At 44.9% G+C, this 57,333-nt stretch carries 55 protein-coding genes and 1 riboswitch; of the genes, 17 read left to right on the forward strand and 38 right to left on the reverse strand.

Annotation, left to right across the window (positions count from 1 at the left end):
* Window positions 1–419 precede the first annotated feature (419 nt).
* Window positions 420–872 carry an RNA-binding protein gene (locus AB6E54_RS19575; RefSeq protein ID WP_004736687.1) on the forward strand — a complete coding sequence of 151 codons (453 nt, stop codon included), beginning with the start codon at window positions 420–422 and terminating at the stop codon, window positions 870–872.
* Here the strand turns inward: AB6E54_RS19575 and murI are convergent.
* The 3 genes from murI to AB6E54_RS19590 are packed head-to-tail and all read right to left on the reverse strand — an operon-like array spanning window position 835 to window position 4,266.
* Window positions 835–1,641 carry a glutamate racemase gene (gene murI, locus AB6E54_RS19580; protein WP_372106816.1) on the reverse strand — a complete coding sequence of 269 codons (807 nt, stop codon included), beginning with the start codon at window positions 1,639–1,641 and terminating at the stop codon, window positions 835–837. The genes AB6E54_RS19575 and murI overlap by 38 nt on opposite strands.
* Window positions 1,642–1,701: 60 nt before the next feature.
* The gene (locus AB6E54_RS19585; RefSeq protein ID WP_372106814.1) at window positions 1,702–2,367 is read right to left on the reverse strand and encodes an ATPase; all 666 of its coding nucleotides are present in this window, start codon (window positions 2,365–2,367) and stop codon (window positions 1,702–1,704) included.
* A 48-nt stretch (window positions 2,368–2,415) separates the two neighbouring features.
* Window positions 2,416–4,266, reverse strand: coding sequence for a TonB-dependent receptor domain-containing protein (locus AB6E54_RS19590; protein WP_229648276.1), 1,851 nt, complete (start codon window positions 4,264–4,266; stop codon window positions 2,416–2,418).
* 39 nt (window positions 4,267–4,305) lie between these two features.
* Window positions 4,306–4,511: riboswitch (cobalamin riboswitch) on the reverse strand.
* A 154-nt stretch (window positions 4,512–4,665) separates the two neighbouring features.
* Between AB6E54_RS19590 and trmA the strand changes: the two genes are divergently transcribed.
* Window positions 4,666–5,775, forward strand: a complete 1,110-nt coding sequence (gene trmA, locus AB6E54_RS19595; protein ID WP_372103698.1) for a tRNA (uridine(54)-C5)-methyltransferase TrmA — start codon at window positions 4,666–4,668, stop codon at window positions 5,773–5,775.
* 80 nt (window positions 5,776–5,855) lie between these two features.
* Here the strand turns inward: trmA and AB6E54_RS19600 are convergent, their stop codons facing one another.
* A complete protein-coding gene (locus AB6E54_RS19600) occupies window positions 5,856–6,227 on the reverse strand; it encodes a YijD family membrane protein (protein ID WP_372106812.1) in 372 nt (123 codons plus the stop codon).
* Window positions 6,227–6,868 (reverse strand): HTH-type transcriptional repressor FabR, encoded by a 642-nt coding sequence (gene fabR / locus AB6E54_RS19605; RefSeq protein WP_010438693.1) that lies wholly within the window; start codon window positions 6,866–6,868, stop codon window positions 6,227–6,229. The genes AB6E54_RS19600 and fabR overlap by 1 nt, the downstream gene beginning before the upstream one ends.
* 327 nt (window positions 6,869–7,195) lie before the next feature.
* Between fabR and sthA the strand changes: the two genes are divergently transcribed.
* Window positions 7,196–8,596 (forward strand): Si-specific NAD(P)(+) transhydrogenase, encoded by a 1,401-nt coding sequence (sthA, locus tag AB6E54_RS19610; protein ID WP_017061048.1) that lies wholly within the window; start codon window positions 7,196–7,198, stop codon window positions 8,594–8,596.
* A 183-nt stretch (window positions 8,597–8,779) separates the two neighbouring features.
* On the opposite strand, the gene dinF is transcribed toward sthA, so the two are convergent.
* The 4 genes from dinF to AB6E54_RS19630 form a co-directional block, all read right to left on the reverse strand.
* Complete coding sequence (gene dinF, locus AB6E54_RS19615) at window positions 8,780–10,135, reverse strand: MATE family efflux transporter DinF (RefSeq protein WP_017061047.1); 1,356 nt, start codon at window positions 10,133–10,135, stop codon at window positions 8,780–8,782.
* Between the two features lie 117 nt (window positions 10,136–10,252).
* Window positions 10,253–11,131, reverse strand: coding sequence for a class I SAM-dependent methyltransferase (locus tag AB6E54_RS19620; protein WP_017070281.1), 879 nt, complete (start codon window positions 11,129–11,131; stop codon window positions 10,253–10,255).
* A gap of 97 nt (window positions 11,132–11,228) precedes the next feature.
* On the reverse strand, window positions 11,229–11,849 hold the full coding sequence (gene lexA / locus AB6E54_RS19625; protein WP_019820514.1) for a transcriptional repressor LexA: 621 nt from the start codon (window positions 11,847–11,849) through the stop codon (window positions 11,229–11,231).
* A 94-nt stretch (window positions 11,850–11,943) separates the two neighbouring features.
* Window positions 11,944–12,306, reverse strand: coding sequence for a diacylglycerol kinase (locus AB6E54_RS19630; RefSeq protein WP_017061045.1), 363 nt, complete (start codon window positions 12,304–12,306; stop codon window positions 11,944–11,946).
* Window positions 12,307–12,526: 220 nt separating this feature from the next.
* Here AB6E54_RS19630 and plsB point away from each other — a divergent pair, with 220 nt between their 5' ends.
* Window positions 12,527–14,950 carry a glycerol-3-phosphate 1-O-acyltransferase PlsB gene (gene plsB, locus AB6E54_RS19635; RefSeq protein ID WP_102332803.1) on the forward strand — a complete coding sequence of 808 codons (2,424 nt, stop codon included), beginning with the start codon at window positions 12,527–12,529 and terminating at the stop codon, window positions 14,948–14,950.
* 101 nt (window positions 14,951–15,051) lie between these two features.
* On the opposite strand, the gene ubiA is transcribed toward plsB, so the two are convergent.
* Together ubiA and AB6E54_RS19645 are read right to left on the reverse strand one after the other, a co-directional pair.
* The gene (ubiA, locus tag AB6E54_RS19640; RefSeq protein WP_372106810.1) at window positions 15,052–15,906 is read right to left on the reverse strand and encodes a 4-hydroxybenzoate octaprenyltransferase; all 855 of its coding nucleotides are present in this window, start codon (window positions 15,904–15,906) and stop codon (window positions 15,052–15,054) included.
* Window positions 15,907–16,449: a chorismate lyase gene (locus AB6E54_RS19645; protein ID WP_164091128.1), complete on the reverse strand. Its 543-nt coding sequence runs from the start codon at window positions 16,447–16,449 to the stop codon at window positions 15,907–15,909.
* Between the two features lie 162 nt (window positions 16,450–16,611).
* Here AB6E54_RS19645 and AB6E54_RS19650 point away from each other — a divergent pair, with 162 nt between their 5' ends.
* A complete protein-coding gene (locus AB6E54_RS19650) occupies window positions 16,612–17,019 on the forward strand; it encodes a flagellar basal body-associated protein FliL (RefSeq protein WP_017063771.1) in 408 nt (135 codons plus the stop codon).
* An 87-nt stretch (window positions 17,020–17,106) separates the two neighbouring features.
* Here the strand turns inward: AB6E54_RS19650 and glpG are convergent, their stop codons facing one another.
* The 6 genes from glpG to ftsY all read right to left on the reverse strand — a co-directional run bounded on the left by glpG (window position 17,107) and on the right by ftsY (window position 22,771).
* On the reverse strand, window positions 17,107–17,949 hold the full coding sequence (gene glpG / locus AB6E54_RS19655) for a rhomboid family intramembrane serine protease GlpG (protein WP_017063770.1): 843 nt from the start codon (window positions 17,947–17,949) through the stop codon (window positions 17,107–17,109).
* 58 nt (window positions 17,950–18,007) lie between these two features.
* Window positions 18,008–18,328 carry a thiosulfate sulfurtransferase GlpE gene (glpE, locus tag AB6E54_RS19660; protein ID WP_017061039.1) on the reverse strand — a complete coding sequence of 107 codons (321 nt, stop codon included), beginning with the start codon at window positions 18,326–18,328 and terminating at the stop codon, window positions 18,008–18,010.
* A 440-nt stretch (window positions 18,329–18,768) separates the two neighbouring features.
* The gene (rpoH, locus tag AB6E54_RS19665) at window positions 18,769–19,626 is read right to left on the reverse strand and encodes an RNA polymerase sigma factor RpoH (protein WP_017055518.1); all 858 of its coding nucleotides are present in this window, start codon (window positions 19,624–19,626) and stop codon (window positions 18,769–18,771) included.
* Window positions 19,627–19,803: 177 nt separating this feature from the next.
* Entirely contained in the window at window positions 19,804–20,772 is a 969-nt protein-coding gene (gene ftsX, locus AB6E54_RS19670) for a permease-like cell division protein FtsX (protein ID WP_017061038.1), read from the reverse strand.
* Entirely contained in the window at window positions 20,759–21,436 is a 678-nt protein-coding gene (gene ftsE / locus AB6E54_RS19675; protein WP_004736585.1) for a cell division ATP-binding protein FtsE, read from the reverse strand. Before ftsE ends, ftsX begins: the two co-directional genes overlap by 14 nt.
* 78 nt (window positions 21,437–21,514) lie before the next feature.
* The gene (gene ftsY / locus AB6E54_RS19680; protein ID WP_136989532.1) at window positions 21,515–22,771 is read right to left on the reverse strand and encodes a signal recognition particle-docking protein FtsY; all 1,257 of its coding nucleotides are present in this window, start codon (window positions 22,769–22,771) and stop codon (window positions 21,515–21,517) included.
* Between the two features lie 230 nt (window positions 22,772–23,001).
* On the opposite strand from ftsY, the gene rsmD reads away from it, so the two are divergent.
* Window positions 23,002–23,604 (forward strand): 16S rRNA (guanine(966)-N(2))-methyltransferase RsmD, encoded by a 603-nt coding sequence (rsmD, locus tag AB6E54_RS19685; protein ID WP_017066764.1) that lies wholly within the window; start codon window positions 23,002–23,004, stop codon window positions 23,602–23,604.
* Window positions 23,605–23,614: 10 nt separating this feature from the next.
* Window positions 23,615–23,881: a DUF1145 domain-containing protein gene (locus AB6E54_RS19690; protein ID WP_016784000.1), complete on the forward strand. Its 267-nt coding sequence runs from the start codon at window positions 23,615–23,617 to the stop codon at window positions 23,879–23,881.
* 80 nt (window positions 23,882–23,961) lie between these two features.
* Here the strand turns inward: AB6E54_RS19690 and AB6E54_RS19695 are convergent, their stop codons facing one another.
* From AB6E54_RS19695 to AB6E54_RS19710, 4 genes are all read right to left on the reverse strand, one after another.
* Entirely contained in the window at window positions 23,962–24,546 is a 585-nt protein-coding gene (locus AB6E54_RS19695) for a YhgN family NAAT transporter (protein ID WP_017061035.1), read from the reverse strand.
* Between the two features lie 206 nt (window positions 24,547–24,752).
* Window positions 24,753–24,989 carry a YecH family metal-binding protein gene (locus AB6E54_RS19700; protein ID WP_017066763.1) on the reverse strand — a complete coding sequence of 79 codons (237 nt, stop codon included), beginning with the start codon at window positions 24,987–24,989 and terminating at the stop codon, window positions 24,753–24,755.
* Between the two features lie 90 nt (window positions 24,990–25,079).
* On the reverse strand, window positions 25,080–25,700 hold the full coding sequence (locus AB6E54_RS19705; RefSeq protein WP_017061033.1) for a lysoplasmalogenase: 621 nt from the start codon (window positions 25,698–25,700) through the stop codon (window positions 25,080–25,082).
* A 927-nt stretch (window positions 25,701–26,627) separates the two neighbouring features.
* Window positions 26,628–27,002 carry a hypothetical protein gene (locus AB6E54_RS19710; protein ID WP_004736595.1) on the reverse strand — a complete coding sequence of 125 codons (375 nt, stop codon included), beginning with the start codon at window positions 27,000–27,002 and terminating at the stop codon, window positions 26,628–26,630.
* 244 nt (window positions 27,003–27,246) lie between these two features.
* On the opposite strand from AB6E54_RS19710, the gene AB6E54_RS19715 reads away from it, so the two are divergent.
* On the forward strand, window positions 27,247–27,576 hold the full coding sequence (locus AB6E54_RS19715) for a DUF2500 domain-containing protein (RefSeq protein ID WP_017061032.1): 330 nt from the start codon (window positions 27,247–27,249) through the stop codon (window positions 27,574–27,576).
* Between the two features lie 60 nt (window positions 27,577–27,636).
* On the opposite strand, the gene AB6E54_RS19720 is transcribed toward AB6E54_RS19715, so the two are convergent.
* From AB6E54_RS19720 to rhtB, 7 genes are all read right to left on the reverse strand, one after another.
* A complete protein-coding gene (locus AB6E54_RS19720; protein ID WP_017061031.1) occupies window positions 27,637–28,650 on the reverse strand; it encodes an acyltransferase in 1,014 nt (337 codons plus the stop codon).
* A gap of 169 nt (window positions 28,651–28,819) precedes the next feature.
* The gene (gene arsJ, locus AB6E54_RS19725) at window positions 28,820–30,040 is read right to left on the reverse strand and encodes an organoarsenical effux MFS transporter ArsJ (protein ID WP_029235838.1); all 1,221 of its coding nucleotides are present in this window, start codon (window positions 30,038–30,040) and stop codon (window positions 28,820–28,822) included.
* Between the two features lie 96 nt (window positions 30,041–30,136).
* On the reverse strand, window positions 30,137–30,628 hold the full coding sequence (locus AB6E54_RS19730; protein ID WP_102332798.1) for a cyclin-dependent kinase inhibitor 3 family protein: 492 nt from the start codon (window positions 30,626–30,628) through the stop codon (window positions 30,137–30,139).
* Between the two features lie 21 nt (window positions 30,629–30,649).
* Window positions 30,650–31,651: an ArsJ-associated glyceraldehyde-3-phosphate dehydrogenase gene (locus tag AB6E54_RS19735; protein ID WP_102332797.1), complete on the reverse strand. Its 1,002-nt coding sequence runs from the start codon at window positions 31,649–31,651 to the stop codon at window positions 30,650–30,652.
* A 173-nt stretch (window positions 31,652–31,824) separates the two neighbouring features.
* Window positions 31,825–32,166, reverse strand: a complete 342-nt coding sequence (locus tag AB6E54_RS19740; protein ID WP_017061026.1) for a metalloregulator ArsR/SmtB family transcription factor — start codon at window positions 32,164–32,166, stop codon at window positions 31,825–31,827.
* A 99-nt stretch (window positions 32,167–32,265) separates the two neighbouring features.
* Window positions 32,266–33,486 carry an EAL and HDOD domain-containing protein gene (locus AB6E54_RS19745; protein ID WP_017061025.1) on the reverse strand — a complete coding sequence of 407 codons (1,221 nt, stop codon included), beginning with the start codon at window positions 33,484–33,486 and terminating at the stop codon, window positions 32,266–32,268.
* A 45-nt stretch (window positions 33,487–33,531) separates the two neighbouring features.
* Window positions 33,532–34,149, reverse strand: coding sequence for a homoserine/homoserine lactone efflux protein (gene rhtB, locus AB6E54_RS19750; protein ID WP_017061024.1), 618 nt, complete (start codon window positions 34,147–34,149; stop codon window positions 33,532–33,534).
* 81 nt (window positions 34,150–34,230) lie between these two features.
* Here rhtB and AB6E54_RS19755 point away from each other — a divergent pair, with 81 nt between their 5' ends.
* Both AB6E54_RS19755 and AB6E54_RS19760 read left to right on the forward strand, forming a co-directional pair.
* Entirely contained in the window at window positions 34,231–35,211 is a 981-nt protein-coding gene (locus AB6E54_RS19755; RefSeq protein WP_017061023.1) for an alpha/beta fold hydrolase, read from the forward strand.
* 182 nt (window positions 35,212–35,393) lie between these two features.
* The gene (locus AB6E54_RS19760) at window positions 35,394–36,221 is read left to right on the forward strand and encodes a Cof-type HAD-IIB family hydrolase (protein WP_017061022.1); all 828 of its coding nucleotides are present in this window, start codon (window positions 35,394–35,396) and stop codon (window positions 36,219–36,221) included.
* 87 nt (window positions 36,222–36,308) lie between these two features.
* Here the strand turns inward: AB6E54_RS19760 and AB6E54_RS19765 are convergent, their stop codons facing one another.
* A complete protein-coding gene (locus AB6E54_RS19765; protein WP_017061021.1) occupies window positions 36,309–36,776 on the reverse strand; it encodes an EVE domain-containing protein in 468 nt (155 codons plus the stop codon).
* Window positions 36,777–36,815: 39 nt separating this feature from the next.
* On the opposite strand from AB6E54_RS19765, the gene AB6E54_RS19770 reads away from it, so the two are divergent.
* Window positions 36,816–38,360 carry a COG3650 family protein gene (locus AB6E54_RS19770; protein ID WP_102332796.1) on the forward strand — a complete coding sequence of 515 codons (1,545 nt, stop codon included), beginning with the start codon at window positions 36,816–36,818 and terminating at the stop codon, window positions 38,358–38,360.
* A 2-nt stretch (window positions 38,361–38,362) separates the two neighbouring features.
* The gene (locus AB6E54_RS19775; RefSeq protein WP_017061019.1) at window positions 38,363–38,959 is read left to right on the forward strand and encodes a tRNA-uridine aminocarboxypropyltransferase; all 597 of its coding nucleotides are present in this window, start codon (window positions 38,363–38,365) and stop codon (window positions 38,957–38,959) included.
* Window positions 38,960–39,104: 145 nt separating this feature from the next.
* On the opposite strand, the gene AB6E54_RS19780 is transcribed toward AB6E54_RS19775, so the two are convergent.
* The 8 genes from AB6E54_RS19780 to lptM form a co-directional block, all read right to left on the reverse strand.
* The gene (locus AB6E54_RS19780; RefSeq protein ID WP_102332795.1) at window positions 39,105–41,585 is read right to left on the reverse strand and encodes an EAL domain-containing protein; all 2,481 of its coding nucleotides are present in this window, start codon (window positions 41,583–41,585) and stop codon (window positions 39,105–39,107) included.
* Window positions 41,586–41,777: 192 nt separating this feature from the next.
* Window positions 41,778–44,276 (reverse strand): EAL domain-containing protein, encoded by a 2,499-nt coding sequence (locus AB6E54_RS19785; protein ID WP_372106808.1) that lies wholly within the window; start codon window positions 44,274–44,276, stop codon window positions 41,778–41,780.
* Window positions 44,277–44,444: 168 nt separating this feature from the next.
* Window positions 44,445–45,161 (reverse strand): 5-amino-6-(5-phospho-D-ribitylamino)uracil phosphatase YigB, encoded by a 717-nt coding sequence (yigB, locus tag AB6E54_RS19790; protein WP_371725446.1) that lies wholly within the window; start codon window positions 45,159–45,161, stop codon window positions 44,445–44,447.
* A gap of 15 nt (window positions 45,162–45,176) precedes the next feature.
* Entirely contained in the window at window positions 45,177–46,109 is a 933-nt protein-coding gene (gene xerC / locus AB6E54_RS19795) for a tyrosine recombinase XerC (protein ID WP_017061015.1), read from the reverse strand.
* Window positions 46,078–46,776, reverse strand: coding sequence for a DUF484 family protein (locus tag AB6E54_RS19800; RefSeq protein ID WP_017061014.1), 699 nt, complete (start codon window positions 46,774–46,776; stop codon window positions 46,078–46,080). Before AB6E54_RS19800 ends, xerC begins: the two co-directional genes overlap by 32 nt.
* Before the next feature lie 44 nt (window positions 46,777–46,820).
* Window positions 46,821–47,651, reverse strand: coding sequence for a diaminopimelate epimerase (gene dapF / locus AB6E54_RS19805; protein ID WP_017061013.1), 831 nt, complete (start codon window positions 47,649–47,651; stop codon window positions 46,821–46,823).
* Window positions 47,652–47,662: 11 nt separating this feature from the next.
* Window positions 47,663–48,916, reverse strand: coding sequence for a diaminopimelate decarboxylase (gene lysA, locus AB6E54_RS19810; RefSeq protein WP_017066756.1), 1,254 nt, complete (start codon window positions 48,914–48,916; stop codon window positions 47,663–47,665).
* 42 nt (window positions 48,917–48,958) lie between these two features.
* Window positions 48,959–49,075 (reverse strand): LPS translocon maturation chaperone LptM, encoded by a 117-nt coding sequence (gene lptM, locus AB6E54_RS22610; protein WP_017068592.1) that lies wholly within the window; start codon window positions 49,073–49,075, stop codon window positions 48,959–48,961.
* Between the two features lie 75 nt (window positions 49,076–49,150).
* Between lptM and cyaY the strand changes: the two genes are divergently transcribed.
* The gene (gene cyaY / locus AB6E54_RS19820) at window positions 49,151–49,465 is read left to right on the forward strand and encodes an iron donor protein CyaY (protein WP_017061010.1); all 315 of its coding nucleotides are present in this window, start codon (window positions 49,151–49,153) and stop codon (window positions 49,463–49,465) included.
* Window positions 49,466–49,537: 72 nt separating this feature from the next.
* On the opposite strand, the gene AB6E54_RS19825 is transcribed toward cyaY, so the two are convergent.
* Window positions 49,538–52,066, reverse strand: coding sequence for a class I adenylate cyclase (locus AB6E54_RS19825; RefSeq protein ID WP_017066755.1), 2,529 nt, complete (start codon window positions 52,064–52,066; stop codon window positions 49,538–49,540).
* A 344-nt stretch (window positions 52,067–52,410) separates the two neighbouring features.
* Between AB6E54_RS19825 and hemC the strand changes: the two genes are divergently transcribed.
* The 4 genes from hemC to AB6E54_RS19845 are packed head-to-tail and all read left to right on the forward strand — an operon-like array spanning window position 52,411 to window position 56,507.
* Entirely contained in the window at window positions 52,411–53,349 is a 939-nt protein-coding gene (hemC, locus tag AB6E54_RS19830; protein ID WP_017061008.1) for a hydroxymethylbilane synthase, read from the forward strand.
* A 2-nt stretch (window positions 53,350–53,351) separates the two neighbouring features.
* Entirely contained in the window at window positions 53,352–54,080 is a 729-nt protein-coding gene (locus AB6E54_RS19835) for a uroporphyrinogen-III synthase (protein ID WP_017061007.1), read from the forward strand.
* Window positions 54,081–54,099: 19 nt separating this feature from the next.
* Window positions 54,100–55,326 (forward strand): uroporphyrinogen-III C-methyltransferase, encoded by a 1,227-nt coding sequence (locus tag AB6E54_RS19840; RefSeq protein WP_017061006.1) that lies wholly within the window; start codon window positions 54,100–54,102, stop codon window positions 55,324–55,326.
* Window positions 55,326–56,507 (forward strand): heme biosynthesis protein HemY, encoded by a 1,182-nt coding sequence (locus tag AB6E54_RS19845; protein ID WP_017061005.1) that lies wholly within the window; start codon window positions 55,326–55,328, stop codon window positions 56,505–56,507. The genes AB6E54_RS19840 and AB6E54_RS19845 overlap by 1 nt, the downstream gene beginning before the upstream one ends.
* The last annotated feature ends 826 nt before the right edge of the window (window positions 56,508–57,333 follow it).

A 57,333-nucleotide genomic window follows, 5' to 3' on the forward strand; every position in this document is an offset into this window, starting at 1 on the left:
TGATATTCATCAACGAGTGCCCACACAGATTGATAGGTTTAAATTGTTAAAGAGCGCTAGCGTTTTGTGATTCACATCTCAGTCGCTAGGGGTGCGTACTATACCTGCACCACTTAGAGAGTCAAGGGTTATTTTCAACTCCTTTTTCTCTACCGATTTCGCCGTGTGACTTTCGTCTCACTCCGTGTCGGTGAGGCGGCATTATAGAGAGATCGACATAGAGCACAAGGGCTTTTTTGAATAAAAGTTTTGTTCGCCTAAAAAGCCACCAGATCCGCATTTTTCGAATAAAAACTAAACATTTGAGACGTATCACAGCAATACATTGGCAAAATGGAAACCATGAACGTAAGATTCATGTATCTATTTTGTTAAGAGTAGATGCGTCTATTTCGTTTATTAATATGTAGTATTCCGATATGAACTCAAAAAAATCGATGTTGTTAATTGTCGCACTAGCTGTTCTAGGTGGCATTGTTTTCTCTCAGGTAGATATATCGCCTGCAATTACCTTTATCCTTGGTGTCTTGGCTTCCGCTTTTGTTGTTAACTTTTCAAGCACCGACTCAAAATCAGATTCAGAACCTAAGGCATCAACAAAAACACTTTATGTAGGTAACCTTCCATACAAAGCGAATGAATCACACGTACGTGAATTATTCTCAGAGTATGGTGAAGTATTTGCAGTACGCTTAATGAAAGACAAACGTACTGGTAAAAGAAGAGGCTTTGGATTTGTCGTAATGGCTAGCAATGATGTGAATCATGCTATTTCAGAACTTAACGATAAAGATTACATGCAACGAACTTTAAAAGTGCGAGTTGCAAATGATCCTAAACATCCAGAAACGGACGAAGCTGAACTGAGCTAAATCCTAACTGCTTTAACATGCTATTTAGTGCACTTTCTTTCTTAGGAAGTGCACTACAAAAAACCTCGCGCACTCCCCTTTCTTTATTACCACTTTCCAAATCCAATAAATCTTGAACTCGCTTCGCAATCGCTTTACCGGAATCAACCAATAAAACACTCTTACCTAAGACTTGTTGAATCTCTGATTTGATCAGTGGGAAATGTGTGCATCCTAAAACGGCCACATCGATTGTATTGATCATCGGTTGAAGGATTTGCTGCAACTCTTCAAGGTCAATCGCCTCACCTCTGAGTTTATCTTCGGCCATATCCACCAGCCGAGTAGAACCTAAAAGCTCGACTCTTTTATTACTCGAGAAGTTTTTGATGAGCTCGTGTGTGTATTCACGAGTAATCGTCGCAGGGGTTGCAATAAGTCCAACCGCTTTATTAGCCAGTAACGAGGCAGGTTTGATTGCCGGGACAACACCGACAATAGGGATAAGGTTATTAGCGCGAAGTGCAGGCAGGACTATCGTACTGGCCGTATTACAAGCTATCACCACAATATCAATAGCGTGACTCGCAACAAAACTGGCGACGATACTTTGGACTCGCTGAATGAGGACTTGCTGATCGAGCTCACCATATGGGTAAGCCTCGTTATCGAATACATAGATATAGTTGTGATTTGGTAGTAACTGGCTTATCTCTTTATATACAGAGAGGCCGCCAACTCCAGAATCAAAGACCAATATGTTTTTTTGTATGCTTTTCGACACAACCATTACCTGTAAGAAGTTCCGCAGCAATGATACCCCTTCACTTAGTTTTCGCCAATCATCACTCTATATAATGCAAGCTCGGTAGCGTTGATGCCCAAAGCGCTCACCCTGCTCTACATTTTCTAGCTCTATCTTGAGCTTACCTTTAAAGCATGGCGCTGACGTTACTAAGGTATGGAACTCACCATCTTCTCCACATGGGTCGACGTGACTTGGCAAACTGTCTATTAGTTCAGGCGTGTATTCTTTCCCGCAATAGCTCATGTCTAATGCATCGCTATCAACTGTGACGAGAAAGGTTTCGATTCCTCTATTTATGATTTCTTGAGCCAGAGTTTGGCTACTCTCTCCTAGTAGAGGAAATACACACTCCCAGCCCGCAGGTTCTATATAACTTCTTCGGTAATCAGCAATACCATTGCGAAACATATCGCCGAATGCCACGGCATCAATAGATAAACCCGATCCTTTAAGCGCCGTAACAATCGTACTTTGATAGATCTCGTTACTTGGGAACACCTCCGGCAGCTCAATCGTTATTAGAGGCAAACCGATCAATGTAGCCTGCATTCCGACAACCTCGATTGGCGTGACTTGGAAAGGGACCTCATCTCCAACATACGTAGTATAGAGAGCAACAACTTCATACTCGGTGCTTTCAAGTAGACGTTCTAGGGTTAATGTAGAGTCTTTGCCTGACGACCAACTTATGACGACTTTCTTTTTCATTGATATACCCAATAAGAAAAAACCGCCCGAAGGCGGTTTAGGTGTAAATTAGAATTGGTAAGATGCTGATACAAAGTATTCACGACCCGGTGTCGCGTAACCACTATACATTTCATAATCTTCATCGAATGCGTTACTCAGTTTCCCTTTCACCTTAAGATCTGCCGAAACTGCGTACTCAGCAGTAAAATTCCAAAGACTGTAGCTTGCTAATCGTGTCGTACCATTAAAACGCTCACCTTGATAAAGATACTGAGAGCCCAGAACCCAATCACCTAACTCAGCAAAGGCGTTCCATTTAGCGCCTTGTTTAGAACGGTATGCTAATTGCTGCTCTTTACCATTAGACTTATCTACTGGATCTTTCCAATCTAAGTAAAACTGGTGTGTAACGATTGAAGTATCAAAACCTAAACCCAGTTCAACACCTTTGATTTCAGCTTCACCAATATTGGTCATGCCAGCACCCTGCCACATCAACATGTTATCAATCTTGTTGATAAAGCCAGTAATAGACCAATCTAGATAAGAATGTGTGCCTTCAAGTGTTAACTCTGTATTTTGAGAGTCTTCTGCTTTTAGATTAGGAGCTTCGTAACCTGGGTAATATAAGTCTAAAAACGTAGGAGCTCTAAATGCAGTACCATGACTCGCTTTAAGCTCATAATTATCAAGGAATGCCCAACCCGCCGCTGCTTGCCACGTCGTGTTGTTTCCATATTGGCTGTTCTCATCATTTCGAGCACTTGCTTCAAGTGTCCAGCCATCTATAGTGTATTGACTAATAACACTCACACCATAGTTTTCACGAGGGTTCTCTTCTGGTTTATAGTAACTAGAACCAGTATAACCTTCATCTAACTCTTCACGTCGGTAATCTAAACCACCACCCAAAGCCAACTGCTCGTTTACTCGGTATGAATTCAACCAAGCAGCATTGATTTGGTTAATCGATGTGATACCACCACTTTTCTTACTCTTACCTACAATATAATCGTAGTTGTCTTGCTCTGCATAAGTAAGATCTAACGTTGAAGTGAGGTTATCTTCGTTGTAAGCCAAGTTTGTATTGATTGAACGAAATTCAGTTCGGCCAACTTTTTCTTCATGTCGAGCAGGCCCCCAAGGAGAAGCTGCCGAGCTATTGTCGTACTCACCTTCGTTGTCATAAGCCACAACATTAACAAAGGCATTAACTGTCTTGGTTAGCTGATTTTGGTAGCCAATATTTAAATTGTATGACTCAAAGCCGTGCTCATCACCATCATTGATACCCTCAATCGGCTTAACATTAAATCCATCATCCTTTTCATAACCAACAACAGCTTTAATATGTTGGTTATCATCAATTTTATGCAGAGCAGCTAAGGAGGTTACATAATGATTGTTTGTGCCATACCCGCCATACACTTTAACGGCATTCTCATTCACATCTGCTCTAGTAATAATATTGATGACACCAGAAATAGCTTCAGAACCATATATAGAGGCGCGCGCACCACGAATGAATTCAATTCGTTCAATTGAGTTAACTGGCAAAGAGTTAAAATCAACACCACCCATCATAGCTCTTGGTAAGCGAGTTCCATCCATTAGTACTAGAACTTGAGAAGAACTACCGCCTCGCACATAGAACGAGGCTGTTTGCCCGCGACCACCATATTGAGCAACTTCAACGCTTGGCAACGTTCGAAAAACGTCAATAAGGCTATTTGCTTGAAGTTTTGAAATGTCTTCTTTGGTAACCACTACAGTTTGCGCTAATACTGCGCCATCAACTTGCTCAAAACGGTTAGCCGTCACCACCATGGTTTCGTCGGCAGATGCTTCTTGGGCGTGTAAATTGGAGATAGGTGAAAGCAGCGATGCTACAGCAACCGCTAAAAGGGATTTCTTCATGTTGTGATCCTAAATCGCGTAAAGTCCTACCAAACCACATTGTGTGGCTTAGCCGCTGGCAGGTATTCGGACTCAAGAGCACAACCCTTATGGTTACCTAATATTCGACTTCCCACAAAAAGCTATTTGCAGTGTCTTATGAATACTCGTTCTCTTTTACCGCTGCGCGTCAGTTCTGGATTCACACCAGATTCCCTCTTCAGCCATCTATACATCCAAATGGCACCAGCTTGTCGGAGATAGTATTAACCTATGAATCATTTGTCTAGTCTAAGATAGTTATAAGCTATAGTTTTCAAGGTCGATTTACATTGAATAGCTCTCAACACTGGACAAGCGCCTGTGATTGAATAAAATCTGCGCTCTTGATTTAAAAGCACGACAGCAAAAGGCATAACAATGGCGAATTTAGATGTAAACCCGCAACGCTACCAAGAACAGCTCGCAGAAAAGACTGAACGTCTTACTGAAATGTTCTCACAATACAATGTGCCTGAGCTGGAAGTGTATGAATCTCCAGAACAACACTACCGCATGCGTGCTGAATTCCGCGTGTGGCATGAAGGTGACGATATGTATTACGTCATGTTCAATCAAGAGACCAAAGAAAAATACCGCGTAGACCAGTTTCCTGCGGCTAGTCGTCTTATCAACGATCTAATGCCTCTATTAACGGATGCAATGAAGAGCAACCACTCTCTACGCCACAAGCTATTCCAAGTAGACTTCCTTTCTACGTTAAGCGGTGAGATTTTGGTGTCACTGCTTTACCACCGTCAATTAGGTGAACAGTGGATTCAAGATGCTAAAGCGCTTAAGCAGCAATTAAATGATGAAGGCTTTAACCTAAACCTGATTGGCCGTGCGCGTAAGATGAAAATCGTACTGGATCGCGACTACGTCATTGAAAAGCTAGATGTGAATGGTGATAGCTATATATACCAGCAAGTAGAGAACAGCTTTACTCAACCAAACGCCAAAGTAGCAGAGAAAATGTTGGAATGGGCTGTCGACTGTACTCAAGACAGCAAAGGTGACTTGCTTGAGCTTTACTGTGGTAACGGTAACTTCTCATTAGCTCTGGCACAAAACTTTGAGCGTGTACTTGCAACAGAGCTAGCGAAGCCATCTGTAGAATCTGCTCAATACAACATTGCGGCGAACAAGATTGATAATGTTCAGATCATTCGTATGTCTGCGGAAGATTTTACCGTAGCAATGGAAGGTAAGCGTGAATTCCGCCGCCTACAGCAAGCAAACATCGATCTAAAGAGCTACAACTGCAACACTATCTTTGTTGATCCACCGCGTTCAGGTATGGACGTTGATACTTGTAAGATGGTGCAAGGCTACGAGCGCATCATGTACATCTCTTGTAACCCTGAGACATTGAAAGAGAACCTAGACATTCTAAGCGAAACGCACGACATCACTCGTTTTGCTCTGTTTGACCAGTTCCCTTACACGCACCACATGGAAGCTGGCGTATTCCTAGAGCGTAAAGCGTAAGTATCGCTTTCAGGTCTAAGCCAAACAGCAGATACAAAAAAACGAGCCCATTGGCTCGTTTTTTTAATTTCTAAATCAGCTTAAGCAGTTTTGCCGATAAAGCCGAGTTTCTTACCTACCCATGCAAGAAGCAACATCGCGACAATAATCGCAAAGAAGTTTGAGCCAGCATCAGGGTGTTGTGCCTTCACAAAAGCCGAGTGGCCAAATGCACCCACGAAGAAACAAGCTAAACCTACTAGTGGGATATCTTCAGATACTTGGTTAGTTAGGTACTCTTGGTAAAGCGCTTGTACAGCCAAAACTAAAGCGATAAGCGGGAAAATAGAGAAGCCCACTTCGCTCATTGTTACCCAAGATAACAATGCATCACCACACACACCGGCTACAACAGCAAGTACGAGTGTTTTTCTTTCAGAACCACGGTTTACAGTATTATTTTCATTCGACATTATTCAATCCCGCCTTTTAATCGGTTACGTTCACGTTCTTTACGATACCAAAAAGCTCCTTTGGCCATCATTCGCAATTGCATGATCAAGCGTTCAGCCAATTCATCTCGCTGACGTCGATCTAAATCTAATGCTTCTGCCCCTGAGTTGAAGACTAAGATAACCGAGGCTTCCGCTTGAGTGAAAGCTTCGTCCCTTGTCATGCCAGTCGTTATCAAATATTCGGTTAACTCAGCAGAGAAGTGCTGTATCTCACGAGCTACCGCTGCACGAAACTCAAATGAAGTTCCTGAGCGCTCTCGCAATAACAGTCTGAATACGTTAGGGCTGCTTTCAATGAATTCCATAAAGGTTTCAACCGATGTACGAATCACACTGCCTTCTTTTACTATGCGTTGCCTAGCTTGACGCATTAACTGGCGCAGCAGTAAGCCACCTTCATCAACCATGGTTAAGCCAAGCTCATCCATGTCTTTGAAGTGACGATAAAAGGAAGTCGGTGCTATTCCAGCCTCACGAGCGACTTCTCTCAAGCTTAGATTGGAAAAACTACGATCGGCGCTGAGTTGGCTAAATGCTGCATCGATTAAGCTGCGACGAGTTTTTTCTTTTTGCTGTGCGCGAATGCCCATTGGTTTCATACTTTATCAATTTCTTCTTTTACAGCCTAAACAGGCATGTCTAATACTCTATTCAATATAACGCGAATCACTTATTTATATAAGGCACTCTGGTTATATAAGACACTAAACATACCTCTTTGTTCACGTACCGAAGTAAATACGTTCGAAGAAAAAATTTCAATATCCACACTGTCATTTGGAGACATACGACATACCAAATATTATTTTTTCGATAACACTGCGTGATCCCACCGACTCTCTGATGCCCTTTTCATGTACCCAAGAACAGAATCAGTTAAAATCTCGCTAAAGCAATGTTACTCAAATATAACAAGGAAGATATCTATGCCGCACTCCAACCACTTTGATGTAATCGTAATTGGTAGTGGCCCCGGAGGAGAAGGGGCAGCGATGGGATTAACCAAAGCCGGGTTGAACGTTGCAATCATTGAGAAAGAGAGCAGCGTTGGTGGTGGTTGTACTCACTGGGGAACCATTCCTTCAAAGGCACTGCGTCATGCCGTAAGTCGTATTATCGAATTCAACAGTAATCCGCTGTTTTGTCAGAACAACAAAAGCATACACTCAACGTTTTCTAACATTTTGGGGCATGCCAAATCGGTTATCGACAAGCAGACTCGATTACGCCAAGGCTTCTACGACCGCAACCAGTGCACGTTGGTCTTTGGTACTGCACGTTTTATCGATACCAACACTGTCTCGGTAATGCAAAGCGATGGCACTGAAGAACATTACAGTGCAGACAAATTTGTTATCGCGACAGGCTCTCGCCCTTACCAACCAGATAACGTCGACTTCCTGCATGAACGTATCTACGACAGTGACTCGATTCTTTCTCTTAAACACGACCCGCAACACATCATCATCTATGGTGCTGGCGTTATTGGTTGTGAATACGCGTCGATTTTCCGCGGTTTGGGTGTAAAAACCGATCTTATCAATACTCGTGACCGTCTGTTGTCATTCCTAGACAATGAAACCTCAGATGCACTTTCTTATCACTTCTGGAACAGCGGTGTCGTGATTCGCAACGATGAAACCTTTGAGAAAATTGAAGGCACTGATGATGGCGTGATCATTCACCTAGAGTCAGGTAAAAAGATGCGCGCTGATTGCCTACTGTATGCCAATGGCCGAACGGGTAATACCGATAAACTGAACCTTGGTGCTGTTGGCTTAGAAGCGGACTCGCGTGGGCAAGTCTCAGTAAATACCAATTACCAAACCAATGTTGACCATGTTTACGCTGTCGGTGATGTGATTGGCTACCCTAGCCTAGCAAGCGCGGCTTATGACCAAGGTCGATTTGTGGCTCAAGCAATTGTGAAAGGTGAAGCTGAACGCCACCTTATCGAAGACATTCCAACCGGCATCTACACCATCCCGGAAATCAGTTCTGTTGGTAAAACCGAGCAAGAACTTACCGCAGCTAAAGTACCGTATGAAGTAGGACGTTCTTCATTCAAACACCTAGCTCGTGCTCAAATTGCGGGTAAAGACATTGGTAGCTTGAAGATTCTGTTCCATCGCGAAACCAAAGAGATTTTAGGTATCCACGTGTTTGGTGAGCGTGCCGCTGAAATCATCCATATCGGACAAGCGATCATGGAACAGAAAGGTGAAGCAAATACCATCGAGTACTTTGTGAATACAACCTTTAACTATCCAACGATGGCGGAAGCTTATCGTGTTGCAGCACTCAACGGGCTTAACCGTTTATTCTAGATAAAGAACCAATAGGAGTATTTGACCACCCATAGGCCAAATACATAAACAGCAAGCCACGCGCTTGCTGTTTTTATTTAAAACACTGAATATTAAGGCATTGATAGTAATTAGATCATGATGTTCTAAATACCCCTTTACCTGTACAGCCTCATTTACTCTCCACAAACAGAGCCCTCAGAGCTAAGCGAGAAACTCCCCTTTCTTCCACTGAGAAACAAACAACACACCAAGACCAATTCCGCGCATTGCCATAAAGCTCAGCATCGCTAACCACAGTGCATGGTTCTCTAAACCTGATGCTAAATAGAAAATCGCGAAGAAACTACAGGTCGCAACAAACATACTATTGCGCATATCCTTGCCCTTAGTTGCTCCAACAAAAATACCATCCAACAAGAAGCACCACATAGACACCAATGGCATTGCGATTAACCACGGTAAATACACCTCGGCTTGACTCTTCACGTCTGGGATTGTGGTGATCATATTGATTAAGCTCGAGCCAACGAGTGCGAACACTATGGTCAGTACCAAACAAATATTGAAGCTCCAGAAGAAAGTTCCAATCAATGACTGGTTCAGCTCATCTTTGTCTTTCGCGCCTATCGCCTTACCGACCATCGCTTCCATTGCGTAGGCAAAGCCATCCATCCCATAAGAGATGATCATCAAGAAACTCATCAACACGGCATTGGCCGCAACAACATCATCGCCAAAGCTTGCACCTTGGAAGGTCATGAAAGTGAAAGTCGCTTGTAGGCATAATGAACGAAGAAAGATATCGCGATTCAATTTCACGAAACGACTCAAACCTTGGCTGGTTTTCTTAAGCAGATCCCATGGCGATGGTAACTGCTTCTTCGCCCAGATTCGGTAAACACAAATCAAGCCAAATGTTAGACCGGCATAATCAGCCATTACAGATGCCAATGCTGCACCTTCCACTTGCCATCCTAAGCCGATAACAAAAACAATATCCAAAACGATATTGGTGATATTGGTGATGATCACCATCCACATGGGCGCTTTGGCATTTTGAGTCCCGAGTAACCAACCTAGAATCACAAAGTTAGTTAGCGCAGCAGGCGCACTCCAAGCGCGGATTGAGAAATATTGCTGACCATAGTGCTTAACTTGATCACTGGCGCTACTCAATGAGAAAACTAAATCGGCGACTAGACTGTGTAAAAGCAAAAAGACACCAGCAAACCCTAAGGCCATGGTCACGCCTTGCACAAAGACTAAACCAAGTTGCTTGCCATCATTCGCACCATAAGATTGTGCGGCTAGCCCTGTTGTCGACATGCGCAGGAAACCAAGCAACCAAAAGGTCACGCTGATCATTGTGCCGCCCAGCGCCACACCACCTAAATACCAAGAGTGCTCGAGGTGACCGATAACCGCCGCATCGACTAAGCCCAGCAGTGGAACAGTAATATTAGAGAGAACCATCGGGATCGCGAGCAGCAGCACTTTTTTGTGCATCGCCTGATTGGATAGCGTTTGAAAAATAGTTTGGGGATTAAATAGCTTCACGATCACCTCTTAGATTAGAGGCGATAGTTTAACCTAGTGGGTGGGCTTTCACTATGTTGTGGAATTTTACTTATACCGGCTATGTACTCAGTTACTCGAAATACAGAACCACTAGGGTTACCACTTAACGAGCACTAACTGCGGCGTTAAACGCTTTTTGACCTGAGAGATCTTACAAAGAAGCCGCTGCCACAATTTCCAACGATTGCATTGTTGGTCTAGGGGAGAAAACGCTTTTACCCATTGTGCCCATGGCAGCCAATTAAGAACGCTGTCTATTGGTGAAGACAACCCATGAGCATACTTTCCTGAACCAAGCTTTTGTCCCAACGTACTTGAGCTTTTATCTCCAGCTAAGACTAAACACGCATGTGCATGAGTAAAGTAGCGGCTCAAAGACTGAATGAAGTTCGCGGTCTGTTGTTCATTACAATCCAGCAAAGCATGTTCACACACCACCATCACCGAGGCTTGTTCTGGAATATTAAGTTCATCCAACCAAGTTAGGTCATCGACAGAGCCACACTCTAAGCGATAGCGTTCATTTTTGTGGAACAAGCGTTGTCGCCAAAGCAGATTCTCGGTTACATCTAACTCAACCCAATGACAGCGGCCATTATCTAAACGGTAGAAACGGGTATCGAGCCCTGCTCCCACGTTAATAATCCAAGCATCTGGGTTATGAGATAAAAACTGTTGAACTTGAGAATCACAAAGTTGAGTCAGTGTCGCGTAAAGGAGTTGCTGTTGGTCGAGTTCACCGGTAAGACATTCTGGTGCGAGCTGGCAACGCTTGCAGGCTTGAGCTGCGATAGGATCATAAACGAGACCATCATCAGCTAGGCTTTCACGGCTACGAAACCAAAGATGCTGAACGAGGTTCGTCGGAACTTGGAATTCTTGATGTGCAGACCCTTGTTCAGAAGAAGCCTTTTGAACAGAGGAGCGCGGCTTACGAGTAAGCGGCTTCATTTGAGGTTTGGTTGGGTTTGGCATCATCATCTTCCTTGTATCTCGACAAAGAAGATGATAATGAATATCAATTACAATGACAAGTTATTGAGAATAAATATCAATAAGCTGTTTGTACTGACTACATCCAGTCGGTGTTGCGAATAATACCAACCGCAAGCCCTTCAATAGACAAGTGTTGAGATTCTAGATCGACATGGATTGGAGAAAACTCTTCATTTTCAGCATGTAACAGAACCGTTGAACCTTTACGTTCTAGGCGTTTTACCGTTACATCATCATCGACACGAGCCACTACAACCTGACCATCGCGTACATCTTGTGTTTTATGAACAGCTAATAAATCACCATCCATAATACCGATGTCTTTCATACTTTCGCCATTTACACGAAGTAAGAAGTCAGCTTGTGGTTTAAACATGCCTGGATCAACTTGGTAATGCATTTCTACATGCTCTTGAGCCAAGATAGGCTCACCAGCGGCAACCTGACCGATTAATGGTAAACCTTGCTCTTCGTTTGCTGCATCTTCAAGCAAAATACGAATACCGCGAGACGCACCCGGGATAATCTCAATCGCTTCTTTACGAGCAAGAGCTTTCAAATGTTCTTCTGCAGCATTAGCAGAACGGAAGCCTAGTTCACGCGCGATTTCTGCACGTGTCGGTGGCATACCGGAATCTTCGATCTTACCTTTGATAAGGTCAAAGACTTGTTGCTGGCGGGGCGTTAACGGCTTCATGATTCACCTGTCTTTTTATACAGTTGACTGTGAGTATATCCAGTAACTGAACAAAAGCAAAGCAATTGCTTGTTTTTAGTTCATTTTTAGCAAATTACAAAAACAGGATCTCTAGCCACACATAACCTGCGAGTGCCAAACAGATGAAAACTGCTGCCGAACCGACATCTTTAGCCATCCCAGAAAGCTCATGATGTTCACTGCCGATTCGGTCGACAACCGCTTCAATCGCGGTATTGATTAGCTCGACAACCATCACCAATACCACCGATGAGATCATTAAGATTCGTTCAACTTGGCTTACATCTAGGTAAAATGCCAACGGAATAAGCACGACCGCCATGAACACTTCCTGTCGAAATGCAGCCTCATTTTTAAACGAACTCGTAATGCCTTGCCATGAAAAGCCTGCTGCTTTGATGATGCGTTTGAATCCGGTGTTTGATTTTTTGGTCATTTTTAACCCTATACTCAATCAGTCGATGAATGATTTTCCACAAACTTAACGGCAATATGACTATTTCCATTAAAAGGTTAGACCAGTTTCTGGTATTCTTGCATCGATTAAATTTACGCCTAGGCTTATCCCTATTTCACTCATAGGATTTATCCTTTTTATCAGAGAAATAGAGATACGCTTCAGCACATTGAAATAACTATTGAGGCAGTGAACCTATATGTCTTCTGGACAATCTTTTTCACGTTCATTAATGAAGCTACCTTTATCCGTATTGGTAAAGGGCACATCAATTCCTTCAAACCCTGTTGAGGATTTGAACGTTGATTTGAGCAAACCGATTGTATACGCCTTACCGTTTCGCTCAAGTGTCGACATTCTTACATTGCAAAAACATGCACTTGAATTAGGCCTACCTGATCCGTTGACCAAGCTTGAAATCAACGGCAAATCACTGCAACGCTACGTTTTCATCTCTTCTCGCAAAACTCTGCTGCAAGACGATGATTATGTACCAAGCTCATCAATTGAAGTCTTCTCTGAGCTGCTTTCACTGCATGCTGAAGACTCTGATCTCGACGTTCAAGTTATCCCTGCCACTGTATTGTGGGGTCGTAAGCCTGGTAAAGAGAATAACCAGAAACCTTACCTACAAGCAATGAACGGCTTAGAGAAATCAAAAGCGGTATTACTGGCAGGTCGTGACTGCTTGGTTCGCTTTAGTCCTGTGGTTTCTCTGCGTTACATGGCTAACTCACACGGCACCGACAACACCATCGCACACAAACTGGCGCGCGTGGCACGTATTCACTTTTCTCGCCAAAAACTTGCAGCATCAGGTCCTAACCTGCCCAGTCGCCAAGCTCTGTTTGACCGCCTACTAAAATCTGAAGCGATCAAGAAAGCGATTGAAGATGAAGCACAAGCAAAAAACATCTCGATCGAGAAAGCGAGCAAAGAAGCTCAAGACATCATGGACGAGATTGCTGCGAACTTCTCTTACTCGCTAATCAAACGCGGTGAGAAGATTCTTGGTTGGTTGTGGAATAAGTTGTATCAAGGCCTGCATATCAGCAACGCTTCAACAGTTCGTAAGCTGGCTCAAGATGGTCACGAGATTGTTTATGTGCCTTGTCATCGTAGTCACATGGATTACTTACTGCTTTCTTACGTGCTTTACCACGAAGGCATGGTGCCGCCGCATATCGCTGCGGGTATCAATCTGAACTTCTTCCCTGCCGGTCCTATTTTTCGTCATGGTGGTGCGTTCTTTATTCGTCGGAGCTTCAAAGGCAACAAGCTGTACTCGACTATTTTCCGTGAATATCTGGCAGAATTGTTCGCTAAAGGTTACTCAGTTGAGTACTTCAGTGAAGGTGGTCGCTCTCGTACGGGTCGTCTACTGCAAGCTAAAACCGGCATGTTGGCGATGACTATTCAGGCTATGCTGCGCGGCATGAATCGCCCGGTGACTTTGGTTCCTGTGTACATCGGCTACGAGCACGTGATGGAAGTGGCGACTTACGCAAAAGAACTTCGTGGTAAGCGCAAAGAAAAAGAAAACGCGAGCTTAGTGATTCGTACCATTCGTAAGCTGCGTAACTTTGGTAAAGGCTACGTGAACTTCGGTGAGCCAATTCAACTGAACCAATACCTGAATGAACACTCACCTGAGTGGACCAAAGACATCGACCCAATGGGCACTAGCAAACCACAATGGATGAACCCGGTGGTTAATGACTTGGCGACCAAAATGATGACGCACATTAACGATGCGGCAGCGACCAATGCCCTGACCCTTTGTGCAACGGCACTATTGGCTTCAAGACAGCGCGCATTGTCTCGTGACTCTTTGGTTTCTCAGATTAATTGCTACCTGTCTCTGCTTAAGAATGTTCCATATTCGGCAACGTTCACTGTGCCAAAAGACAGCGCTGAAGATTTAGTAAAACATGCTGAATCACTGAACAAGTTCTTGATTGAATCAGACTCAATGGGCGACATCATTTCGCTAGACCGTCACCAGTCAATTCTGATGACCTACTACCGAAACAACATCATTCACTTGTTTGCTCTGCCATCGTTAATTGCACAGATGACTATTCGTCAACGCGGTTTATCAATTGACGCGATCCAAGAGAACGTTGCTGCTATCTACCCGTTCTTGAAGAAAGAGCTGTTCCTAAGCTACGACGAAGACAAGCTTGAAGGCGTGGTTTCTAACATCATTGAAGAGCTGGTTAACCAAGGTATGCTTGTGGTTTCTGATAATGAAGTCACCATCAACCAATCAAACAGCCAAGCACTGATGCTGTTAGGTCGTACGATTTCAGAAACGCTACAACGCTACTCTATTGCTTTGAACCTGTTAGCAGAGAACCCTGATCTGGATAAATCCGATCTTGAACAGAAGAGCCAAGACATTGCACAGCGACTTGGTCGTCTGCAAGGCATCAATGCACCAGAGTTCTTCGATAAAGGCGTGTTTGCTTCTATGTTCGCAACGTTGAAGCAGCAACAGTACCTAGATAACGACGGCAACTGCGATTTAGAGAAGACTCAGCAATTCGCTAAGCTTCTTTACTCGATGCTTTACCCAGAAGTCCGTCTGACTATTCAAGAGAGTATTCACCAAGTCGAGTAATTCCTGTATATAGCAGGGCTCTGATAGCAGATTCAACGCGATCAAAAAAGGCACCCACTGGGTGCCTTTTTCTTGAATATTCGTTTGATAAAAACTGATGCTTACCAGAAGGTAACGAACAAACCGACCGTTACGGCCATACCAACATAGTTGTTATTTAGAAAAGCTTGAAAACATAAGTCTCGGTCACGATGCCGCATCAAATGTTGTTGGTACACAAACAAGCTGCCTGCGGCTAACAATGCCCAATAGAAAGTATCACCAAATTGGTAGTGCATACCTAACGCAATCAGCATCGCTAGGGTGACGAGTTGCAAAGAGCCAACAATCAGTTTATCGAAGCGACCAAATAAAATAGCCGTCGATTTAATACCAATCTTCAAGTCATCATCTCGGTCAACCATCGCATATTGCGTGTCGTAAGCAATCGTCCACAACGCGTTAATCACGAAGACAAACCACACAATGCTTGGCAGTTCATTGGTTTGTGCCGCCCAAGCCATTGGTATCGCCCAACTAAACGCTAAGCCAAGAAACAACTGTGGAAGATGCGTAAAACGCTTCATGAAAGGGTAAATGAACGCCAGACCCACACCAATAAATGAGAGCTTAATGGTCAGTGGATTCATGGTGAGTACCAGCAAGAATGAAACTACGGCTAGCACTAAAAAGAGCAGAATCGCTTCCTTACTGGAAACCAAACCTGAGGGTAATGGACGCTGCTTGGTACGTTTAACATGACCATCTACTTTACGGTCCGCAAAGTCATTGATCACACAGCCAGCTGAACGCATCAACACCACGCCGAGTACAAAAACAACCAAGACATCAAAATCAGGCATACCTTGTGCGGCGATAATCAGTGACCACAAGGTCGGCCAAAGGAGTAATAGGGTACCAATCGGGCGATTCATTCGCGTTAATTGCCAATACGCCTTCGCTTTGGTGGCAAGCATTTACACACTCTCCTTAGAGTAAATGGGTGATGTTGGTAAAAACAGTTCTGCCACAAGCATCGGTTTATGGTTCATCCATAATCGAGAACGACGCGCGAGTAATCGCTCATCGCCTGCGATAACCCAACCAACTTGCAGCGCATCTCGCTCCACGTTCTCAGCACTAAAAACGGTCAATCCAAGCGGGACATTACCTTGTTGAGAAAGGTCTGAGTGCTGATGATCTTCTAATGTGACTCGGGGAATCAAGGTTCGACCTAACACCCACGGTTCGTCATCACCCTTTAAAATCACTTTACGCAGTAAGCAATCAAACGATGATAAAAGATGTTCCTCGTCTTGTTGCAGCATTGAGCGTTCTACAACTTGATTATGAAGCAACTCAACAGACAGGTGCTGACAGCACTTCCCCAACTTGCGGGAAAGAGAACCTTGCTCCATCAGCCACTCTTTGGTGGTTTCATTAGGAAAATCAAATGTTTCTGTACTTTGCCAATCTACATTCATTAACGAATTAAGATACAGCGATATTGGCTGATTCATACTAGTATTCAATAGGTGACTTTACACGTACAATAAAGCTTCAACTTTCGAACAAAATTAAAGCGTTCTTCGAATTGTAAACGTATTTAGATTTAGACCGCTCATTGTAACAAGACTAATGCGTTTCGAATATCGCGAATAAACTAAAGAAAAGTCACAAATATGCACAAACGTTATGTAGCCCAAATATTTCTTGCGATTACCCTACTCTTTTCAGCATCAAGTTTCGCGGAAGAGGAGTCGGCAGCTAAACTCGCCTACTTCACGCTAGAGCCAGACCTGACCACCAATTTTTACACTAAAGGTAAAAAACTGGGCTACATTCAGGTTCGCCTCGACATCATGGTGGCAAATAGTAGCGACTTGGCCGCTATTGAGCATCACCAACCACTGATTCGCGATGCGGTGATTGAATTGCTTGGCAAACAAAACGAAGAAACCATTAAATCTCTATCTGGCCGTGAAGACTTAAGAAAATCCTTAGTTGAACACCTCAACAAGATTTTGCTTCCAGAGACAGGTAAAACCCTGATTGCTGACTTACTGTTTACCAAATACCTTTATCAGTAATGATGTAAAACGAATCCCAATAAAAAAGCGGCTCATCTGGCCGCTTTTTTTGTCTCTATCGTTTGGCTACTCATTAGAAGATATGAATTAGCTTCTTGCCGAGCTTGGTGCTTTCATCGCATCGATAAAGCCAATAATCACACCAGCGGCTAGACCAGCTAAATGCGCCGTATTGGCGATAGCCATAAATGGCTGCATGTACCCAAGCACCAACCACACCAACATAAAGCCGACAATCTGTCTTGGGATACCTAAACCAAGTTGTGGCGCCTTCGCACCAACCACCCATAAGTAACCAACCAAGGCATACACAACACCAGACAAACCACCGAAGTTCGCCCCTTCAACCCAATACTGCCCAGCACCTGAAAGCGCAGAAGAGACAGCAAAGATCTGAAGTAGCTTGAGGCTGCCAAGTTTCTTCTCAATGTCTCCACCTAGCTGCCACCACCACAAAATATTAAATGCGATGTGCATAACAGAGAAATGTAGAACGGCATGACTCAACCAACGCCACAGCTGCCATTGCTGTCCATCCACCGCTGGGAAATGTAGGGCATTGAAAATAGCTTGGCCAAAACCGATCTGTTGCAGCGCAAAAATCACCACACACACCAACATCAGGCTTAGTGTCACTGGGCCTGCTTTGGCTTTGATCATGCCCATGAAGCTTGGCGTGTGGTAATGGAAGTTGCTCTTTCTGGTCTCTGCCATGTCCCAAGATGCAGCTTGATAGCGCTTATGATTGGGCTCAGCCAGAAAACGATTCAGCTCAGCTTCGGTTTCAACCTGAAATTGGCCATCAAGAAGCCAAAGAGCAAAACGCCCTTCTCCCTCTGGAGACATCTGAATAGGGATCTGACGAGAGGCCATATAATCAATAAATGCTTGAGCAAGACGTGGATTGTCTAACACCATCAATCTAATCATTGTTACTTCCTATTCATTCTATGAGGGATGCTTGAGGCGGTTCAGGTGATGAAAGTCATTAACCTGCGATCACTGGAAGTTCAGCACGATGCCAAGCTTCGAAACCACCATCAACACTATATACCTCTTCAAAGCCTTGGTTCACTAAATATTGTGCCGCACCTTGGCTACTGATGCCGTGGTAGCACATCACTAAGATAGGTTGTTCGAACTCAACCTCATCCATGAATGACACCATCGTATCGTTAGTCAGGTGGTAGGCTGTTTTTGGGTGGGCAACCGCAAAAGACTGCGGGTCACGTATATCGACAAGTCGAGCTTCGCCTTGTTCGATGAGGGCTTGAGCGCCTTTAACATCGATATGTTTAAACTGGTCCATGACTTTCTCTTTTTATACTGATTTACTTTGCTGCCATTGTAACCTATCCCAAGGCTAACATTCACATCCACTTAATAAGGTTATCCACCAGCGATCACTTTTACACCATTTGTGGATAAATCTGTGAATTGCGTGAATAAAGTGTCTTTTCAAAAATAGATCCACAACATGTAGTAATGATCCTGATCTAACTGTGGGTTAACTGAAACATATCCCCACTCGAAAAACCCCGTCAAAGCCTTACTACACACTGCTTTTAGATAGCTGACGAATAAACTTCTCACAGAGTTATCCACAAAATCATTTTGCAAATTTCGATCGCAAAAGTTGAGAAATCGATCCAAAACAAAAAGGCCGAGATCTCTCGATCTCGGCCTTTTCAAAATTCAGCTATTTGTTAGCTCTACTAGAAAGTAGAAGCTAATAGAAACTAGATGCTATTAGAAATCACCAACGGCTTGTTTCAATTTCTTCATCGCATTCTTTTCTAACTGGCGAACACGCTCAGCTGATATACTGTAGGTATCCGCTAAGTCTTGCAGGGTTGCCTTGTTGTCGTCTAACCAACGTGAGCGAACAATGTGTTGGCTACGCTCGTCTAAGCTTGCTAGTGCTAGCCCTAGGCGATTATTGGTGTGTGACTCCCAGTTAGCCGCTTCAACCGTCTCAGCAACGTCTGACGCCTTGTCTTCTAGGTAGTAAACTGGAGCAGTGTAAGCAGAACCGCCATCGTCATCGTCCATAGGCGCTTCAAACGTCGCATCTTGTGCTGCTAAGCGAGATTCCATCTCACGAACTTCTGAAGGCTCAACACCCAGTTCACGAGCAACCGTCTCAACTTCACCGTTATTGAACCAACCCAAACGCTTTTTAGACTTACGAAGGTTAAAGAACAGTTTACGCTGTGCCTTAGTGGTCGCAATTTTAACGATACGCCAGTTACGTAGAACGTATTCATGGATTTCAGCTTTGATCCAGTGAACAGCAAACGAGACGAGACGAACACCAACTTCTGGATTGAAGCGCTTAACAGCCTTCATCAAGCCGATGTTACCTTCTTGGACGAGATCAGCCATTGGTAGCCCGTAGCCAGAGTAGCCTCTGGCAACGTGCACCACGAATCTTAGGTGGGAAAGGATCAAGCCTTTCGCAGCGTCGATCTCACCTTTGTAATGTAATCGCTCTGCAAGTCCACGTTCCTCTTCAGGAGTCAGCATAGGGTAGCTGTTCGCTGAGCGGATATAGCTATCTAAACTATCTTGTGTGACTAAAGCCATTTGATACGCTTGGTTTGCCATTCGGTTCCTCATCAATCTCTGATCTGGAGTAATACATCTATTAAAACCCTACAATCTTGAACCTAAAATGAACAGGTTTCAAGGAGGGGGAAGTAATTATGCATAATCAATTCGTCTATACAAGGCAAAAACTGGTTAAGAAGTGCCTATTTTTCGTCTAAATATGACTCTATTCACCTAAACTGGTTCAATTTCTTTTAGGTGACGCTGTGCAGAAAGCTTTGCAGCCACACTACCAAGCAGAGTTCCGACGATCAAAAGCAGTAAAGATTCATCCCAACTCAGGCCAATTAAACGGAAGTGGCTGTCGTATAGCTGAGCCAAGTCATCCACCGCGCTGTTCAGCAATACGGTAATCAATGCCGTCATTACCCAAGCGCTAATCGAACCTAAAACGCCAAACCACATCCCAGCATAAAGGTATGGTCGAAGAATGTAGCTGTCGGTCGCACCAATCAGCTTCATGGTTTGAATCTCTTCTTTATGCGCCAACACATTAAATCGTAGTGTATTGCCGATAATCAGAAATACCGCGCCCAGCATCAATACCGTTAAGGTAATCACGATGACAGCCGCTAATGCTTTGATCGCATCTAATCGCGCTAACCAATCTTCGTCTAGGCGAACATCGGTCACTAATTCTTGTTGTTTAACTGTGCCTGCCAGCTCTTTAATTAAGGTATCGCTGTGCACGCTTGGCGTAATCACCAGCACACCTGGCAGTGAATAATCGTCGAGAATGGTTAGGGCGTCTTCAAAACCAGAATACTGGCTGAGGTCTGCAAGCCCTTGCTGCGGAGAAATGTACTCCACGAGCTCAACTTGATCCCAACTTTCGATTTCATCCTTAAGCACCATTACTCGTGGCTCAGGAATACCATCCTCTACATAAGCACTTATTTGTGACGGGCTAGTGACATCTTGCGCCACTTCCCCTACATTTTTACCTAATAGGTACAAACAAGCTGGCATCGCCAACGCCATAGAGATCACCGCAAGGGTCAGTAAGTTGCCTAACGGGCGCTGCCACATTTGCGAGAACGATGACTTGGCTTGTTTCCAGTGAACAACAAAGAAGCCGTCGCTTGAAGCGCGGTTTGCTGCTCGATTAGATTGAGGTTTTTTGATGCGCTTATTCGCGGCCATAGTCTTCAACCTCACTCAAAAATCCTTGGTTTAATTCAAGATGGCGGTACTGAGGGCGAGTGTTCACTAACCCGATATCGTGCGTCGCTAGGATGATCGTCACACCTGCGCGGTTGAATTCTTCAAATAATCGCAACACACGGTTAGATAATTCAGGGTCTAGATTACCGGTAGGCTCATCGGCTAAAAGCAGAGTTGGACGGTTAACCACGGCGCGAGCAATACCCACGCGTTGTTGTTCACCACCAGAAAGTTGGCTTGGCAAACAACGGGCTTTATCTAATAAACCGGTTTTATCCAACGCAGCACTGACTCGGCGTTTTATTTCGTTTTCAGAAATAGATTCAATACGCATAGGCAGAGCGACGTTATCGAAAATCGAACGGTCCATCAGCAGGCGATGGTCTTGAAAAACAATCCCAATATTACGGCGTAAGAAAGGAATGTCTTTGGCTGGGATACGAGTGATATCGTGATCGTTGAACCAGACACGTCCATCAGTTGGACGCTCTATCGCGCAGATCAACTTCAGCAAGGTACTTTTACCAGCCCCAGAGTGCCCACCCAAAAAAGCCATCTCTCCACGTTTCAGGTGAAAGTCCACTTTTTGGAGCGCTTGTCTTCCACCTCGGTAGGCTTTACTCACTTGCTGAAATTTGATCACCGAAAATTCCTCTTACGATCACTAATATCAAATTTAAAAACGGTAGCAGATTAAGGATAAACCACTTTGCTACTCGCGTTACTCTTCGCGGCTAAATAGTGCTTCAATGAAGTCTTTAGATTCAAATGGACGCAAGTCATCAATACCTTCACCCACACCAATGTAGCGGATTGGAATCTGGAACTGGTCAGCAATTGAGAAAATTACACCACCTTTCGCCGTACCATCTAGCTTAGTCAGTGTAATACCCGTAACTGGAGCCACTTCACTGAACAACTTCGCTTGGCTGATAGCGTTCTGACCTGTACCTGCATCGAGCGTTAGCATGATTTCGTGTGGCGCAGAGTCATCAATCTTCTTCATTACACGAACGATCTTGCGTAGCTCTTCCATCAGGTTGCTCTTGTTCTGCAAACGACCGGCTGTATCAGCAATCACAACATCAACACCACGAGCCTTCGCTGCTTCAATCGCATCGTAGATAACAGACGCACTGTCCGCACCAGTGTGTTGAGCGATAACTGGCACATCGTTACGCTGACCCCAAACCTGAAGCTGTTCAACGGCTGCAGCACGGAAGGTATCACCCGCTGCTAGCATCACTTTCTTGCCTTCATTTTGGAATTGTTTCGCCAGCTTACCGATCGTAGTTGTCTTACCTACACCGTTCACACCCACCATTAAGATAACGTAAGGTGTTTTAGTGGTATCAACAACCAGTGGCTGTTCCACTTGGCTTAAGATGTCTGCCATCTCTTCTTTGAGCAGACCATAAAGCGCTTCACCGTCTTTTAGGTCATTGCGAGATGCTTTTTCTGTCAGGTTTTCAATGATCTTAACCGTGGTATTCATACCCACGTCAGCAATCAGAAGTTGCTCTTCTAGCTCTTCAAACAGGTCTTCATCGATTTGCTTGCCTTTGAACAGACCAAAGAAACCAGCACCGATGTTTGCTTTAGTGCGGCTTAGGCTGCGCTTAAGACGAGCAAAGAAGCTTTCTGTCGGCTTCTCTTGTACTTCTTCAACCTTAGCTTGAGGAACTGCCACTTCTTCCTGTTCTGCTTCTGCTTCTGCTTCTGCTTCTGCTTCTGCTTCTGCTTCTGCTTCTGCTGCGACAGGTTGCTGCTCTTGTTGAGCTTCTTCAAGCGCTTGCTCAGATTCAGTTGGCTTAACTTGTTCAGCTTCAGGCGCGACCTGTTCAGCCTCAACTTGTGATTCAACTTCAGTTTGATCTTCAACGCTTTCTACGTTCGCTTCATTCTGAGTTTTTGGGCTTTGTTCTTCTTCACCAAAACCAAGCCACGATAATAATCCGCGCTTCTTTTTTTCCGTCATCAGAGGAGTTTCCTAGATCTACTAATTAGCTGTATTGACTTAATACACGTCGACTCTTTGCTATTGTTATACAATACAAGCTTGTACAAACGAATAGTAAAGAAAAATGACAAAGCAGTGATAAGTTTGCTTTTAGCTTGATACACTTTGTCATTGCAAATTTATTTAATACACGAACCCACTTAAATTGGGCTCGGTATAGTATCACTTTATTAGCGGTCAAAAAATCTATGGTAAGACGTCGCCAGCAAAACACATCACAAAAAAAGCCATCCGGAGGCTTTGTTCGAATTATTAGTGGCTCATGGAGAGGTAGAAAGCTGCCTGTTCATGATTTAGAAGGATTACGCCCAACCATTGACCGAGTAAAAGAAACACTCTTTAACTGGGTGGCTCAAGATATCCCACATTCAACTTGCTTGGATGTATTTGCCGGTTCTGGCGGTCTAGGTTTTGAAGCAGCTTCTCGCCAAGCCAAAATGGTGACACTGCTCGAAATGAATCAAAAGGCGGCTAAACAGCTTTCTGATAACGCGAAAGAGCTCAAGGCAGACAACATTAATGTCGTGAATACTGATGCTATCTCTTTCCTTAAGAAACCGGGCACGCCTTACGATATGGTTTTCCTTGATCCACCATTTCGTCAAGGCTTACTGGCAGAAACAGTACAACTGCTTGAGAGTAACGGTTGGCTTGCAGACAATGCCATCATTTACGTCGAGACAGAGAAAGAACTGAAACTCGAAGCTATGCCAGAGAACTGGGAATTGCATCGCGACAAGACCACCGGACAGTCAAGCTACCGACTGTTCAATCGAATCACTGAAGAATAGGAGTTATTGAATGAAGTTCTTGCTTCCACTAGCAAAAGCAGCCATCGCCTTTGTTTGGTTTATCTTAATCGTAAATATTTTCTACCCGTTTCCGGGTAATGCTGCGATTGCGCTTTATATCATGACCGCATTCTTGTTCTTCATGCACGGCCTGCAGATGCTGATTTTCATCGGTGCATTCGGCGATAAGATCGAGATGTCACGTTGGGAGAAATGGTCAATATTGATTTTCGGAGTCTTTGCCCTACTCGATATCCGTCGTAAGCACATGATGTAATCGAAATAAAAACCGAAGAAACAGATACAAAAACGCCGCTCAGTAGAGCGGCGTTTTTTTATTGAGTAATGGTAGCAACACTAGCCCATGTAGCCCTTCACGCCATCCAAGAACATTTGAGTCGATAGCATCACAAGTAACAAGCCCATCAAGCGCTCGATGGCTTTAAGCCCTCTCTCACCTAGTACTCGTAGGAAGAAGCCATTAAACATCAGAATGAAGAAGGTAGCGCCCCAAGCCAGCATCACAGCCGCTGAAAGCTCTAACATGTTGTCTGGATGCTGGGTCGACAGCAGAATCAGTGCAGCAATCACTGACGGACCTGCAATCATAGGAATCGCCATCGGCACAATAAACGGCTCTTCACCCGCCGCAAGGCCAGTAATGCTGCCTGCGCTTGGGAAAATCATCTTAATCGCGATAATAAACAGAATAATACCGCCAGAGATACTCAAGGTTTCAGGCTGCACGTGCAGGAAGTTCATGATGCTTTGACCCGCAAATAAGAACAGCAGCAAGATAACCAGTGCGAACATCAGCTCACGAATCAGAACAATACGGCGACGCTTCGGGTCAATATGCTTAAGGATAGAGAGCACGATTGGCAAGTTGCCAAGCGGGTCCATGATAAGAAACAGCATGGTTGCTGCAGATAAGATTTCCATAAGTTTGTCTCGAAAAGCGTAAGTGCGCGGAGTATAGCAGCCTCAACATTGATTTTCGAACGCAGTGATAAGCGGGTTAACTGATGCTTTTAAAAGGGGATGTTATAAGAAGGCAAATTAGCGAAAGCAGATTGAAAGGTAATGAAAAGAGTGGAGCCGAAACATGCACCCACTCTTTATTCACGAATAAAACAAGCCACTAAGAATTAGTGATTACACACACGTTCGCGGTTAGTGCAAAGCTTATCATCGACAACGACAACCTTTTCCATCTTCAAGAAAAACTTCAACAGGCTATCTAAATCCAGACCATTGAGCTTACAAGTATGGAAGCGAGCTTCTTCGCCATAGGTTTGAGCAAGCGCTAATGTTAGCTCTTCGCGAGTCAGTGGCTTTTCACTAAGCAGGTTTAAAACGTTGTGTGCGTGAATTTCAGTCGTCATAACTCAATCTCATGTTTAATGAATTACACGTAGAGTACCGAGTTTTAGCAACGCCGTTTTGATGTAGCTCAGGCTTGAGAGAGCTCTACCCTAAATAGTAATCGATGCGACGATGAATGCGTGTGCGAGAAAGTAACTGCCCGTTACCCAAAAGTAAGCGCCCTTGATTGGGCTGCGGTAACTGTTTAGCGCATAAGCTAAGGCCGAAAGGAGCAGCACGCTACAGCCAGCAAAACCGACCGCGTGTGATAACTGAGGATCCAGCAGCCAAACCTCACCAGAAGCCCATGCTAACTGAATAAGCACAATGCCCATGATGACCACGGGAAAAACGAGTTTGTCTAAGCGTGGCAACAGTAAAAAGAAAGCAACAACGCAAGCTGCCAATAACAGCGCGAACAACCACCAAACCATTTCACCTGATAGCTGTAACCAAAAAGCTTTGCTGTAACAGAGTTGAGCCAATAAGAAGCAGACAAAATGCAGAGGGCGTTTTTGAGTGAGAGTATGAAGCACATCTGCGATCGCAGAGATAGCCAACCCCGCAACTATCCAATAGGTAAAGTCAGCCACAACCGACTGAGTTAAAGCAATTGTCGCTAATAATACAAAGGTAAATACCTTATACGATAAGGCCTGACCGATATGTCCATGTTTCGTTCCTGCTATTGCTCCGATACCAGATAAGGAAACCGCTAACCAACTCCACATACCACTTGCCCTATTGCTTTAAATCGTCGCCAGTCTAGGCACACGAGTGTTGATGTAAAGCCTCAGCCCCTCAAAATTGGATCTTGATTACGCTTCCACTAAAAAGAGTCTCTTTAGATTGAAGTCGTAACAATTACCACCATGACAATGGCCATTCGTTTAAAACTAGAACGAATCATCATAAAACCCATTCAAACTGGCATTAGAGTCGCCATACTTGAATTTTGGCCAATTCTAACCTATCGACCCCACCAAAACCGGCCTAATTCCGTAAAATACCACACTTAAAAAATTAAAATAACCACATTTAAAGTAAATAATAACAATAACTTAAATAAACAAACTCAAGATTAATAGGAAAATAAAAACGCCAACCAAGCCTAGACTTGTAAAGTAGCCAGTTTTCTTTTTTAACGCCCAGTTTTGTCAGGTTATTTCAAGCCTCCGGTAAAAATCGCCACAAAAACCAAGCCGAAAACTTAAAAAACCAACCAAAACCAACCTAGCCACCACCAACCTCTATTAATACAGTTTAACAACCTTTAACAATATAAATTACACAAAACAACCATTACAAAACAACAAGTTAAATCAAATTAGAACAAACATAAATCACAACGAACAAATTAAGAACACACCATAAAACACAGTTAAACACTGCCAAACAAGCCAAAAACTCATAGTTTTCTACTACTTTTAAAGCTTTCGAAAGTAATTCTTGATCTAAGGCCATAAGTAGTGCTATTCTTTAAAACATAGCGAGAGACAACCAAATTTAGGAGTAGTGTTATGATTTCATCTTCGCAAAGACAAGGACTTGTAATGATCGCGGTAGTTGTAGGTCTAATGACACTACCGATGATGTACTAAGCAAGTTACAGATAAAAAAAGGGACGCCATGAGCGTCCCTTTTTTTGTTCAATTTTTTCACTTCGAAAACAGATGCAGTGTTAGCACATCCCAGTTCGCATAATAGAAACCTGCGGCAGCTAAAGTCATTGCCATCATCAGTAAGATCGCAACTCGCCAGATAAAACGACCACTACGTGGAGTCAGCTCCTTCTCACAGTCGTTACACATCATGATGAACTTATGTTGGTCTTCCAACTTAGCCTCATGTTCATTGACTACCTTATTACGACACGTTGCGATATAGCGCAGCTTGCTCACCATATCGTGCGGTAGCCTTTCTTCACAGCTTGTTACAAGCTCATGCAATCCTTCGCCTTCGGCATGATATTGAAGCCTCAATAATTTCTCTATATTGCGAGTTCTTGTCACCACTTTTTCAATATCGGTCATCTTAGCCCTCCCACTCCACACTATAATTCTAGTCGAGCATTTCCCTATTCTTATACAAAATCACTGTTATTTACGAGAGAAAGAGACAATAAATAACAATGCTTTATCCCAAACTGACCATTAAATGTGATGTCTGCCGAAAAATAATCAGCTTGGCTTACAACAGTTCACGAATAACGGCTTTAAACACATATCCCTATTGCCTGAAAGACTAGAATAACCATCACGACTACATGGAGGTTATATGCCTAATTCACTCTTTTTTGCCATCTTTGCTCTCGCTGCTCTAGCGGCTTGGGTATTTATTGGTTTCTATCGAAAACACTCGCAAGGTGAAAATGCGCCAGAGAAGAAAGTGAATGTCACGGTGTTAGACAAACAATCGATCGACCTTCCTGACGCAGAACCGGGCCAAGAAGATCAAGAGTACTGGATTTACGTTCAACGTGGTGTGGTTGGTCCGAAGCGAGAATTCCAAGTCGGCATCCACTATTTCCACGCCCTTAACCCTGGCGACAAAGGAACCTTAACCTACCAAGGCGATAAGTTCTTACACTTTGCGTTGAAGCGCTAAACGTCAACCGCTTCAACTGTCGTCCCTAAGCAATCCATCAGAAAGCCTTAGCAATCACCGCTAAGGCAATAACCAACGCGTTTTCTCTGACTTAGACACCAACCAGCTCATCCATAATGCGCCAGCTCCGCTGATCACAATCCATAATGGAATAACCCATGCCGGATGTCCTTGGTACCAACCAAACTCTTTCATCGGCCACAAGAAAATCGGGTGCAGCAGGTAAATACCTAAGCTGTGCTTACTGATAAAGCCAACCACTTGGTTACTCTTCTCAGACAGGCCTTCACCATAGTAACGGCATACCATGAACACCATGCTCGCGGCTAATACGGTATTCAACGTTTTGTAAGATAGCCAGCGCCCTACCGTGTACTCTTCTGCTACCAAGCTTGCATCAACCACCATGTAAACCGTGGTTAGTAACGCTAGCCCACCCAGTAACACACTCACGCCAACGGTCATCTTGTTAAGTGGCACAATCTTATACAGCAAGTAACCCAATGGTAAGTAACCGGTGTACAACCACAATTCGTGACTCCAAGGGCCATCGATTTTCAGTAAGAACAGCAATGTTGTGAACAACCATACCGCCGTAAAGGCATAGACCGATCTATCACCGTACTTTCTAACCATGATCTGCAAGAACGGAATCACAAAATAGAGTGGGATGAAGTAATAGAAGAAACCAAGGTGGTAATAGGTGTAATGATGGTAGCTATTAAGCAACACGTCCCAACTGACGTCGGCATCAAAGCCCATTGCCGACCAGCCCGACAGATAGGTATAGAAAAGCGACCAGACAATGAAAGGTATCAGTACCTTGCCCAAACGACGCTTGAGGTAGTATTTGGCGTCAAACGGGCGCTGATCACTGAGCATCAGTGCGCCAGTAATCAAAATGAACACAGGTACTGCCCAGCGGCTGAAACCGTTTACCGTAATGGCAGTAAGCCATTCACCGAAAGGAATAGTGCCCAACTCATTGCGATAAGGCGCCAAAACATGAATCGCGATAACCGCTACGGCCGCGACACATCGTGCTAAATCAAAAAAGAGAATTCGCTGCTTCATGTAAATGCCTGATTAATATTCAATCATTCTACTATAGCAATAAAAAAGCTGACCGGAATAAATACCAAGTCAGCTTAGTGTTAAAGGAGATACTTATCGCGAATTTAGCTCATACGACTCTAGCTTCTGCGACTTGAGCTCTCACAAATGAGGCTCATGTGGCTGAAGCTTATGCCGCTGAAATTTGCGGCACTTTCGGTAAACGCAGAGAGATCACCGTCGTTATCGCCAAGAATGCGAAGGAAACCCACAGACACGCAGACAAACCTGCCATTTGGAATACCAAGCCCGACAATATCGTGCCAATCAAACGGCCCATCGCGTTTGCCATGTAGTAGAAACCGACATCAAGAGAAACGCCATCGCCTTTCGCATAACTCACAATCAAATATGAGTGAAGTGATGAGTTCACCGCAAAGATGACACCAAACACCATCAAGCCACCGATAATAACTAACTCGGGTTGCCAGCCAATCTGTACCGCATAAGCGATAGCAGCGGTCACTATAGCCAGCGCACCAGCCCATAACAGCGCGGCATGGCCATCTGGCACCTTACCTTGAGCTTTACCAGTAATCTTCGGCGCTATGCCCTGTACAAAGCCATAAGCGATAGTCCAAGCAGCTAAGAAACCGCCAACCCATGAGTGATCCCAACCAAACACACTGCCTAGGTAAATCGGCAAAGCAATCACAAACCACACATCACGAGCGCCAAACAGGAACATACGTGCTGCGGATAGGATGTTGATGGATTCAGACTTAGAGAAGATCTGTTTGAACTTAGGCTTGGTTTTCGCTTTGCCCATGTCCGCTTCTAAGCTCAACACACTGCCAACGAAGACCAATGCCAACACGGCTGCCATCGCGAGCACGGCGTATTGGAAGCCAATCGTTGAAAGCAGTAAACCACCAATAAAGAAGCCTGCCCCTTTAAGCGCATTCTTAGATCCGGTCAGAATCGCAATCCACTTATAAAGCGCGCCTTGTTGTTCATCAGGAACCAGAGTCTTAATTGAGCTCTTGGCACTCATCTTATTGAGGTCTTTAGCGATACCAGACAAGGCTTGCGCCGCCATGACCCAAGGAATGGTCAGCATTGCCGTTGGCACCGCGAGCATACCCAAGGCGACGACTTGCATGCCTAACCCAATGTTCATGGTCTTATTGAGGCCAAGACGCGCCCCTAACCAGCCACCGATTAGGTTAGTCACCACACCAAAGAATTCATAGAAAAGGAACAGTGAGGCGATTTCTAACGAACTGTAGCCAAGGTCGTAAAAATACAGAACCACCAACATGCGAAGTGCACCATCAGTAATGGTGAAGTTCCAGTAGTTAAAAGTCACCAACATGTATTGGCGAACGCTCTTACTTAGATTTGAAAACATAACGCTATCTCTGCAATCTAAACAAAAAGAGCTTTTGGATCATGATAAGTTCAACACTCCAGAGACCAAAAGCTCCCTGTCTAACACTGATGACTATTAGCTATTCGCTACGCCATTAATGTATTCAACCTGGATAGGTTTAGTGAAGGCACCTGGACGCAGTGCCTGCACCTCTTGAACAATCTTGCTCATGTCCCAGCTCTTCTCTAACAGCAGGTGTGCAGACAGCAAGCCAGTACGGCCAGAACCGCCCATACAGTGCATTGCTACCTTGCCGCCGTTATCAACCACTTGATGCAACGCAGGGCTAGCCGCTTGCCATTTCGCAGCAAAATCAGCACCCGGTGCACAGTCGTCTTCAATTTCGATCTGGAACCATTGCATGCCTAGCGCACGTGTTTTTTCGCCAAGTGCCGCCACGTCTTTGCTTGCAAGCTCATGGTCATCAAGTGCTGTCACGATAGCTTCAACGCCTTGCTCTTTTAGCTGAGCCAGTGATGCATCAAGCGTTGCTTCTTTTGTGCCTGGGCACGGAGTAAGCACTAACGCACCAGTGTCTAAATCTAGTTGCCATGTTGGGTGTATCATTATATCTTCTCCAGATTCTTATTAAGCAAGGCCAACGGTACGAACAAGCTCAGCGGTACGTGTTGCGTAACCCATCTCATTGTCGTACCAAGCGTAGATCTTAACCATGCGCTTACCTACCAACATCGTTGATAGTGCATCCACGATTGTGGAGCGTTGATCGCCTTTGTAATCGATAGAAACCAGTGGACGCTCTTCAAAGCCAAGGATACCTTTCAGTTCGTTCTCAGACGCTTCTTTCAGCATCGCGTTAACTTCTTCTACCGTGGTGTCTTGCTTCACTTCGAAGATGATGTCTGTCAGAGAAGCATTCGCTAGTGGTACACGAACTGCGTGGCCGTTGATGCGGTTTTCAAGCTCTGGGAAGATCTCAACAATCGCCTTAGCGCTACCCGTTGTTGTTGGGATAAGGCTCATGCCACATGCACGTGCACGGCGTAAGTCTTTATGGGGCGCATCAAGAATAGTTTGCGTGTTAGTTAGATCGTGAATAGTGGTGAACGCTGCGTTCTCGATACCAAGCTTCTCGTTGATCACCTTAACCACTGGCGCGATACAGTTGGTTGTACAAGACGCTGCCGTTACGATTTTGTGTACCGCAGGGTCGAAGATATTGTCATTCACACCAACAACGATGTTTGCGATGCCTTCTTCTTTCACTGGCGCCGATACCACAACACGTTTCACGCCCTGCTCTAGGTATTTGTTTAGGAAAGAGGTCTTACGGTGAACACCTGTCGCTTCGATAACCACATCACAACCAGACCAGTCGATCGCATCGATGTCGCGCTCTTGTGTGGTCTTGATGCGCTGGCCATTAATGATCATCTCATCGCCTTCTGCAGTTACTTCGTGGTGAAAGCGACCTTGAACTGAATCAAATTCTAGAAGGTGGGCCAGTGTTGTTGTGTCGCCAGCAACATCGTTAATTTGAACAAATTCTAGCTCATCCCAATCGAATGCTGCGCGAAGTGCTAGACGGCCGATACGACCAAAACCATTAATACCTACTTTGACTGTCATTTTCTGTTCTCTCAGTTAATTGCCTTCATATTTGAAGCCGCAGCGTTGTTGACTACGTTCACTTACCGGAGCGCCGGCCGCCCTAATTACATAGAGCCACTATGCTCATAGGGATAAGTTCACTTGTCGCCTAGCTGCAACTCCAACTATTTCGGCATTAAGTTTTAATGTATTTAAACGCAACATACTGGGCGTGAGTTCATCGACTCTAAGCGCTCAATATCTTGCTGGTATTCAGTTTTCAAACAGTTCGATGCAATAAGGTCGTCAATTAACTTTAGCATCCAACCTGGTAAATCTTGTGACAGGCGGTAAAACACCCACTGCCCCTGGCGAACATCAGTCAAAACACCGTTTGAACGCAGCTGCGCAAGATGGCGTGAAACCTTTGGCTGACTTTCTTGCAATGCCTGAGTCAACTCACCAACCGATAAGCACTCATTGCGAACTATCAACATTAAGCAACGCACTCGCGTTTCATCGGACAGTAATTTAAAAAATTGGTGAGGAAGCATAAAAACATACTCATATATGGATATGCACATATCTTAGATATAAAAAAACGCACGTCAAGGCGTGCGTTTCAATTGTCATAAAAGTTTAACGAAGAAATATCAGAGCTTGTTGGTCACGGTATGGCTCCAACGGCGCGCTTCAGTAAGCTCCGTTTTAACCTGATCCACGCTTAATCCTAAATCGGCGCAGTGCTCATCAATCTGTTGCCAATCGGCATGCTCAAAGCTCTCTTCAAGTGCGAGCAAGGTACCATATGGCCCTTCTCTACGTAATAGAGCAACCTTGATACTTTTACACAGCGGCAACTGCTCGACTAAGTTATCTAACGACAAGTCCAACAGAGCATCCAACAAGGAGAATAAGCCAATCATAAAGGCCTGTTCTCTATACCCTTCAAATGCCTGATAGCGAGACATACGCTGACAAAACTGAGCACGCTGTAGAGACAATCCATACAGCTCTTTAGGCTTTTTATCGGACACATAAGAGGCGACGGCTAACGAGACAAACATTTTCAGTTTCTCTTGACCTAGATATACCAAAGCCTGACGAAAAGAAGAGATGGTAACTTCAAGGCGCGGCGACATAGTATTCACAAAACGCAGCAGCTTATATGAGAGCGCCACATCTTTCGCGACAATGCTCTCCACCCGTTGAAAGTCCACATCGGGCTTACACACTTCTTGAAACAGCTCCATAGCAATCACTTGCTCAGGGCTAATGTATTTACTCTTGATGATTTCCGGTTTATTGAAAAAGTAACCTTGGAAAAACTTAAAGCCAGCCTCTTTGGCTTGCTGGAATTCTTGTTCGGTCTCAACGCGCTCCGCCAAAAAGCTAAACTTTTTCCCTTGATGCGCCCTAACCAAATCACACGCTTCATCCAAACCCATCTGCATAATATCGAGCTTTACGATATGCGTGTATTTAAGGAAACGTTCCCATTCTGGGGTCGAAGTAAAATCATCTAGGGCAATCATGTAACCCGCTTGGTAAAGGTCTTTAACCGCTTCCAACAATTCATCTGTTGGTTTACAGGTTTCCAGAATCTCTACCACCACCTTATCTTTCGGCAAACTTAAGGGCAGTCGACGAATCAAACTTTGATAAGGGAAGTTGATAAAGCAGCGTGAAGATGGAATAGAAGGGTTAAGACCAACAGACAAGAAGTTCTCAACAATCAGACGATACGTTGCTCGATTAGACTCAATATGCGCTGGGTACGCATTCTTTTCTCCATCGCGAAATAACAACTCATAGCCGAGTGTATTCCTCTTGCGATTTAAGATAGGTTGTCGAGCAACGTATGTAGCGGTCATTTCTTGATAACTCTGATTGGTTTAACTATAACTCAGTCGCTTAATCTAAGCTTTCGCGGCAGCTAGCAAAGCACCGCAGCCCATGAACATACCACCAAATATTTTATTTATCTTACCCATTATGCGATCAGAGCGAATAAAACGTCCCATTTGTGACGCTAATGAGGTGTAACCCAACATAACAACGCTATCAATGAATACTGTCGTCACACCTAGCACTAATAACTGAGGTGCTTGAGGTTGTGTAGGGTCAATAAACTGAGGAAACAAAGCCACCAAAAACACGATTGATTTCGGGTTAGTTAGGTTGATAAGCACAGCGTTTCTCAGCAGTTTGCCACTCGACAGAGTAGAGCTTTCTTCAGATGCTACTAGGCTCGAGCTATCACGCCACTTTTGAATACCTAACCAAAGTAAGTACACCACGCCGACCCACTTAATGATGGTGAACGCCAACGCAGACTTAGCAACGAGTGCACCGATACCCGCGCCCACCAGCATAATGTGAAACGCAAGACCAAGCTGTAAGCCAACAATTGATGCGAGTGACTTTTTAGTGCCATAGCTAAGCCCATTACTGATTGAGTTAACGGTACCCGAGCCCGGAGCCAAGCTAAACAAAATCGCTGTGACAACATAAGCAAGCCAAACATGAGTATCCATTTGCATTTCCTTACTAGTTCTTTAATCTAACAACATTAGTAGCAATAAAGCTCTCACACGCATCAGTTCAGGTAATTTCCCATGGAAAACCACAGCGAAGCCACCTTCCCTTACACTCAAGAACCTCAGTTCGATCATGCGATTAAACACCCGATCAACGCTCTTTGGCAACAAAGAAAAGAGGGGTTTTTAACATCGTCTGGTAAAAAGAAACTGTACTGGTGCAGCCTCACCTCAGAAAAGCACAGCAAAGCTATTGTGATTTCAAATGGCCGTATCGAATGCTGCCAAAAATACCAAGAAATCTTTTATGATTTTTATCAACAAGGCTATGACGTTTATTCATTTGACCACCAAGGTCAAGGCCAGTCTGAACGTATGGTAACAGACTCTGACATTGGTCACATTCATGAGTTTGATGATTATGAATCTGACATGTCTGACGTCATTGCCAGTTTTGATCTCAGTAAGTATTCCAATCGCTACCTGCTCGCACACTCAATGGGCAGCACCATAGCCACTCGCTACCTACAAACCCATCCAGACCACCCGTTTGATAAGGTGACTCTGTGCGCTCCGATGTTTGGTATCAATACCGAGTGGTACCTGAAACCTATCGCGATGATCGTTGGACAAGTGCTTACCGCTTTTTATGCCAAGCCAACTTACGCGCCGGGCCAGCAAGCATATTATTCGAAGCCTTTTGAAAACAACTTACTGAGCCACAGTAAGGTTCGCTATCAGTGGTTCCGCCGCTTATATGACGAGTCTCCATCTTTGCAGGTGGGTGGACCAAGCACGCGTTGGGTGTGGCAAGGGTTAATGGCCGCCAAGCAAGCAATTCAACAAACTCGTCAAATCAAGATCCCTCTGCTATTGATTCAAGCTGGGGATGAAAAGATTGTCAGTAACAGTGCTCAAGTAAAGTTCATCTCTAAGCTGAAGAAAACCAACTCTGATTGTCAGTTTAAGTTGATTGAGGGTTCTAGGCATGAGGTGTTGTTTGAGCAGGATGAATATCGCAATCAAACACTGGATGCGATCAATCAGTTTTTCGCCTAGAGCTAATAGGCTAAGCAACCTACCAAGAAAATAAGCGCTAAAGAGGAAGAGAAGTAAGTGAGCTTTGCCCTCTTTTCTTGCATGAATTTGGCATACAATTTCTACCTAGAGATATTGTAGTTAAAATGATTCTAGCGCTGGCTAGCGTCAATATTGGTTAAGCATTTTGCAATGAGGGTTAAATGAGTATTCCTGCACTAAAAGATTCCGTGAAAATTGTTGCTTCTGATTTAGATGGTACGCTTTTGGCTCCCAACCATCAGCTAAGCGACTTTACCAAGCTAACGCTTAAGAAATTACACGACCAAGGTTATACCTTCATCTTCGCTACGGGTCGTCACCACGTCGATGTGGCGGGTATTCGTCAGATAGCAGGTATTCCGGCGTACATGATCACTTCAAACGGTGCACGCGTGCATGACCAAAACGATCAACTGATGTATAGCCAGAACGTACCTCAGGAACTCGTTCAGCCAGTTATTGATATTGTGCGCCAAGATCCAAACCTCTTTATTCACATGTACCAGAATGAAGATTGGTTACTAGACCGTGAAGATGAAATGTTGGCTAAATTCCACAGTGAGTCTGGCTTTAGCTACAAGCGCTTTGAAGCTGAAAACGCACCAAGCGAAGGCATCGCGAAAGTCTTCTTCACACATCCAGAACAAGACCACGAATATCTCGTCACGTTTGAACAAAAGCTAAGAGATGCTTTTGGCGACAAACTGAACATCGCCTTCTCTACACCTTGGTGTCTGGAAGTGATGGCAGCTGAAGTCTCTAAAGGCCACGCTCTAGACGCTGTTGCAAAATCACTAAACCTGACTCTGGATAACTGTGTTGCCTTTGGTGATGGCATGAACGACGCTGAAATGCTGGCTATGGCGGGTAAAGGTCTAATCATGGGTACATCACATGAGAAAGTGATGAAAGCACTACCTGACAATGAAGTGATTGGCAGTAACGCAGACGATGCCGTTGCTCACTACCTAGAAAAGCATCTGCTCTAATCTCGCTCGTTGAACAGATCTGAATAAATAAAAAGGCAGCCAACTGGCTGCCTTTTTTGAACCTTACGTAAAAAGCTCTCTCTAACGCTATCGAGAACCTAACACTTCTTTGCTTAAGATTGCCTGCCACTCTTGTTCGGTAACCGGCATGATCGATAAGCGATTACCGCGTTTCACCAAGGGCATTTCGGAGAGTTCAGGCATGGCTTTAAGCGTAACCAAAGGAATCAAGCGCTCAGTCACTCGCACAAACTCGACATCCACCATGATCCAGCGTGGGTTATCGGGTGAAGACTTAGGATCGTAGTAATCACTCTCAGGGTCGAACTGAAAGTGGTCTGGGTAGGCTTCTCTGGTTACTTTAGCGATCCCCGCTACGCCAACTTTTTTACATGATGAGTGGTATATCATCACCAGATCGCCAAGCTTGACGTCATCACGCATCATGTTTCGAGCCTGATAGTTGCGTACACCCTCCCAACAAGAGGTTTTTTGTACTCTAAGAGTCTGAATAGAGAAGGTGTCGGGTTCTGTTTTAAATAACCAATATGCCATAATAAATCCAATTAACGGTTGCTCCGAGGAAGATATAACATGAAGGTAATGAAAAACCCAGTGACATGGCTAGTCGCGTTCGCTCTACAAGGCTGTGTTACGGCACCTGATACGCCGCAACAACCTGAACAGCCCCCAGCAAACTTGGATGAGCCACTGAGCATTCAACCGCAAACCTTCATCATGCGTGGTCAGGTGGTGGTTGGCCATGAAAGCCGAACCTTCACTCCTTGCGGTAGCCAACAACAATACTGGTTAGACTTATCTCCAGAGTTAGCGTTAGAAGCACAAGGGCTCTCAACGAGACCTTACCAAGCCTTATATGGCGAGCTGATTGGTCACCTAACCGTGCCGAGCCAAACGGGTTATAACGCAGATTTCACAGCGCGTTTCGTGGTTGACCAAGTGAACATCCTAACCGCAGAGAACCCAGATCGCTGCGTCCAACCGCTGCGCTCAACACGAGTATTTGGTAATGAACCCTTCTGGTCAGCAACCTTCGATAAAGACCAGCTGAAATACACCAAGATGGGCGAACAGCCACAGACCCTCGATATTGAATCAAGCCGCACCACATCGAGCAGCCGTGACTACCAATTAGAAGGTAAAGCTGCACAAGGCAAACTCAACCTTACGAAAGAGAGCTGTAGCGACGGCATGAGCGATTCTATCTATGGATGGCATGCCAAGCTTAACCTCAATGACAGTAACTACAATGGCTGTGCGACGGTCTCTAACCAAGATCCAACGCTGGACTGGAGCGGACTCTACTTCGCTAGCTCAACGCAAAACTCAGGGTTCTCTATCAACCTTGAACTCAACAATGACCACAGTGCTATCACGACTTATTCATACAGCAATGGAGACCCTTCTATTGTTGAACAAGGCTTCTGGCAGCAACTGAACCAAAATCAGGTACAAGTGGTTATGACTCGCCACCAGCAACAATATTTGATCTCCGAGCGCATCTTCACACTCGAGAATGGCAAGCTAATCGCTGAAAAAGAGAAAGTGGGCAACGTGGTGTATCCGATTGCCAATGGCGGTCTGGTGCTATTCGAAGCTAAGAGTGCGCAAGCACAAGTAAACACCACCACTAACGTTGATCTAACCGCAAAGCAGGTGAACTCCAGCGATCAACTTGATCCAAAAGTCGACCAAGCGATCCGCGAATACTTTAAGATCAACAACAGCTCACCTGACGACACTAAATACCGCTGGTTAACCTACGACCTCAACGGCGACGGTAAAGAAGAGCTGTTCGCCCAACTCGATTGGTGTGGTTCTGGTGGCTGTACACTGCTAATTTTCGAAAACCATCAAGATAACTGGCGCTTCAATAGCCGAGTGACACTGGTTAAGGGCGACATACGCTTAGGTAAATCGCAAAACCACGGCTGGCAGGATCTGATCTTCAATGTCAGTGGCGGCGGTGCAACACCGGCGAAACACACACTTTCATACTCTGGTGTCAGCTACCCGCTAAACCCAAGTGTCGCTCCAGTTGCAGATGATGCTGATATCAGCGACGTGGTTTTGTTTGCTGATGGTATCTCACCCGCACAAAGTGGAGTTAAGTTGTAAACATGAGTAACCAACAAGCTTGCCATGGTTGTAGCTTCACTCACCAATGTATTTGTCACCTGATACCTAGTGTCGCAAGCCAAATCGATCTTGTACTGCTCACTCATGAGAATGAACTGTCACGCGATACCAATACAGGGAAGCTGCTTCAGCAATCCCTTGATCAGTGTCAGTCCATTGTATGGCAAAGGAAAACACCACCAGCGGAGCTCATCGCACTGCTTGACGATGAAACACGACAACCGTTTCTTTTATTCCCAAGTGATCAAAGTGTCGAGTGCCAGCAAGCTGTAATGACCCAAGCCCAGAGCCGTAAGCCGCTATTCATCATCTTGGATGGCACATGGCAAGAAGCGAAGAAGATGCTTAACAAGAGCTCGTGGTTACAAGCCGTTCCGCAAGTTCACCTCGATATTACCAGCGAATCTTCATACACCTTGCGCCGCAACCAAGACAGTGGCCACTTGTGTACTTGTGAAGTGGGTATTGAGTTACTCAAATCTTTAGGTGAAAGTGAATCTGCCAAGCTCATTGATGACTACTACCAGCATTATCTAAAAGTGTTCCACGCCGACAAGTGTGGCCACGCCCTCAAATAGACCAAGCAGGCGCGCGGGAAGGTAAAAACACATTTCGGGACGAGACAGACACTAAAAACAAAAAGGGGGAGCCATAAGCTCACCCTTTTTACATCGTATTTTCGTTATTGAGCCAACCAGTGTTTCACGTGAAACGCTCGCTCCATCAAAACAAACGCTGAGGTTGACCAAAGTAATACCCTTGCAAGTAATCGACCCCCATGTCTTCAGCAATACGGCACACCTGCTCATTATGAACGAACTCCGCCACCGTCTTAGCATTCAGAATCTGGCATAAGCTCACCAACTGCTGAGCGATCTTGCGCTGCTTTTTATCTTTATCAATATTGCGAATCAAACTGCCATCAAGCTTGATCACCTGTGGTTCTAGCTTCAATATCTCATCAATGTTCGAATAACCCGAACCAAAGTCATCAACAATAATATTCACACCAAGATCGCGGAAGTGATTACACACCTCAATCAAGCGACCGTAATCCTGAATTTGTTCCGTTTCTAACACCTCCAAGCCAATACGCTGTGGGTGACTGATTTTCTTGATCGCTTGTTCAAGGTGAAGAATGGTTTTCTCATTGCTGAAATCTTGTGGCGCTAAATTAATTGAGAACGAATCGGTTCGCTGACTCATAAAATCCAAGGTGCGCGTTATCATCTGACGACTGAGGCGTGTATAGAGATGGGTTCCTTCAATGATTGGCAAGAACTTACCCGGTGCAATTAACTGACCGTCCTCTTCAATTCGAACCAAACACTCGTAGCTCTCTACCTGATGACTGTGTGCTGAAACTATGGGCTGAGAGCACGCCACAATATTCTGATTAAGCACCGCGCGACTCACGCACGACAGCCAACCAAGTTGCTCTTGGCGATGCTTCTCCAATTGAATGAGTGCCTTGGCGCTCACTAGGTGCTTGTTCTGGCTGACAGCGCTGCGCCTCGCATCAATCGCCTTCAACAATAAGTCATCAATAGAGGTAGTCGGGAAATCTCGACGGCTGGCGATACCCGCACAGATAGACACCGACAAGTAATCAATATCGGGTAAACCGGTAGGCTCAAAATTCACATGCTCGGTTTGATCGGCAAATTCCGAGAATCGCTGATGAATATGTTCTTGGCTCGCCCAACTATCAAACACCACCGCCCACTCACCAATACCGATACTGTAGAGCTGACAGCCCTCATCAAAGAACTGCCACAGCGCCTTTTGAAAGTACTCACTCAAATCATGCAGAAGCTTGTCACCTACTCGATAACCATACTTCTCATTGATCTGACCAAAGGTCGTGACCTTCAAAGCTAGTAAGTGGCTATCACTGCTCATCTTCGACAGTTTCTCACGCAGCACACTTCGATTGGGTAAACCTGTACGGTGATCAATTCGATAGCTTGCCGTCAATGCAGTGGCTTGCTGCTGAATCTTACTCGCCATGCTGTTGTTCATGTCATCGACATCAAGCAGTGCATTTCGGATCAATGAAAACAGAGGGGATATGTTGGTCGCGGGTTGCGTCTCTAATGGCAATACCGCCTTACCCTCGCCTTCTCTAAGCGCAAGATAAGTGAGGCTATGGTGCAAGATTCGCTGTTGGCCATTCTCTTGATAAAGTTCTCCCATGCAGTAAACGCCATAGCTGTCGGCCAATTTTTGGAAAACCTCAACCTCTTGGTTGCCATCAATAAAGTCGATACGAGATGTACAGTTATAAATGAAGAACTGTTCTGGCCTATGAGAGGCGATCTGCTGCACGCCCAGTCGTATCTGCTCTAAGGTCAGTGATGGATGGTCATAACAAAACCGGACCTCATCGCCCACTTGGAACAGGCCGCTGAATTCTATCTCTCCACTTTCCGTTACCTTGAGCGGTAAGTGAATGTTTTGCTCTTTCGGGTCACCGACCATCAAGGGAAAGTTATGCAGTTGCTCAAAAGGCACTTCGAGGCCATCAGCGAGGTAATGATTGTAGAGTTCGCGAACAGGCATCCCATCCAGTTCCAACAACCGGTTCTCTTGAGCACCTGTCACTCGAAAAGTTCGACCAATCGGATTCCATTCAGTGTAGTAACCCTTAGCGATGGAGAGCTCAACACTGTGCAGCGCCAACATCACATAGGCATTTTCATAGCAAATGCCGTCTAACATCACCCATCGCCCATTATCTGTGATGGTCGATGCACCGCCACAGATCGGTAATGAATACATCGACTGCTCAAACGCTGAAAATAGATCTCGGTTATTTATCTGCAAGCGGTCTGCGAAACAGATGATGCTTTGAGTATTATCATTGCACTCAAGCTGTTGCCACATAGCGTGGCTATCGAGCAATGGTTGTTCGCTATATTCGACAACACCACAAGAGTAAGACGTCGCGTCAAAGCGGGTAACAATCAGATAAAGACCTTGGTGCAGGATGACACCTTGACTAATGTAGTGGTTAGCACTGCAACCAATCAATTTGGCATTGGGAAAAGTCGATTGAATCACTTGGCAGGCAGCCAAAACAGAACCTTTCTCGAAAGACGAAAACACCTGAATCAGTAGGCTTTCATGTTGATGAAAATCTATCTTTTCCAATTCACGTTGGGTTTGCTCAATGTCTTGTATCAGGAGAGAAGTCGACTGCATATTCACATTAATCGTTACGTTAATGATTTATTATTGTGCTTATTATAGATAAGGCTTGCACGGAATACTTGCGATCGCGTTATGAATAATGTGACCTTAGTTAGACATCATTCATTCCGCCAAAAAGCAGTCATTAATGGCGGCGCAGTACTTTTATAGCCAGTCGTTACACAATGCGGGAAGCTTTAACTGCTAAAACAGTCGCTTAGGCTCACCGAAGTAGTAACCCTGCAGATAATCGACACCCATTTGCTCTGCTATCTCACAAACCTGTTGGTTATGGACAAATTCAGCGACCGTTTTGGCATTGAACACTTGGCACAAACGAATCAACTGAGAGGCTATGTTTCTTTGTTTTTGATCTTTGTCGATATTACGAATCAAGCTACCGTCGAGCTTAATGATCTGTGGCTCAAGCTTAATGATTTCCTCGATGTTGGAGTAACCAGAGCCAAAGTCATCAACAATGATTCTCGCCCCAAGCGCACGGAAGTGATCACACACCTCAATCATGCGACCATAATCTTTAATCTGCTCAGACTCGAGAACCTCTAGGCCAAGTCGAGTGGGATCGTTCATAGCACTGATGGCGGTCTCGAGCACCTCAAGCGTCTTGTCGCTCAACAAATCTTGCGGGGATAGGTTGATAGAAAATGGGCTTTGCTTATCCGCCATATAACCTATGGTGTTCTTAATCATGTGTCGGCTGAGGCGAGTGTAAAGGTGCGTGTCGGCAATGATAGGTAAGAACTTACCTGGTGGCACAATGGTACCGTCTGACTCCATGATTCTGACCAAGCACTCTTGGCCAATCATTTCGTGCGTAACCGACTCCACAATTGGCTGGGAATAAGTGATGATGTTCTGATCTAAAATCGCACGACTTACACAGCTCAGCCAGCCTAGTTGCTCTTTGCGATCTTCTTCACTCACCTGAATGTCTTTAGCATTGGTGATGTGGGTATTGTTACGTACTCCATAGCGTCGAGCTTCGATCGCTTTCAATAAGATCTGGTCACCACTGTCGGTTAAGAAGTCACAACGACTAGCAAAGCCGCCACACAGAGAAACTGACAGGTAATCAATATCAGCCAAACCATATGGCTCAAAATTTATGTGTTCGATGTCATCGGCGAACTCAACGAAACCTTCTTTTATTTTCGTACTACCAACACTAGCATTGAAGATAATCGCCCACTCTCCAACACCAATACTGAATAGCTCTACCTTCACGCGAGGCTCTTTAACCACACGAAGCTGTAATCGCTCGATAAAGTGATTAGACAGATCGAGTAGCAGCTGATCCCCCACTTGATAACCATACTTCTCGTTAACCTGATGGAAGTTGGTTAGCTTTAAGGTCAGCAGATGTTCACTGAACAGAATCGTATTGAGGCGCTCTTTCAGTACGATACGGTTCGGCAAACCAGTACGCGAGTCAATGCGATAGCTTTCGGTTAAGCGACGCGCTTGTTGATGGAGTTTCTTTTCCATCTGAGTATTCATACTGTCGAGATCAGCGACTGCATTTCTGACTAGGTTAAGCAATGGCGACACGGTTGAGCCACACTGAAAGTCTTCGCAATGAAACTCTTTAATCTCGTCAGACTCGCGCATAGCGATATAAGTCAAGCTGTGGTGCAGTATCTCTTGGCGGTCTTCATTACGGTATAGCTCCCCCATGCAGTAGGCACCACATGTATTCACTATCCCTTCAAATGGCTTGAGATCAAGTTTACTGTCGATAAATTCAAGTCGAGATACGCAGTTATAAATGATCACCGATTCAGGCTGATGCATGGCTAGCATCTCGGCACCGTGGTGCACCTTTTCTGCAGTGAGCGATGGGTGGTTATAACAAAACTGCGCCTCTTCACCGACATGCCAAGGGCTATCAAACTCAATACTGCCATCATCATTAATACGTAGCGGCGTCGAGATACCCTTCTTTCTGCCAAGTTCTCGATAAAGTGGAAAGCTCATCAGTTGACTAAAAGGAAGGTCTTTGCCATCCGCAAGGTAATGTTTGAATACTTCAATAGCCGGCTTGTCGTTCAATGCGTATAAGCGATTTCCGATTGCGTGTGTGACTCGTAGCTTCATCCCAATCGGGTTCCACTCAGAGTACGCGTCCGACCAAACCTTCAATCTTGGGTTAGTCAGAGCCACAGCAACACAGGCGTGCTGGTAGGTTTGCTCGTTATACATAACCCAACGGCCAAATTCATTCTCATGGCACAGTCCACCAGCTATCGGCAAGGCGTAAGGCAAATTTTCAAAAGCGCTATAAATAGGATAATCACGCCCTTCAACCTGATCGCACAAGCTGATGACCGTTTTGGTTTCTTCTGTAAGGCGCAGCTGAAAAGCTAAGTCTTGGCTGTCTTGATTTGGATTGCCGGAAAAAGGCTGGACCGCAGAGGTTAGATGGGTTTCGTTGAACTCACTGATGATGACTAAGGTGCATGCACTTTCAAGGCAATTATCACAGATAACATGACGAGCACTCTGGCCAATTAGCGTCGCATTATTTAAACGATTGAGGGCAACACCCGCGATTTGACGAGCTAGATCTGAAGATTGAGCTGAGAAAATTTGAATAAGGTACTGTTTGCTGTCACACCATTCTCGCTGATCAAATTGAGCTCTAAATAACGCCTCAGTATTTGCGAGAAATGTAAATGTTTGCATGCCAACCCTTGTTCAAAATCGAGTGAAGTAACAACCCGCAACCACTGCTATGACTGAAATGAATCGATAAAAAGTAGTCGCCAATTATCCTAGCCTAATCAGGCTTTTATAGGCGACTAATGTAACAATTCAATAGCATAAATGCGACACAATAAGCTTACCGAGCCATTAAATTAGTCGCATAAGATCGCTAAGTTGGTCTATTTCAACATCAGGGAGCACACTCGCCTTCGGGGAGCGGTATAAATTGGAACCAGTGTCATTAAACCAGCACGCTTGGAAGCCATTTTGCTTGGCTCCATAGACATCCGTTTTGAGGTGATCGCCAACATGAAGAATATTCTCAGCGTCACAACCTAGGTGTTGCTGAGCTTTTTCAAACATATCTGGATAGGGTTTTGCTCTGCCATCAGGGCCGGCTTTAAGGATTAATTGAAAGTACAGCCCTAAGCCAATTTTGTGTGGATCGACATTGCCATTGGTAATCGCAACCAGAGGAATACGTTGGCTAAGTTCAGTCATCACTCGATGCGTTTCTTGAGGGACATCGACTTGATTACGCAACCACAAGGCATGCTCAATGCCCTCTCGAGCCGCTTGCTCTGCTTGCTGCAGAGAGTAACCCAATTGCAGCAAACCACTCTTAATCTGAGTTTCACGCCACACGGTGACATCATGTTTCAAAGCTGGGTTTTCAGATGCGACTTGCTGCTTAATGCCCTGCCACTCTTCAAGCGATAAAGAAGCCGACACTGAGTGCTTTTGATAAAGCCACTGTGCCATCTCTTTCTCAACCTTCATGATCACAGGCCAGTTGTCATACAGGGTGTCATCCAAGTCAAAGGTCATGGCTTTGATGGGCTTTAACCCTCGATAAATTCGCATAGTAAACCCTTTAATCTAATCTTTATTCTTCTTACGAGCTCTCGGGTGAGCCTGATCATAAGCTTGTGCTAAGTGTTGGAAATCTAAGTGGGTATACACTTGGGTCGTCGAGATGTTTTCATGGCCAAGCAACTCTTGCACAGCACGAAGATTTTGGCTCGATTCCAGCACATGCGTTGCAAAGGAGTGACGCAGTTTATGCGGGCTGATGTGGCTCGCGACAGATTGCTTCTTGCCCCACTCTTCCATGCGCTTTTGCACGCTGCGGTGAGAGATACGAGTCCCGAGCTTAGAGACAAACAGCGCGGTTTCACCCGGTGAAGCCAATTCACCACGAACTTTGAGCCATTTATCGACCCACTCTTTAGCTAAACCAGAAAAAGGCGCTTTGCGTTCTTTGTCGCCTTTACCAATCACTCGGATTTCGCCTTGTCGACCCAACACATCTTTCAGATTGATGCCGACCAGTTCTGCCAGTCGTAATCCAGCACCATACATCACCTCCATCATCGCTCGATCACGAATCGACAATGGATCGTCCTCATTCACATCAAGCAGTTGACCCACTTCATCAACATCGAGGTTTTTAGGCAAAGGGCGTTGTTTGCGAGGTGCAGAGACACCTTTGGCTGGATTGGCGGTCATTTCGCCACGCAACACAAGGAAATCAAAGAAGCTGCGCAGTGACGATAAGCGCGTTGCAATGCTGCTCGCTTTCATTCCCTCACGCATGCCTTTACTGGCCAGTTGTCTGACCCACGCCGCATCGACTTGACCCCAATCCTTTAGCCCTAGAGTGACTAAATGACCGGCCATGGTTTCAAGTTGTTGTTTGTAATTACGTTGGGTGTGTAGGCTGAGTCCCTTCTCGCTTCGGAGATATTCATAGAAGCGAGAAAGTGGCTTTTGAAGGCTGTTAGGAAGAGGTATTTTGGGCTCTAGGCTCATTATTTATCTGCCAAGGTAAGGTGTCCGCCAAATGAGCGACAACAAGTGCTAAATGGCGTAAAAAGAGCGTATCCATATGGGGTTGGAAATGTCCGCCATCTTCACTAGAAAAGGCGAGCAAACCCAATGGAGACTGCTTAGCAAGCGGTAGTACTACATAAGAGCCTAGCTCTGGAACTGGATAATCACCAAACAAATCGTGTCTGTCGGCTTTTCTCAAGCGTCCAAGATAAGCATCTTTGCCATTGAAATGGTTAAGCGAAAACTTAGAGTAACCCTCAGCACTCAACTGATAAAAGCCAGATTGCGAAAGAATACGAACATGAGCCTTAAGCCCAAGATCTAACGCTTTTTGTTCAACGGCTTTTATCACCTGCATGAAGTCACTGCATTTCAGCACTTGCGCTTGCAGATCCATAAACTCATAGAAGGTTTTATCGTTATTTGCTGCCAACGACATCAAGCCAGTGATCTCTTCTTCAAGCTCTTCGATTCGATGACGTTGGCGTTTAAGCTGAACCTCAACCAGAGAAACAGCGCCCTGCTCAACGTTATTGATAGCAAGGCGATCAACCAAATCTTTTCGGTCTTGGAAAAAATCTGGGTTATCACGTAAATATTCCGCGACCACTTCTGCGGTGAGTGCGTCGGCTTCAACGTAAGACAAAACCTATCCTTTATTTTTATGAATATATTTGTTTTGGGTCGTTATTAGCAAGAAAGTTGACCATCAAACACATGCGTTGCAGGGCCGGTCATAAACAGAGGTTTACCCGGGCCTTGCCAGCTAATGTGTAAGTCACCGCCTGGTAGACGAACCTTCACATTCTCAGCCAGTAAGCCTTGAGTGATACCCACTGCAACTGCGCCACACGCTCCGCTGCCACATGCCTGAGTTTCACCCGCGCCGCGTTCGTAAACACGTAGACGAACTTCTTCACGGTTAACGACCTGCATAAAGCCAGCATTAACACGCTCAGGGAAACGTTCATGTGATTCAAGTAGTGGGCCTAAGGTGTCCACATCAGCCGTGTCGACGTCATCAACCACGGTAACCACATGTGGGTTACCCATGCTTACCGCACCACAGAATAAGGTGTGTACATCCGTTCTTAGGATATACGTCTTCTCTGGCTGCTTGGCCTTGAATGGAATCTTGCCGGGTTCGAACTCAGGAATGCCCATGTTCACCGTGATCAGGTCATTCTCTTCAATCTTGAGAACCATTTTACCTTTCTTGGTACTCACGTTGATGCTGTACTTATTCGTTAAGCCTTTCATGCGAACGAATCGTGCAAAACAACGTGCACCATTGCCACACTGCTCCACTTCACTGCCATCCGCATTGAATATGCGGTAATGGAAATCAGTTTCTGGATCATAGGGAGCCTCAACCACAAGTAGCTGATCAAAGCCCACGCCAGTGTGACGATCCGCCAAGCGACGGATCAAATCTGGAGAAAAGAAAATATTTTGAGTAATGCAGTCCACGACCATGAAATCATTGCCCAAACCATGCATTTTAGAAAAGTGGAAGTGCATAACGCTTAAAATTACTCCGGAAGAATGTTTTCAAGTTCCCACAGACTCGTAAGCTCTTCACGCTGACGAACCAAGTGAGTTTTATCGCCATCCACCATCACTTCAGCCGCACGCGAACGAGTGTTGTAGTTAGATGACATCGCGAAGCCATAAGCACCCGCTGAACGAACTGCTAGCAGATCACCTTCTTCAAGAACAAGGTCACGATCTTTACCTAGGAAATCGCCTGTCTCACAGATTGGGCCAACCAAATCGTAAGTCACAGTTTCACCCTGACGAGGGCTCACAGGAACAATATCCTGCCAAGCTTGGTAAAGTGCTGGGCGCATTAGATCGTTCATTGCTGCATCGATGATGGCAAAGTTCTTGTGCTCTGTTGGCTTGAGGAACTCGACTTTCGTTAATAATACACCAGCGTTAGCAGCAATCGCTCTTCCAGGCTCGAAAATCAGCTCTAGATCAGAATGATTGTCTAAGCGAGCCAATAAAGCTTTCGCGTAGTCAGAAGGCTGTGGTGGTAATTCATCACGATAAACCACACCCAAGCCGCCACCGACATCAAGGTGTTTGATGTTGATACCGTTAGCACGTAGCTGGTCGATCAGCGCAAGTAGGCGATCGGTTGCATCGATGAAAGGTTCGATATCCGTTAACTGAGAACCAATGTGGCAATCAATACCATGGATAGACAAGTTATCGAGTGTTTTTGCAAACTCATAGACAGCAGGAGCACGGTCGAAAGCGATACCAAACTTGTTATCACGCAGACCAGTAGAGATATAAGGGTGAGTGTTCGCATCAACGTCTGGGTTGATACGCAGTGAAATCGGCGCTTTAACACCAAGCTCACCAGCTACTTTATTCAGTCGCTCTAGTTCTGGTTCAGACTCTACGTTGAAACACTTAATGTTCAACTCAAGCGCACGCTTCATTTCAGCGGCTGTTTTACCGACACCAGAGAATACAACTTTTGCTGGATCGCCACCGGCAGCAACCACACGCTCTAGCTCACCGCCAGAAACGATATCGAAGCCAGAGCCCAAACGAGCCAAAGTATTCAACACGCCAAGGTTTGAGTTAGCTTTAACGGCATAACACACCAAGTGCGGATGCTCACCAACCGATGAATCAAACGCATTCCAGTGGCGTTCTAATGTTGCACGAGAATATACATACAGCGGTGTACCATATTGCTCTGCTAGTTGTGAAAGTGCGACGTCCTCAGCCCAAAGCTGGCCATCTTCCTGATAGTTGAAGTAATCCAAAGTTCTTATCCCTTATAAATAACGATTTCTGCGTGTTTTCACTTATTGTGATTGTTCGGTTTGCTGAACTTCATCAGGATCGTACAAAGGACCCGTTTGACCACAACCAGAAAGTCCAATAACGGACATCATAAATAGAGCAGTAATTAATTTTTTCATTTTGCATATCGTGATTATTAACTCAATGCCCCCTATAATCGCACCACACTCAGGAAAAGCAATAGGATAGAAAGGATGAACGAGACTGAATTTCATCAGCTGGTCGATATACAGATGCAAAACATCGAAGAAGCTATCGATGAATCAGAGGCAGATATTGATTACGAAGTGACTGGTAACGTGATGACGCTGGAGTTTGAGAACCGCAGCCAAATCATCATTAACCGCCAAGAACCAATGAAAGAAATCTGGTTAGCGTCTAAATCTGGTGGCTTTCACTTCAAGCTAGTTGACGACAAGTGGACATGTTCAAAGACGGGCATGGAGCTGTTTGAGATGGTTAAAGAAGAATGCGTGAAGCACGCAGGTGAAGCGATCGATTGGGTCTAATCATTTGTAAGCAAAACTAAAAAGGAGTGAATCAATCACTCCTTTTTTTAAAATCAATCGGGCTTAGTAAGACTAGATGTTAACTATCTTTGAGCTCCGAGAAGCTAAAGTTGCATCGTTACGATAAGGCACAACGTAAGAATTGCCTTCTTCAGGATGAACGATTTGGTAGTACTGAGGTAGGTTAAAGTTAATCAACTTAGACGACATCTTCGACTCATCTTTTACCGATGTGTAGAAAGAATTCACGCTCGCGATCATCTCATCTTTTTCACCGCTGTACTGGTGGTAGACCTCAACTTGGTTCGACTCGTCCAATACATAAATATTGAAGCCTTTGTCGGTATCTTCGAAAAAGAACTGAATCAAGCCCTCACTCGCAAAACCATCCACCACTTCTGGTAGCTGATACTCTTGCTCTTTATCGAGCATCAGTAAAGGTGAGCCTTTGAGCTTATTGGTTGAGATGCTACGGTAGAAATCGACCGAGTTTTCCAACATCTGTACCGACACACCACGACGTTCGAAGAACAGACCAAACATCTTATTAGCTAAACGAATAGCCTTAAAGCGGCGGCGCTTCTCGGGTTCAATCGGTTTCAATCGTAAATCGATACACTCAGCAAGCAGTTGATACACCATGTTACGCATCACACCACGCAGGTTTTTGCTGTAACAGAACACATCAACCGATTCTGGCGGTAAAGCATCTTGGTGCATTTTGCCAAGTACCGTCTTCAGCGCATCCAGCATTGCCGTATCACCTTGGAAATGCAGCGTACGTACTTCATGCCAAGAGTTACGATAAACTAAGTCGACACTGCCGACTAAGCTCTTACCTTCCTCACCAAAGCTGAAGATATCGGCGTTCTTGAGGTCCACTTTTAATGCACGACCACTTAATTCAGACGTCGGGTCATTTTCAAAGTTGATGAACATCGCTAGCTGGCTTATCTCACACGGACTCGCCAGTGCTTGCATACTTGGGCGACGCTTACGCAAAGAAAACGTATTACGCAGGTCGCTCACCATTTGATAGAACTTATCGATATCGATGTGAGCGTCACGTACCACAGAGTGCAAACGTGTCGACTCGGTAATCAAGCCATTAAAAAACGACCATGCTACCAACTTACTCAAGTACTCATGGTGCTCTAGAGAAGGCTGACCAAGAATGCGGTGTGCAACCAGTGGCTGCTTATACAAGTACCAACCTGCTTTATTCGACTGACCCTGACGAACTTCGATGAAGCTCAAGTCGGGTTCATGCAGATCCGGAGAGATTTGTGGGTTCAGCAGTGTCACTTTACCTGGCAATACCTCAAACGCAGCGTAAAGCTTACGTGCCAAGATACTGATATCTTGTGGGCTGATTGCCGAAGTGATGTCGTTACGACGCGCAAATTGAATCAGATTACGGTAGCTCAGCATCAAGGCATCAAGCAGTGCATGGTGCACCACTTTAACCTGCTCAACCTTCCAGTTACGGCGGTTATCGAGCTCAGCAATGGTTTCATGTCCCCAATTCCAAGACTTAGTCATCTCAGTCAAGGCTTCACGACGCCACGCAACAGAACCAATGCCCGCATCTCGTGACAGCTTCTCGTGGGTCTTAAGATAAAAACAGCGTCTTACCAAGTCCAATCGAGTGTGGTCGTTAATGCGTTCTAGATAGCGCGTTACCTTTTCAAGCATCAGATAGTAGCTATCCATGCCATACAGATCCGGTTCATCCGCAAAGAAGCGGCGCTTGGTATCAATACTCAGCAGTTGGGTGTTTGGGTATTCCCACGAATAGGCCTCTAACAGGATCGCCTTCAAAACCGATTTATACGGTGAGTCGATACTCTTATAGAGCTGCCACAGGTTTGAACCAAAGTACTCTTCAGCGGGAATACGATTCAGCTTGCCGAAATCGATCCACTGCGAGCAATCAAGATAACCATCCTGACACAAACCTTGAACATACTCGTCGTAACACTCTTCCATTTCTGGCGGAATGATTTGCCACAACAAACGCTGACCAGCTAAACGAACCGCAGAGCGATAGAACTCATCAAGCAGTAATAAATGCTGTGAAGAACCACAGTTATCGCCTGTCATCTCTTCTGAATGGTTCGAACGGAAACGCTCTTCATCCATCAAGAAGAAGTTCGCTTCAACCCCTAAGGTTTCAGCCCAATCAGTAATCAAGAGACACTTGTTGGTTAGGCTATCGCGAGATGCGCCATCCATATCCGGGGAAACACACACCCAGATATCAAGATCACTTGAAGTGCTTTGACCAATAGAAGAAGTACTACCCATGGTGTACAAGCCAAGGATTGCTGGTTCATCCGTCTCGGTGAGTTTGCCACCCAGCGTTAATTCGGTATCAGAGACAAATTGCTTTTGGAATTCATTAAGCGTGAAGCTACGAATTCCAAAAGGAACTTGTTGGTCATAATAACCAGGCATCATCGGGTGATTGAAGTGAAGCAGTGCGGGAATAAGGTTGAATACTCGCTGGCCTTGCACATTCATCAACGCCAACGCACGATCAATGCGCTGCTGATTTAGATTGTCTAATCGTTGAATCAAAGTTTGAGTGTAAGCCTGCAAGGTAAGTCCTTGGTTTGAGGTTAAGTGCAGTTCTGTTTAGTTACTGAACGAAAGGAGCAACAAAACGTGATCAATTTAACACTTTTACCCTTAATGGTAAAGCAAAGGAACCCGTCATACTGGTCAATTCCTTGATGACAGAAAGTTAAACTCACGGCGCCGTAGTGTCCTCTTTATTGACTATTTCTAATAATAGCCCATGTTTCAAATGAGATACTAATCACACTATTTTGGTGAACTCATGAAAATCTCTCAGCTATCAAAGTATGGAATGATCAAACAGTAAGAATTCTCGCCTCATAATGGTAGGATTAGGCTATTACAGAACCTATATCGGAAACACCATGACAAATTCAGCACCAATCCGTATCGCGACCAGAAAAAGCCCTCTTGCCCTTTGGCAGGCATACTTTGTAAGGGATGCACTGCAAGCTGCTCACCCTGGTTTAGAGGTTGAGTTGGTAACTATGGTGACCAAAGGTGACATCATCCTAGACACTCCGCTTGCTAAAGTGGGTGGTAAAGGACTGTTCGTTAAAGAACTTGAAGTAGCCATGCTAGAAGGTCGTGCTGACCTAGCGGTTCACTCAATGAAAGATGTACCTGTCGACTTCCCTGAAGGTCTAGGTCTGGTAACAATTTGTGAGCGCGAAGATCCGCGTGACGCTTTCGTATCAAACACTTACAACAACATCGACGAACTCCCACAAGGTGCTGTCGTGGGTACGTGCAGTCTGCGTCGCCAATGCCAACTGTTAGAATACCGCCCAGATCTGATCATCAAAGAGCTGCGCGGCAACGTTGGTACTCGTCTAGGTAAACTCGATGATGGTCAATACGATGCGATCGTACTGGCTGCTGCAGGTCTTAAACGTCTAGAGCTAGAAGAGCGTATTCGTAGCTTCATCGAACCAGAGCAGTCTCTCCCTGCTGTTGGCCAAGGCGCTGTTGGTATTGAGTGTCGCCTTGATGACGAGCGTCTGATTAAACTCCTTGAACCACTGAATCATAAAGACACGGCTGATCGTGTACTGTGCGAACGTGCAATGAACCTTACCCTAGAAGGTGGCTGTCAGGTTCCTATCGGCAGCTACTCATTATTAGATGGCGAAAACATCTGGCTACGTGCATTAGTTGGTGAACCGGACGGTTCTAAGATGGTTCGTGGTGAGATCTCTGGCCCTCGCAAAGATGCAGAAGCACTTGGCGTGACTCTGGCAAATCAATTGCTGGATGATGGCGCGAGAGAAATCTTAACCAAGCTCTACGTTGACCAAGAATAATCATGACAGTGTTGGTGACTCGTCCCGGTTCAGAGGGACAATCGCTTTGCCAACAACTAGCGGATGAAGGGGTTCAAGCAATCCATCATCCGCTGATTCGTATCGTGGATAATCCCAACTCTGCGGATTTAAGCACCCAGCTTAATAACAGCGATATCATTATTGCAGTCAGTCACCACGCCGTGGCGGCTGCCCAAAGCATCCTTTCAAAAACCTCATCCATTTGGCCTACTTCGCCGCTTTATCTTGGCGTTGGTCAAAAAACTGCGCACGTTTTAAGCAAAGTCTGTAAACAAAAAGTAAACTATCCTCAAGTTAGTGATAGTGAACATCTTCTTAAACTTACTGAACTTAATGGCGTAGAAAATAAGTCCATTTTGATACTACGTGGCAATGGTGGGCGTGAGCTCATTAGGGATTCTCTACTCAATCGAGGTGCACAAGTCTCTTATTGTGAGACCTACCGTAGAGAATATATTCCTATTAGCGACCACAATACCTATCAAACATGGATAAACAAAAAAACGTCCAAAGTTGTCATCACTAGTCAGGAACAATTGGAGTATCTCTGCTCAATTACCCCTGATGAGTATTTGGCTTGGCTTTCAACAAGACATCTATTTGTCCCAAGCCAGCGCATTGTAGAACGAGCACAACAACTCGGCTTCTCGAATGTGACCAATACTCACAGTGCTACGAACCAAATATTACTGGCTGCTCTCCGGCCCTAGCTAGAAACAGGAAATAAGCATGACAAGCAAAAAAAATAATGAGCATATTGAACCTGAAAAGAAACAAGATACTCAGCCAGTAGTTGTTGAAAACGAAAAAGCTGACTCTACAGAGACAAAACAACCTGAACAGAAGCTTGATGCCTCTGCTTCAAATACCGCTAAAAATGAGCAGCCTCAAGCTGAGCATAAAGAGCAAATAGAGAAAGCAGAAAAGCAAGGTAAGCGCGGTGTCAAACTAGGCGCTATTGCGATCGCTATTTCAATTATCTTCAGTGGCGGTATCGCATTTCAAATGCAGCAAAAGAGCGCTGAATACTCGGCTCAAATAGCCGCTCTTCAAGCACAACTTCAAAATACCCAATCTGCGGTAAATAAAGACCTACAAACCATCAAGCAAGAGACTATCCAAGAAGCCTCACACGCGGTGGAGAAAACTCAGGTCGTGCAATCTCAACAGCAGAAGAGCATTCAAAGCCTGCAGTTAGCAGTGGCTGACGTGAAAGGTCGCCGCCCGAATGACTGGTTACTTGCCGAAGCCGATTACCTTGTGAAACTAGCAGGACGTAAACTGTTCCTCGAGCATGATGCCGTTAGCGCAACCAAGTTAATGGAAAGCGCCGATCAACGTATCGCAGCACTGAATGACCCGAGCTTAGTGTCACTGCGTCAATCAATGACCAATGACATTACCAAGCTTCGCACTATTCCTCTGATCGACCGTGACGGCTTAGTTCTGCGTATCACAAGCTTGCAACAGCAAGTCGATACACTGCCGCTTGCCAATGCGATTCTTCCGGAAGCTGCGGTTGTTGAGAAAAAAGCGGTATCGCAAGATATTAATGATTGGCAGAACAACCTGATGACGTCGATGAAAGACTTCTCAGAAAACTTCATTACCTTCCGTAGTCGTGATGGCGAAGTTATCCCTCTACTCTCTCCTGAACAACACTTCTACCTGCGTGAAAACATCAAAGGTAAATTAGAAACCGCGATTCGCGCCGTCTACAAAGAACAAGGTGAACTCTATAGCGCAGCTCTTAATACCGCTAGCGAGTGGTCGAAAGCGTATCTAAACCAAGATAACAACTCAGTGATTGAATTTGAGAAAGCGATTAAACAGCTAAGTGAACAGAACATCTCTGTGAAATACCCTGTAAAGCTTGAATCTCAAAATGAGTTGTCAGATGTGATACGTGAGCGCCTACGTCGTGAAGTCACCGTTATGACCACGGAGGAAAAATAATGATTCGTTGGATTTTTCTTTTTCTCGTTCTAGGTGCTGGGTTAATTGTTGGTACTCAGTTCTCTGGTCAACAAGGCTACGTTCTGATCTCAATTGCGAATAAGACTATTGAGATGAGCGTGACAACACTGGTTATCTTTGTCATTGCTCTTCTAGCGGCTCTATTCGGCTTAGAGTACCTATTTAAAAAGCTTATGTACGCAAGCTCGACAACTTGGAACTGGTTCAGTGTTCGTAAGCTGAAACGTTCTCGTCGTTATACAAATGAAGGCATTATCAAGCTACTTGAAGGTGACTGGAAAGGCGCTGAGAAGAAAGTAACTCGTTGGGCTAACCATCACGACATGCCTCTACTTTGTTATTTAGTCGCTTCTCAAGCGGCACACGAACAAGGTAATACAAGTGAGCGAGATAAGTACATCGAGCTTGCTAGCCAACAGGACGACTCTCTACTAGCGGTTGAGCTAACTAAAGCTAAACAGCAAATCAGCGAGTCAAACTACGAAGCTGCATTCGATACACTTTCGACCCTAAAAGGCACATACCCTAATAACACTGCTGTACTTGGCCTGTTAAAAGCCACTTACTTGCAACTGAAGTTATGGCAGCCATTGCTAGAGTTAACTCCTAAATTAGTTAAGAACAAACTTCTAACAGCTGATGAGCAACGTGAATTAGAACAGAAAGCACAATGTGGGCTACTTCATGATGTGGCACAACAGCAAGGTAGCGAAGGTTTAATCAGCCATTGGAACAAGCTTTCAAGAAAACAGAAACAAAGTTCGCACCTTGTATCCTGCTTTGTGAAGCAACTTATCGCTCGCAAAGCTGACTCAGAAGCCTTCACTGTGATCAAAGAGAACATTGCAAAGAGTGGGTCAAATGAACTCTACATGTTGCTTCCAGAGCTGAACTTATCCGATCACCACCCAGTAGTGGTCATGCTAGAACGTGCAATTAGTAAAGACAGTGGTAATGCCGAAGCACACAGCGCGCTGGCTCAGTTCTACTTAAGAGAGCAGAAGTGGGCGGAAGCACAAAGCCACTTCGAAAAAGCCCTAGCACTTCGTTCAAATGTTTCAGATTACGGATACCTATCTGACGCACTAGAGAAGCAAAACTTAACGAAAGCAGCTCACGAGGTTTCTCGTAAAGCGCTCGCTCTAGTTCAACCAGCTTAATTTAAAGTGTCTCAAACTAAGCCGATGCCTAGCATCGGCTTTTTTGTATCTGTTACTTATCCATAGATAACTTCTACAATAGCTATAAACCAAACTCATCGAACCCTTACCTTCCCAATGCTAACAAACCAACTAACCATGAAATTGCTCAACTGGGCTTCTCAAACACACGGAGAACGACTTTAGTTGTGTCTGTACGTAGTTTTACCATTCTTATAAACAAGTCCTTATAAGAGGTTCGAGAGAAGTCATAGAGAAAAGTGACACCTAGAAGCTCAAGAGTAAATGGAGATCACCTTGAGAGAAGGCGTTTAAAGATATTTACCCGCAGACAGATGCCCACTTAAAGTCACGCTGAATTAACAATTAAATAGCCATCAACGTTCCAACTATAAACCGTTATAACCGGGGAGTTCACGTAACTGCCTGTAGATTAATCTATTAAGTAGAGGGAGATAGCAAGAGTTACCGACCAACAAAACCTTGTTATTAGAAACGAGGCATCTTTATCAGCCAGTTCAAATTAGTAGGAGATAGAGCTCTCAAGACGCTCAGGAAAAGTTAATCAACGAACCAATAGCCACAAGTATAAACTTACGTAATCAAACGCTGCTAGAGAGAGCAGAGCTTAATAATAAGTGTCGGAATATCAGAGCTCGAGATCATCGAACGGAGAACGCTTCTACAAAACTCGAAGACGAATACTAAACTCAGATACTGGAAACGACGAAAGCCTAGTCGTCAGACTAGGCTTTCTGATATGTGCCGGAATAATACCAATTAAAGTAAAAATGTGATCTAATTAAGATTGATGAATTATTGTGAA

Origin of the sequence: Vibrio sp. 10N.247.311.49 (assembly GCF_041467655.1) — a bacterium.
In the GTDB taxonomy this organism is placed as follows: Bacteria; Pseudomonadota; Gammaproteobacteria; order Enterobacterales; family Vibrionaceae; genus Vibrio; species Vibrio crassostreae_C.

What these genes read in the sequence shown, in the direction of transcription:
- AB6E54_RS19575 (WP_004736687.1), top strand. Translation starts at nt 420, where the DNA reads ATGAACTCAAAAAAATCGATGTTGTTAATTGTCGCACTAGCTGTTCTA.
- murI (WP_372106816.1), bottom strand. Translation starts at nt 1,641, where the DNA reads ATGGTTGTGTCGAAAAGCATACAAAAAAACATATTGGTCTTTGATTCT.
- AB6E54_RS19585 (WP_372106814.1), bottom strand. Translation starts at nt 2,367, where the DNA reads ATGAAAAAGAAAGTCGTCATAAGTTGGTCGTCAGGCAAAGACTCTACA.
- AB6E54_RS19590 (WP_229648276.1), bottom strand. Translation starts at nt 4,266, where the DNA reads ATGAAGAAATCCCTTTTAGCGGTTGCTGTAGCATCGCTGCTTTCACCT.
- trmA (WP_372103698.1), top strand. Translation starts at nt 4,666, where the DNA reads ATGGCGAATTTAGATGTAAACCCGCAACGCTACCAAGAACAGCTCGCA.
- AB6E54_RS19600 (WP_372106812.1), bottom strand. Translation starts at nt 6,227, where the DNA reads ATGTCGAATGAAAATAATACTGTAAACCGTGGTTCTGAAAGAAAAACA.
- fabR (WP_010438693.1), bottom strand. Translation starts at nt 6,868, where the DNA reads ATGAAACCAATGGGCATTCGCGCACAGCAAAAAGAAAAAACTCGTCGC.
- sthA (WP_017061048.1), top strand. Translation starts at nt 7,196, where the DNA reads ATGCCGCACTCCAACCACTTTGATGTAATCGTAATTGGTAGTGGCCCC.
- AB6E54_RS19620 (WP_017070281.1), bottom strand. Translation starts at nt 11,131, where the DNA reads ATGCCAAACCCAACCAAACCTCAAATGAAGCCGCTTACTCGTAAGCCG.
- lexA (WP_019820514.1), bottom strand. Translation starts at nt 11,849, where the DNA reads ATGAAGCCGTTAACGCCCCGCCAGCAACAAGTCTTTGACCTTATCAAA.
- AB6E54_RS19630 (WP_017061045.1), bottom strand. Translation starts at nt 12,306, where the DNA reads ATGACCAAAAAATCAAACACCGGATTCAAACGCATCATCAAAGCAGCA.
- plsB (WP_102332803.1), top strand. Translation starts at nt 12,527, where the DNA reads ATGTCTTCTGGACAATCTTTTTCACGTTCATTAATGAAGCTACCTTTA.
- ubiA (WP_372106810.1), bottom strand. Translation starts at nt 15,906, where the DNA reads ATGCTTGCCACCAAAGCGAAGGCGTATTGGCAATTAACGCGAATGAAT.
- AB6E54_RS19645 (WP_164091128.1), bottom strand. Translation starts at nt 16,449, where the DNA reads ATGAATCAGCCAATATCGCTGTATCTTAATTCGTTAATGAATGTAGAT.
- AB6E54_RS19650 (WP_017063771.1), top strand. Translation starts at nt 16,612, where the DNA reads ATGCACAAACGTTATGTAGCCCAAATATTTCTTGCGATTACCCTACTC.
- glpG (WP_017063770.1), bottom strand. Translation starts at nt 17,949, where the DNA reads ATGATTAGATTGATGGTGTTAGACAATCCACGTCTTGCTCAAGCATTT.
- glpE (WP_017061039.1), bottom strand. Translation starts at nt 18,328, where the DNA reads ATGGACCAGTTTAAACATATCGATGTTAAAGGCGCTCAAGCCCTCATC.
- rpoH (WP_017055518.1), bottom strand. Translation starts at nt 19,626, where the DNA reads ATGGCAAACCAAGCGTATCAAATGGCTTTAGTCACACAAGATAGTTTA.
- ftsX (WP_017061038.1), bottom strand. Translation starts at nt 20,772, where the DNA reads ATGGCCGCGAATAAGCGCATCAAAAAACCTCAATCTAATCGAGCAGCA.
- ftsY (WP_136989532.1), bottom strand. Translation starts at nt 22,771, where the DNA reads ATGACGGAAAAAAAGAAGCGCGGATTATTATCGTGGCTTGGTTTTGGT.
- rsmD (WP_017066764.1), top strand. Translation starts at nt 23,002, where the DNA reads ATGGTAAGACGTCGCCAGCAAAACACATCACAAAAAAAGCCATCCGGA.
- AB6E54_RS19690 (WP_016784000.1), top strand. Translation starts at nt 23,615, where the DNA reads ATGAAGTTCTTGCTTCCACTAGCAAAAGCAGCCATCGCCTTTGTTTGG.
- AB6E54_RS19695 (WP_017061035.1), bottom strand. Translation starts at nt 24,546, where the DNA reads ATGGAAATCTTATCTGCAGCAACCATGCTGTTTCTTATCATGGACCCG.
- AB6E54_RS19700 (WP_017066763.1), bottom strand. Translation starts at nt 24,989, where the DNA reads ATGACGACTGAAATTCACGCACACAACGTTTTAAACCTGCTTAGTGAA.
- AB6E54_RS19705 (WP_017061033.1), bottom strand. Translation starts at nt 25,700, where the DNA reads ATGTGGAGTTGGTTAGCGGTTTCCTTATCTGGTATCGGAGCAATAGCA.
- AB6E54_RS19710 (WP_004736595.1), bottom strand. Translation starts at nt 27,002, where the DNA reads ATGACCGATATTGAAAAAGTGGTGACAAGAACTCGCAATATAGAGAAA.
- AB6E54_RS19715 (WP_017061032.1), top strand. Translation starts at nt 27,247, where the DNA reads ATGCCTAATTCACTCTTTTTTGCCATCTTTGCTCTCGCTGCTCTAGCG.
- AB6E54_RS19720 (WP_017061031.1), bottom strand. Translation starts at nt 28,650, where the DNA reads ATGAAGCAGCGAATTCTCTTTTTTGATTTAGCACGATGTGTCGCGGCC.
- arsJ (WP_029235838.1), bottom strand. Translation starts at nt 30,040, where the DNA reads ATGTTTTCAAATCTAAGTAAGAGCGTTCGCCAATACATGTTGGTGACT.
- AB6E54_RS19730 (WP_102332798.1), bottom strand. Translation starts at nt 30,628, where the DNA reads ATGATACACCCAACATGGCAACTAGATTTAGACACTGGTGCGTTAGTG.
- AB6E54_RS19735 (WP_102332797.1), bottom strand. Translation starts at nt 31,651, where the DNA reads ATGACAGTCAAAGTAGGTATTAATGGTTTTGGTCGTATCGGCCGTCTA.
- AB6E54_RS19740 (WP_017061026.1), bottom strand. Translation starts at nt 32,166, where the DNA reads ATGCTTCCTCACCAATTTTTTAAATTACTGTCCGATGAAACGCGAGTG.
- AB6E54_RS19745 (WP_017061025.1), bottom strand. Translation starts at nt 33,486, where the DNA reads ATGACCGCTACATACGTTGCTCGACAACCTATCTTAAATCGCAAGAGG.
- rhtB (WP_017061024.1), bottom strand. Translation starts at nt 34,149, where the DNA reads ATGGATACTCATGTTTGGCTTGCTTATGTTGTCACAGCGATTTTGTTT.
- AB6E54_RS19755 (WP_017061023.1), top strand. Translation starts at nt 34,231, where the DNA reads ATGGAAAACCACAGCGAAGCCACCTTCCCTTACACTCAAGAACCTCAG.
- AB6E54_RS19760 (WP_017061022.1), top strand. Translation starts at nt 35,394, where the DNA reads ATGAGTATTCCTGCACTAAAAGATTCCGTGAAAATTGTTGCTTCTGAT.
- AB6E54_RS19765 (WP_017061021.1), bottom strand. Translation starts at nt 36,776, where the DNA reads ATGGCATATTGGTTATTTAAAACAGAACCCGACACCTTCTCTATTCAG.
- AB6E54_RS19770 (WP_102332796.1), top strand. Translation starts at nt 36,816, where the DNA reads ATGAAGGTAATGAAAAACCCAGTGACATGGCTAGTCGCGTTCGCTCTA.
- AB6E54_RS19775 (WP_017061019.1), top strand. Translation starts at nt 38,363, where the DNA reads ATGAGTAACCAACAAGCTTGCCATGGTTGTAGCTTCACTCACCAATGT.
- AB6E54_RS19780 (WP_102332795.1), bottom strand. Translation starts at nt 41,585, where the DNA reads ATGCAGTCGACTTCTCTCCTGATACAAGACATTGAGCAAACCCAACGT.
- AB6E54_RS19785 (WP_372106808.1), bottom strand. Translation starts at nt 44,276, where the DNA reads ATGCAAACATTTACATTTCTCGCAAATACTGAGGCGTTATTTAGAGCT.
- yigB (WP_371725446.1), bottom strand. Translation starts at nt 45,161, where the DNA reads ATGCGAATTTATCGAGGGTTAAAGCCCATCAAAGCCATGACCTTTGAC.
- xerC (WP_017061015.1), bottom strand. Translation starts at nt 46,109, where the DNA reads ATGAGCCTAGAGCCCAAAATACCTCTTCCTAACAGCCTTCAAAAGCCA.
- dapF (WP_017061013.1), bottom strand. Translation starts at nt 47,651, where the DNA reads ATGCACTTCCACTTTTCTAAAATGCATGGTTTGGGCAATGATTTCATG.
- lptM (WP_017068592.1), bottom strand. Translation starts at nt 49,075, where the DNA reads ATGAAAAAATTAATTACTGCTCTATTTATGATGTCCGTTATTGGACTT.
- cyaY (WP_017061010.1), top strand. Translation starts at nt 49,151, where the DNA reads ATGAACGAGACTGAATTTCATCAGCTGGTCGATATACAGATGCAAAAC.
- hemC (WP_017061008.1), top strand. Translation starts at nt 52,411, where the DNA reads ATGACAAATTCAGCACCAATCCGTATCGCGACCAGAAAAAGCCCTCTT.
- AB6E54_RS19835 (WP_017061007.1), top strand. Translation starts at nt 53,352, where the DNA reads ATGACAGTGTTGGTGACTCGTCCCGGTTCAGAGGGACAATCGCTTTGC.
- AB6E54_RS19840 (WP_017061006.1), top strand. Translation starts at nt 54,100, where the DNA reads ATGACAAGCAAAAAAAATAATGAGCATATTGAACCTGAAAAGAAACAA.
- AB6E54_RS19845 (WP_017061005.1), top strand. Translation starts at nt 55,326, where the DNA reads ATGATTCGTTGGATTTTTCTTTTTCTCGTTCTAGGTGCTGGGTTAATT.